At 66.7% G+C, this 57,671-nt stretch carries 52 protein-coding genes (2 of these 52 only partly in view); 43 read left to right on the top strand and 9 right to left on the bottom strand.

The window, feature by feature from the left end:
- Nucleotides 1–268: the 5' portion of a TMAO reductase system periplasmic protein TorT gene (gene torT, locus U5817_RS01665; protein WP_407279509.1), read on the bottom strand. Its footprint begins 806 nt before the window's first position; only the first 268 of its 1,074 coding nucleotides appear in the window; the start codon lies at nt 266–268; its stop codon lies beyond the left edge, outside the window.
- A gap of 308 nt (nt 269–576) precedes the next feature.
- Here torT and U5817_RS01660 point away from each other — a divergent pair, with 308 nt between their 5' ends.
- Nucleotides 577–3,546, top strand: coding sequence for an ATP-binding protein (locus U5817_RS01660; protein WP_407279508.1), 2,970 nt, complete (start codon nt 577–579; stop codon nt 3,544–3,546).
- On the opposite strand, the gene torR is transcribed toward U5817_RS01660, so the two are convergent.
- Nucleotides 3,543–4,262 carry a two-component system response regulator TorR gene (gene torR, locus U5817_RS01655; protein ID WP_407279507.1) on the bottom strand — a complete coding sequence of 240 codons (720 nt, stop codon included), beginning with the start codon at nt 4,260–4,262 and terminating at the stop codon, nt 3,543–3,545. The genes U5817_RS01660 and torR overlap by 4 nt on opposite strands.
- Before the next feature lie 149 nt (nt 4,263–4,411).
- Nucleotides 4,412–5,590, bottom strand: coding sequence for a porin (locus U5817_RS01650; protein ID WP_169132918.1), 1,179 nt, complete (start codon nt 5,588–5,590; stop codon nt 4,412–4,414).
- Between the two features lie 404 nt (nt 5,591–5,994).
- On the opposite strand from U5817_RS01650, the gene U5817_RS01645 reads away from it, so the two are divergent.
- Complete coding sequence (locus tag U5817_RS01645; protein WP_169132852.1) at nt 5,995–6,312, top strand: hypothetical protein; 318 nt, start codon at nt 5,995–5,997, stop codon at nt 6,310–6,312.
- Nucleotides 6,313–6,316: 4 nt separating this feature from the next.
- Complete coding sequence (locus tag U5817_RS01640) at nt 6,317–7,042, top strand: hypothetical protein (protein WP_407279506.1); 726 nt, start codon at nt 6,317–6,319, stop codon at nt 7,040–7,042.
- Between the two features lie 6 nt (nt 7,043–7,048).
- Here U5817_RS01640 and U5817_RS01635 read toward each other — a convergent pair whose 3' ends face one another.
- Nucleotides 7,049–7,513, bottom strand: coding sequence for a winged helix-turn-helix transcriptional regulator (locus tag U5817_RS01635; RefSeq protein ID WP_169132854.1), 465 nt, complete (start codon nt 7,511–7,513; stop codon nt 7,049–7,051).
- A gap of 134 nt (nt 7,514–7,647) precedes the next feature.
- Between U5817_RS01635 and U5817_RS01630 the strand changes: the two genes are divergently transcribed.
- Together U5817_RS01630 and alr are read left to right on the top strand one after the other, a co-directional pair.
- The gene (locus tag U5817_RS01630; protein ID WP_169132855.1) at nt 7,648–8,949 is read left to right on the top strand and encodes a D-amino acid dehydrogenase; all 1,302 of its coding nucleotides are present in this window, start codon (nt 7,648–7,650) and stop codon (nt 8,947–8,949) included.
- Complete coding sequence (gene alr / locus U5817_RS01625) at nt 8,946–10,007, top strand: alanine racemase (protein WP_407279505.1); 1,062 nt, start codon at nt 8,946–8,948, stop codon at nt 10,005–10,007. Before U5817_RS01630 ends, alr begins: the two co-directional genes overlap by 4 nt.
- A gap of 88 nt (nt 10,008–10,095) precedes the next feature.
- Here alr and U5817_RS01620 read toward each other — a convergent pair whose 3' ends face one another.
- Entirely contained in the window at nt 10,096–13,233 is a 3,138-nt protein-coding gene (locus U5817_RS01620) for an EAL domain-containing protein (RefSeq protein WP_407279504.1), read from the bottom strand.
- 366 nt (nt 13,234–13,599) lie between these two features.
- Here U5817_RS01620 and U5817_RS01615 point away from each other — a divergent pair, with 366 nt between their 5' ends.
- The 18 genes from U5817_RS01615 to U5817_RS01530 all read left to right on the top strand — a co-directional run bounded on the left by U5817_RS01615 (nt 13,600) and on the right by U5817_RS01530 (nt 35,549).
- Nucleotides 13,600–13,944: a DUF2249 domain-containing protein gene (locus tag U5817_RS01615; protein WP_169132858.1), complete on the top strand. Its 345-nt coding sequence runs from the start codon at nt 13,600–13,602 to the stop codon at nt 13,942–13,944.
- A 178-nt stretch (nt 13,945–14,122) separates the two neighbouring features.
- Nucleotides 14,123–15,532, top strand: coding sequence for a diguanylate cyclase (locus tag U5817_RS01610; protein ID WP_407279503.1), 1,410 nt, complete (start codon nt 14,123–14,125; stop codon nt 15,530–15,532).
- 260 nt (nt 15,533–15,792) lie between these two features.
- Nucleotides 15,793–18,426: a cytochrome c3 family protein gene (locus U5817_RS01605; RefSeq protein ID WP_407279502.1), complete on the top strand. Its 2,634-nt coding sequence runs from the start codon at nt 15,793–15,795 to the stop codon at nt 18,424–18,426.
- Nucleotides 18,427–18,514: 88 nt separating this feature from the next.
- Nucleotides 18,515–18,862, top strand: coding sequence for a hypothetical protein (locus U5817_RS01600; RefSeq protein WP_169132415.1), 348 nt, complete (start codon nt 18,515–18,517; stop codon nt 18,860–18,862).
- 13 nt (nt 18,863–18,875) lie between these two features.
- Nucleotides 18,876–20,246 carry an acyl-protein synthetase gene (locus U5817_RS01595; RefSeq protein WP_407279501.1) on the top strand — a complete coding sequence of 457 codons (1,371 nt, stop codon included), beginning with the start codon at nt 18,876–18,878 and terminating at the stop codon, nt 20,244–20,246.
- Nucleotides 20,247–20,409: 163 nt separating this feature from the next.
- The gene (locus U5817_RS01590; RefSeq protein ID WP_169132417.1) at nt 20,410–22,002 is read left to right on the top strand and encodes a B12-binding domain-containing radical SAM protein; all 1,593 of its coding nucleotides are present in this window, start codon (nt 20,410–20,412) and stop codon (nt 22,000–22,002) included.
- Between the two features lie 66 nt (nt 22,003–22,068).
- On the top strand, nt 22,069–24,693 hold the full coding sequence (locus tag U5817_RS01585) for a cytochrome c3 family protein (protein ID WP_407279500.1): 2,625 nt from the start codon (nt 22,069–22,071) through the stop codon (nt 24,691–24,693).
- Nucleotides 24,674–25,669: a hypothetical protein gene (locus U5817_RS01580; protein ID WP_407279499.1), complete on the top strand. Its 996-nt coding sequence runs from the start codon at nt 24,674–24,676 to the stop codon at nt 25,667–25,669. Before U5817_RS01585 ends, U5817_RS01580 begins: the two co-directional genes overlap by 20 nt.
- Nucleotides 25,666–26,520 (top strand): formylglycine-generating enzyme family protein, encoded by an 855-nt coding sequence (locus tag U5817_RS01575; protein ID WP_407279498.1) that lies wholly within the window; start codon nt 25,666–25,668, stop codon nt 26,518–26,520. The genes U5817_RS01580 and U5817_RS01575 overlap by 4 nt, the downstream gene beginning before the upstream one ends.
- Nucleotides 26,521–27,459, top strand: a complete 939-nt coding sequence (locus tag U5817_RS01570) for a formylglycine-generating enzyme family protein (protein WP_407279497.1) — start codon at nt 26,521–26,523, stop codon at nt 27,457–27,459. It abuts the gene before it with no gap.
- Between the two features lie 3 nt (nt 27,460–27,462).
- The gene (locus U5817_RS01565; protein ID WP_407279496.1) at nt 27,463–28,248 is read left to right on the top strand and encodes a tetratricopeptide repeat protein; all 786 of its coding nucleotides are present in this window, start codon (nt 27,463–27,465) and stop codon (nt 28,246–28,248) included.
- A 26-nt stretch (nt 28,249–28,274) separates the two neighbouring features.
- Complete coding sequence (gene ccsA, locus U5817_RS01560; RefSeq protein ID WP_407279494.1) at nt 28,275–29,096, top strand: cytochrome c biogenesis protein CcsA; 822 nt, start codon at nt 28,275–28,277, stop codon at nt 29,094–29,096.
- A 44-nt stretch (nt 29,097–29,140) separates the two neighbouring features.
- On the top strand, nt 29,141–30,115 hold the full coding sequence (locus tag U5817_RS01555; RefSeq protein WP_407279493.1) for an AAA family ATPase: 975 nt from the start codon (nt 29,141–29,143) through the stop codon (nt 30,113–30,115).
- Nucleotides 30,112–31,101: a DUF58 domain-containing protein gene (locus tag U5817_RS01550; protein ID WP_407279492.1), complete on the top strand. Its 990-nt coding sequence runs from the start codon at nt 30,112–30,114 to the stop codon at nt 31,099–31,101. Before U5817_RS01555 ends, U5817_RS01550 begins: the two co-directional genes overlap by 4 nt.
- Complete coding sequence (locus U5817_RS01545; RefSeq protein ID WP_407279491.1) at nt 31,098–31,586, top strand: DUF4381 domain-containing protein; 489 nt, start codon at nt 31,098–31,100, stop codon at nt 31,584–31,586. The genes U5817_RS01550 and U5817_RS01545 overlap by 4 nt, the downstream gene beginning before the upstream one ends.
- Nucleotides 31,583–32,581 (top strand): VWA domain-containing protein, encoded by a 999-nt coding sequence (locus U5817_RS01540; RefSeq protein WP_407279489.1) that lies wholly within the window; start codon nt 31,583–31,585, stop codon nt 32,579–32,581. The genes U5817_RS01545 and U5817_RS01540 overlap by 4 nt, the downstream gene beginning before the upstream one ends.
- Complete coding sequence (locus tag U5817_RS01535) at nt 32,578–34,164, top strand: hypothetical protein (protein WP_407279488.1); 1,587 nt, start codon at nt 32,578–32,580, stop codon at nt 34,162–34,164. Before U5817_RS01540 ends, U5817_RS01535 begins: the two co-directional genes overlap by 4 nt.
- Entirely contained in the window at nt 34,161–35,549 is a 1,389-nt protein-coding gene (locus U5817_RS01530) for a hypothetical protein (RefSeq protein WP_407279487.1), read from the top strand. Before U5817_RS01535 ends, U5817_RS01530 begins: the two co-directional genes overlap by 4 nt.
- On the opposite strand, the gene U5817_RS01525 is transcribed toward U5817_RS01530, so the two are convergent.
- Both U5817_RS01525 and U5817_RS01520 read right to left on the bottom strand, forming a co-directional pair.
- On the bottom strand, nt 35,506–36,510 hold the full coding sequence (locus tag U5817_RS01525) for a c-type cytochrome (protein ID WP_407279486.1): 1,005 nt from the start codon (nt 36,508–36,510) through the stop codon (nt 35,506–35,508). The genes U5817_RS01530 and U5817_RS01525 overlap by 44 nt on opposite strands.
- A complete protein-coding gene (locus tag U5817_RS01520) occupies nt 36,507–37,400 on the bottom strand; it encodes a c-type cytochrome (RefSeq protein WP_169132429.1) in 894 nt (297 codons plus the stop codon). Before U5817_RS01520 ends, U5817_RS01525 begins: the two co-directional genes overlap by 4 nt.
- Nucleotides 37,401–37,544: 144 nt before the next feature.
- On the opposite strand from U5817_RS01520, the gene U5817_RS01515 reads away from it, so the two are divergent.
- The 20 genes from U5817_RS01515 (at nt 37,545) to U5817_RS01420 (ending at nt 55,877) form a co-directional block, all read left to right on the top strand.
- Complete coding sequence (locus tag U5817_RS01515) at nt 37,545–37,844, top strand: cytochrome c5 family protein (protein ID WP_169132430.1); 300 nt, start codon at nt 37,545–37,547, stop codon at nt 37,842–37,844.
- 130 nt (nt 37,845–37,974) lie between these two features.
- Entirely contained in the window at nt 37,975–38,718 is a 744-nt protein-coding gene (locus U5817_RS01510; RefSeq protein ID WP_407279484.1) for a cytochrome c3 family protein, read from the top strand.
- Nucleotides 38,719–38,785: 67 nt separating this feature from the next.
- Complete coding sequence (locus U5817_RS01505; RefSeq protein ID WP_407279483.1) at nt 38,786–39,928, top strand: 6-bladed beta-propeller; 1,143 nt, start codon at nt 38,786–38,788, stop codon at nt 39,926–39,928.
- Nucleotides 39,929–40,216: 288 nt separating this feature from the next.
- Nucleotides 40,217–41,083: a cytochrome c3 family protein gene (locus U5817_RS01500; protein WP_407279482.1), complete on the top strand. Its 867-nt coding sequence runs from the start codon at nt 40,217–40,219 to the stop codon at nt 41,081–41,083.
- Nucleotides 41,084–41,240: 157 nt separating this feature from the next.
- Entirely contained in the window at nt 41,241–42,305 is a 1,065-nt protein-coding gene (locus U5817_RS01495; RefSeq protein WP_407279481.1) for a peptidylprolyl isomerase, read from the top strand.
- A 439-nt stretch (nt 42,306–42,744) separates the two neighbouring features.
- On the top strand, nt 42,745–44,724 hold the full coding sequence (locus U5817_RS01490; RefSeq protein ID WP_407279480.1) for a hypothetical protein: 1,980 nt from the start codon (nt 42,745–42,747) through the stop codon (nt 44,722–44,724).
- A 105-nt stretch (nt 44,725–44,829) separates the two neighbouring features.
- Nucleotides 44,830–45,483, top strand: a complete 654-nt coding sequence (locus tag U5817_RS01485; RefSeq protein WP_407279479.1) for a c(7)-type cytochrome triheme domain-containing protein — start codon at nt 44,830–44,832, stop codon at nt 45,481–45,483.
- On the top strand, nt 45,480–45,875 hold the full coding sequence (locus U5817_RS01480; protein ID WP_407279478.1) for a c(7)-type cytochrome triheme domain-containing protein: 396 nt from the start codon (nt 45,480–45,482) through the stop codon (nt 45,873–45,875). The genes U5817_RS01485 and U5817_RS01480 overlap by 4 nt, the downstream gene beginning before the upstream one ends.
- Nucleotides 45,847–46,830 carry a hypothetical protein gene (locus U5817_RS01475; protein ID WP_407279476.1) on the top strand — a complete coding sequence of 328 codons (984 nt, stop codon included), beginning with the start codon at nt 45,847–45,849 and terminating at the stop codon, nt 46,828–46,830. Before U5817_RS01480 ends, U5817_RS01475 begins: the two co-directional genes overlap by 29 nt.
- Before the next feature lie 161 nt (nt 46,831–46,991).
- Nucleotides 46,992–47,933: a 6-bladed beta-propeller gene (locus U5817_RS01470; RefSeq protein ID WP_407279475.1), complete on the top strand. Its 942-nt coding sequence runs from the start codon at nt 46,992–46,994 to the stop codon at nt 47,931–47,933.
- Between the two features lie 18 nt (nt 47,934–47,951).
- Nucleotides 47,952–48,962, top strand: a complete 1,011-nt coding sequence (locus U5817_RS01465; protein WP_407279474.1) for a cytochrome c biogenesis protein ResB — start codon at nt 47,952–47,954, stop codon at nt 48,960–48,962.
- Nucleotide 48,963: 1 nt separating this feature from the next.
- On the top strand, nt 48,964–49,776 hold the full coding sequence (gene ccsA / locus U5817_RS01460; RefSeq protein ID WP_407279473.1) for a cytochrome c biogenesis protein CcsA: 813 nt from the start codon (nt 48,964–48,966) through the stop codon (nt 49,774–49,776).
- Complete coding sequence (locus U5817_RS01455) at nt 49,776–51,089, top strand: hypothetical protein (RefSeq protein ID WP_407279472.1); 1,314 nt, start codon at nt 49,776–49,778, stop codon at nt 51,087–51,089. Before ccsA (U5817_RS01460) ends, U5817_RS01455 begins: the two co-directional genes overlap by 1 nt.
- Nucleotides 51,017–51,634: a tetratricopeptide repeat protein gene (locus U5817_RS01450; protein WP_407279471.1), complete on the top strand. Its 618-nt coding sequence runs from the start codon at nt 51,017–51,019 to the stop codon at nt 51,632–51,634. Before U5817_RS01455 ends, U5817_RS01450 begins: the two co-directional genes overlap by 73 nt.
- A gap of 415 nt (nt 51,635–52,049) precedes the next feature.
- The gene (locus U5817_RS01445; RefSeq protein ID WP_169130427.1) at nt 52,050–52,481 is read left to right on the top strand and encodes a c(7)-type cytochrome triheme domain-containing protein; all 432 of its coding nucleotides are present in this window, start codon (nt 52,050–52,052) and stop codon (nt 52,479–52,481) included.
- Nucleotides 52,478–53,143, top strand: a complete 666-nt coding sequence (locus U5817_RS01440; protein WP_169130429.1) for a c(7)-type cytochrome triheme domain-containing protein — start codon at nt 52,478–52,480, stop codon at nt 53,141–53,143. Before U5817_RS01445 ends, U5817_RS01440 begins: the two co-directional genes overlap by 4 nt.
- 42 nt (nt 53,144–53,185) lie before the next feature.
- The gene (locus U5817_RS01435) at nt 53,186–54,115 is read left to right on the top strand and encodes a hypothetical protein (RefSeq protein ID WP_246262345.1); all 930 of its coding nucleotides are present in this window, start codon (nt 53,186–53,188) and stop codon (nt 54,113–54,115) included.
- A gap of 214 nt (nt 54,116–54,329) precedes the next feature.
- The gene (gene ccsA, locus U5817_RS01430) at nt 54,330–55,103 is read left to right on the top strand and encodes a cytochrome c biogenesis protein CcsA (RefSeq protein ID WP_169130439.1); all 774 of its coding nucleotides are present in this window, start codon (nt 54,330–54,332) and stop codon (nt 55,101–55,103) included.
- Nucleotides 55,100–55,306 (top strand): heme exporter protein CcmD, encoded by a 207-nt coding sequence (gene ccmD / locus U5817_RS01425; protein ID WP_407279470.1) that lies wholly within the window; start codon nt 55,100–55,102, stop codon nt 55,304–55,306. The genes ccsA (U5817_RS01430) and ccmD overlap by 4 nt, the downstream gene beginning before the upstream one ends.
- On the top strand, nt 55,287–55,877 hold the full coding sequence (locus tag U5817_RS01420; RefSeq protein WP_407279469.1) for a TlpA family protein disulfide reductase: 591 nt from the start codon (nt 55,287–55,289) through the stop codon (nt 55,875–55,877). Before ccmD ends, U5817_RS01420 begins: the two co-directional genes overlap by 20 nt.
- A gap of 9 nt (nt 55,878–55,886) precedes the next feature.
- Here the strand turns inward: U5817_RS01420 and U5817_RS01415 are convergent, their stop codons facing one another.
- Entirely contained in the window at nt 55,887–57,362 is a 1,476-nt protein-coding gene (locus tag U5817_RS01415; RefSeq protein WP_407279468.1) for a multicopper oxidase family protein, read from the bottom strand.
- On the bottom strand, nt 57,340–57,671 hold the 3' portion of the coding sequence (locus U5817_RS01410) for a type IV pili methyl-accepting chemotaxis transducer N-terminal domain-containing protein (RefSeq protein ID WP_407279467.1). 451 nt of this gene lie beyond the right edge of the window; 332 of the gene's 783 nt are visible here — the last part of the coding sequence; its start codon lies off the right edge, out of view; it ends in the stop codon at nt 57,340–57,342. Before U5817_RS01410 ends, U5817_RS01415 begins: the two co-directional genes overlap by 23 nt.

Genomic DNA, 57,671 nt, shown 5'->3' with positions numbered 1-57,671 from the left:
GGCGCAAAGCCACGCCCAGCCGCCGCGCCTCGTCGACCATGCCGTAGTTCACACCCAGCCAGTAGGCGTCTTTGATGTGCGGGAAGGCCGCGCACAGCGTCCAGCGTCGCGTCGCCGGCCTTGCCGGCACGTAGGAGGCGGCGATGCCCGCCTGCGAGTAATCGTAGGGAGCCTCCCAGCGCGTGATCTCGCGCGGCGCGGGGCCCGCAGCGACAGCGCCAGCCAGTGCCAGCAGCGCGCTCGCGATGACGACAGGGATACGCCGCATGCAGGTGTTCCGGAGGTGTCGAGGTGCGCAGGCGACAAGACTGCCGCCGCGGGAAGGCGCAAACGCCCGCGTTGCCTGAGTTCGTGCCTTGCGCGCAGAATGGTATTCCAATCGCAATGCGGGGACAAAGTCGAGAGGACTCGTACGAACCACAGGGCAGCGCTTCGTGTGGGAGCGGCTTCAGCCGCGAATCGGCGCCATCGCACACGTCGCGGCCCATTCGCGGCTGAAGCCGCTCCCACGGGAATATCCCTCACGCGCCATTCCAATATGCCGCCCCCCCTGCTCCGACCCGACGCACACCATAGATGAAAGCCTGGATTGCACGCCTCGATGCGCGCCTCGGCCTGATCGGCAAGCTCGTCGTCGTGCTCGGCGCAGCCGCGCTGCTCACGCTCGCGGTCGCCGCAATCGCATGGTTCAGCTTCCAGCAGGTCGTCGCGACGCAGCGCGCGATCATCGACGACGCGGTGCCGGCGATGGACGCCGTGCAGGCGGTCGCGCGCCTCAACATGCGCGTCGGCGCGGTCGTCGACCGGCTGGGCCGCGCGGAATCGCCCGAGGAGGTCGATCGCCTGCAGCGGACGTCGGGCGAACAACTCGCCGAGCTGCGCGGCCTGCTGCAGCGGCTGGAGCAGCGCCGCTTCGAACCGGGCCTCGGCGCGGTCGTTGCGGCCACGCTCGATGCGATCGCGGCAAACCTCGCCCGCCAGGCCGACGAAGTGCGCCGCCGCCTCGCGCTCGACCGACGGGAACGCGAGCTCTTCGCCACCCAGCAGCAGGCCGTGCTGGCGCTGGTGATGTTGTCGGAGTCGCTCGCGGCGAACGCCTCGACCTCGACGACGGCAACGATCTCCAGCCTCTACCCGCTGATCGAACGCAACCCGCCCAGGGAACGCGTGTTCGAATCGCTGGATCGCCTGGTCGAGGTGAACTTCGATCGCATGGAGCGCATGGCCGAGTTCCAGCTCGCCTGCTTCAACCTCAAGACCCTGCTCGAACGCCTCGAGCGCGAGGACGCCCCCGACGCGCTCGCGGCGCTGCAGGCGAGCTTCGACGGCAACCGCGAGATCCTGCGCCGCCGCCTGGACGACATCATCGACCCCGGCCGCAAGGCGAGCGGCGCCGCGCATTACGCCGTGCTCGCCACCGCGACGGCGGCGGACGGCCTGTTCGCGACCCGCCTCCTGCGCCTCGAGCTGCTGCGCAGCTTGCTGCAGCTACGCGACGACGGGGCCGCGCAGGCGGCACGGCTCACCGAGCAGGCGGGGGCCATGGTGGTCGCCGCACGCGCAGCGATCGACCTCGCCGGCGAGCAGTCGAAACGCGCCGTCGAACGCGGCATCGTCGGCTTCCTCGCGGTCGGCGCGATCCTGTTTTTCGCGCTCATGGCAACCCTGTGGGTGCTGTTCCGCTACCACGTGCTGGGCCGCCTGCAGGGCATGGAGGCCACCGTGCGCGCGCTGGCGAGCGGCCAGCTCGACGTCGCCATCCCGGCCACCGGCAACGATCCCCTCACCCCCCTCGCGCGTGCACTGGAGCAGTTCCGCGACCATGCGCGCGAGCGCCGGCGCCTGGAAGGCGAACTGCTGCGCCACCAGCAGGAACTGGAGGATCAGGTCGCCACGCGCACCGCGGAGCTGCAACAGAGCAACACCCTGCTCGAACACGAAGTCGCCGAACACGCGGTCGCGCGGCGCGAGGCCGAGGAAGCCAACCGCGCGAAGGCCGTGTTTCTCGCCACCCTCAGCCACGAGCTGCGCACCCCGCTCTCCGGCGTCAGCGGCAGCGTGCAGCTGCTGCGCGACACCGGGCTCGACGCGCGCCAGCAGGAATACGTGCGCATGATCGGCTACGCCAACACGACCCTGCTCGAGATCCTCGAGGACATGCTGAGCTTCTCGCGCCTGGAGGCCGGCAAGTTCGACTTCGAGCACCTGCCGTTCGCGCTGCGCGACACCATCGACAACATGCTCGCGCTGCAGGGCGTCGCGGCGCGCACCAAGGGCATCGCGCTGGTGCGCGACATCGCCCCCGACGTACCCGACATCCTCGTCGGCGACCGGCGCAAGCTCAATCAGATCCTGCTCAACCTCATCGGCAATGCGATCAAGTTCACCGACGAAGGCTCGGTGACGGTTTCCGTACGCGCCGATGGCGTCGAAGCGGGCGGACCGGCGCGGTTGCATTTCGCCGTCACCGACACCGGCATCGGCATCCCGTCCGAACAATGCGCCGAAGTGTTCAAACCCTTCGTGCAGGTCGAGGACGCCCGCCACCGCCGCCCCGGCGGCACCGGCCTCGGGCTCGCCATCTGCCAGCGCCTGGTGGAACTGCTGGGCGGGCGCATCGCGCTGGAAAGCGCGCCCGGACAGGGCACGCAGGTCGCCTTCGACCTTCCCTTCGAGCTCGCCGAGGCGCTCCCGCAGGCAGCCTCCGACACCCGCCCCGACAGCGCGCAGCGCGCGCTCGACGTGCTGCTGGTCGAAGACGACGAGATCAACCGCATCGTGTGCGTGCGTTACCTCGAATCCCTCGGCCACCGCCCGCTCGTCGCCGGCGACGGCGAGGAAGCCATTGCGCTGCTCGGCCAGCGCCGAGCCCCGCTCGACGCCGTGCTGATGGACATCAGCCTGCCGGGCGCCTCCGGCGTCGAGGTGGCGCGGGAGATTCGCAAGCTCGACGGGGGCCGCTGGGCGGCCGTGCCGGTGATCGCGATGTCGGCACACGTGTCTGCGGATGCCGTCGCCCGCTACGTCGACGCCGGCATGGCAGGCTTCCTCAGCAAGCCCTTCGACCGCGGGCAACTCGCACGCGCCCTCGCGGCCACGACCGCCGCCAGCCCCGCCACACCGTCCCGGCCGGACGAGGCCGCCTCATCCGCGACCGGTGAACCGGTGCTCGACGAGGCCTACCTCGCCGCGGAGCTAGACAGCCTCGGCGCCGCGACGCTCGCGCGCCTGCTCGGCCTCTTCCGCGCGGACACCGACGCGGCGCTCGCCGAACTTGACGCCCATCTCGCGGCGAACGACGGACTGGCGCTCGGCAAGCGCGCGCACCGCCTGCGCGGCGCCGCCGGCAATCTGGGCTTTCTGCGGGTGATGGCGGCAACGCGCCATCTGGAGAACGCCGCAACGGAGCCGGCGACCGACGTCACCACGCTGGCACCGCTGGTCGAAACCCTGCGCGCGGACTGCCGCGAGGCCTGCGCCGCGCTCGAAGACTGGCTTGGCGCGCAGGAAAGGGGCGAAAAGAATCAAAGGGACGCCGACGGCTAAACGGCGGTGACGTCACCCGCGAACAGGTAACCCTCGCCGCGCACCGTCACGATCAGCTCGGGGCTCCTCGGGTCGTCCTCGAGCTTCTCGCGCAGGCGCGAGATCAGCACGTCTATCGTGCGGTCGTTCGGGTCCCACGCGCGGTGGCTCACGGTCTGCATCAGGCGCTCGCGGCTCAGCACCACGCCCGGGCGCCGCACGAAGCTCGCCAGCAGCTCGAACTCGCCGCGGGTCAGGCTTTCCCGGCTGCCGTCGCTCGCGACCAGGCGCCGATGGCCGACCTCCAGCGTCCACCCGCCGAACCGGTAGGCACTGCGCTCCTGCGTCGCAGGCCGGTTGCGGTTGCCGCGCAGGATGATCTTCACGCGCGCAAGCAGTTCGCGCGCATTGAAAGGCTTGGTGACGTAGTCGTCGGCGCCCGACTCCAGGCCGACGATCTTGTCGATTTCGTCGCTGCGCCCGGTCACGAGGATGATGCCCAGGCGCTCGTCGTGCGCCCGCAGCTCGCGCGCCAGTTCCAGCCCGTCCTTGCCCGGCAGGCCGACGTCGAGCAGCACGACGTCGATGGGCTCGGCTTGCAGCGTGCGCCACATGTCCTCGCCGTTCGACACGGCCAGCATCTCGTAGCCCTCGTTCGAGAAGTAGGCCTCGAGCCGGGCACGGGTCACCGGGTCGTCGTCGACGACGAGGAGTCTGGCGGGTCGATTCTCGATCAAGGTCGGCGCGGAAGGTGGAGGATGAACGGCATGTCGGACGCGCCGCCGGTGCGACGCGCTTCCGATTATATCGGGATTCCCGCTCCCCCCGGATCGACCTGTCCCGCAGGCCCCGGGCGCCTTGCCCGGGGCCACCACTTGCGTGCGACTCAGAAGAACAGGATGCCACCCAGCGAGATGGTGCGGGTCTTCAGATCGCCCGGGAAGATCTCCGCCCCGGTGCCCTTCTCGCGGTTGTACTCGGCCACCAGCGTGATGTACTTGTTCAGGCTGTGATACACGCCGAGCGTCGCCGAACGGAACTTGTTGGTCTCGCTCAGCGTGCCGCTGCTGTCGCGGTTCTCGCCGTAGTTCAGGCCGACCTTGGTCTTGCCGAACTTGTAGGTGCCCTGCACGAAGTAGCCCTTGCCCTTGGTTTTCTCGAAGGGCGAGAAGTACAGCGCGCCGACCGTCGATAGCCCCAGCCCCTTCGCGTCGAAGCCGTAGGCCACCGCCTCGAAGTTGCCGATGCCGATCTTCGCACCGAGCTCGTAGCCGTTGGCGTCGAAGCTGCCGTCGCCACTCGTGCCCTGGTGGATGTAGCCGGCCCACAGCGACCCGGTCGTCGTCTCGCTCGCCTTCCAGTCGTAGTTCAGCATCGCCTGGAAGCCCGGGTCCTTGGTCTCGTCGCCGGCAAACTTGTTCGGATCGAAGATGCCGGCCGAGGCCGAGAAGCCGCCCATCGTCGGCGTCGTGTAGGTGATCTGCGGCTGGAAGCCGGTGTACATGTAGCCGTGGCCGATCATGCCGAAGGTGGTGTTGAACGGCGTCGCCGCGTAGCTGTTGCCGCCCAGGCCTAGCAGCGTCATGTCAGAGAGGATGATCTTCTGGCCGAAGAGCCCGATGTCGCGGCCGAGCTTGATCGTGCCCCAGTCCGGCGCGCCGAACTGGAAGTACAGGTTGCGGGTATCGATCTGCGAGAAGGGGCTGTCACAGCCGGTCGCCCCGCCGCAGCCCGGGTTCGTCGGCAGGCCGACCACGTCCGACTTGTCGTTGATGCCGGGCGCGAAACCCACGTGCGCCTTGATGTCCAGCCCCTCGACCTTGGTCGTGAACACGAAGTTGATCCAGCCCGGCAGCAGGCCGTTGGTCAGCGCGGAGTCGTGAGTCTTCACGCCACCGGACTCGGACGTGCGGTTCGAATAGAAGCCGTTGATCGTCCCGTTGATGTCGATCGTCGAGTCGCCCTGCGAGAAACTCACCGCATGGGCCTGCCCCAGACCGAGCGCACACAGTGCCCCCGCCATCGCCGTCCGCTTCAGCACACCCGTTTTCGCACGAATAGTCATGTCTTCCTCCTTGGCCTTTGGTTTTGCTGCCTTGTTTGTTTGCGTTCCGCCCCCGCGCCCCTGTCCCGCAGGGCGCCAACCGGTGCGTGCAGCCTCGCCGGTGGGCGGGCCTGGGCGCACATCGCAAACTCCGGGCCAAGTCCGGATTGCTGCACTTTGACCACTTTTTTCGCGATTTTCGCTACGCATCACCCCCATATCGCCGCACACATCTGATCCGCTTTGACACAGCGCGCCGGCTCCCGGCGATACAGTTGTTACAGGGTGGAACACCCCCACCCCTGGCAGGCGGGGACATTCGCCCGTTTGCGATTGCCACCGTCCGCGAATTGGCGGAACATTCCCCCGACACACCGCCACGCCCCCGCGCCGGCGCAGCTCCCCGCCCCAGCCTCAGACCGACCATGAATTCCCCTGCACACCCCCTGGCCGCCGCCCTGCTCGCGCTCGTGCTGGCCGCCCCGCTGAGCGCGGCAGCCCAGTCGCGCATCCCTTCGCTCGACCGCAACGACCACCTCGGCGAAGTCGGCCGCGCCGCGCGCCAGAAGGCCATCGAGCGCTTCGACGGCGCCGACGCCGACAAGGACGGCAAGCTCACGCGTGAGGAAGTCACGGGCCGCTTCACCTACCTGAGCGACAATTTCGAGCAGCAAGACAAGAACCGCGACGGCTTCCTCGACTGGGAAGAATTCATCGGTCACGACCGCTGGAAAAAGGAATAGGACAATGCCTCGCCGGCCCGACCCTGCGTCCTGGCTGCGGCGGGTTCTCGCCGCGGCGGTGCTGGCCTTCGCCAGCGCGGCAGGCGCGGGAGATCTCGGCCCGCTGCTCGAACGCATCGAACGCGCCTATGGCACCGTCACCCCGCCGAACACCATCCTGCAGCGCGGGCACACGCTCTCGCACAGCCGTGGCGAAGGCGCCCTGCTGCGTGCGTACCGCGGCGCCGAGCGCTTCCGCATCGAGATCCACTACCGGTCCGGCACCGAGACCCGCATCATCGACGGTCCGACTGCGTGGCAAAGCAGCAAGCCGATGAGCGAAGCCTTCCGCGGCGCACTCATCCTGCAGGCGGCACGCGTGGCCCTGCCGTGGAACCTGTTCGCGGCACGCGCGCAACTGCGCGACGGCGGCGAACACCGTGCCGGCGAAGTGCGCCTGCATTTCGTCGAAATGCCGCTCGGCAACAACCTGCGCATGGTGGCGGAAATCGACCCCGAGTCCGGACGCATCCTGCGCTCGCGCGGCATCCTCACCCACCCGGGCGGCAGCGAGATGGTGTTCGGCACCGTATACGAGGACTTCCGCACCGCGAACGGTCGCCTCTACGCCGCCGTCGAACACCACTACGCGATGGGCCGATACATCGGCCGCTCGGTCATCGAATCGGTCGAATACGACACACCGATCGCCGACAGCCTGTTCCGCCCGGATATCCCCGGCCTGATCTGACGCCGCTCATTCGGGCGGGATGTACAGCGTCTCCTTCAGCTCCTCCATCACCACGTAGCTGCGCGACTCCGCCGCCGACGGCAGCTTGAGCAGGATGTTGCCGAGCAGGCGCCGGTATTCCCCCATCTCGGTGATGCGCGCCTTCACGAGATAGTCGAAGTCGCCCGACACCAAATGGCACTCCATCACCTCGGGCACGAAGCTCAGCTCCTTCTTCACGCGGTCGAACACCTCGCCCGACTTCGCCGACAGCTTGATCTCCACGAACACCAGCAGGTTCTTGCCCAGCGCATGCGGATTCACGTGCGCGTGATAGCCGGTGATCACCCCCTCGCGCTCCAGGCGCCGCACGCGCTCGGTACACGGCGTCGCCGACAGGCCGATCTTCGCCGCCAGATCGGTCATCGAAATCCGGCCGTCCTTCTGCAGCAGATCGAGGATCTTGCGGTCGATACGGTCGAGTTCGCGCATTTCACTAATCCGGAGGAAAACACCGCCTAAATATACGTTAATTCACTATATCGCACATATATTCAAGTGAATTTCACTACTAAACCATCACTAGACTGGCGATATTCAATGCACCGGAAATCATGGAGTCAGTCATGCGCGTTCTCGTCCTCGGCAGCGGCGTCGTCGGCACCACCACTGCGTACTACCTCGCCCGCAGCGGCGCCCAGGTCACGGTCATCGACCGCCAGCCCGCGCCGGCGCTCGAGACCAGCTACGCCAACGCCGGCCAGGTCTCGCCCGGCTACTCCACCCCGTGGGCCGCGCCCGGCATCCCGCTGAAGGCCATGAAGTGGCTGTTCCAGCGCCACGCCCCGCTCGCGATCCGCGCCGACGGCAGCCTGTTCCAGCTGCGCTGGATGGCCGAGATGCTGAAGAACTGCACCGCGAGCCGCTACGCCGTGAACAAGGAACGCATGATGCGCCTGTCCGAGTACAGCCGCGACGTGCTGCGCGACCTGCGCGCCGACACCGGCATCCGCTACGAGGAACGCACCCGCGGCACCGTGCAGCTCTTCCGCAGCCAGGCCCAGGTTGACGCGGCCGCGCGCGACATCGAGGTGCTGAAGGAATGCGGCGTGCCCTTCGAGATGCTCGACCGCGACGCGCTCGCCGGCGCCGAACCGGCGCTCGCCGCGGTGCGCGACAAGCTCGCCGGCGGCCTGCGCCTGCCCAATGACGAAACCGGCGACTGCCAGCTGTTCACCACGCGCCTCGCCGAAAAGGCGCGCGAGCTGGGCGTCGAGTTCCGCTTCGGCCAGGACATCCGCGAAGTGCTGGTGGGCGGCGGCGACGTCATCGGCGTGCAGGTCGGCGACGAGGTGCTCGCGGCCGACCGCTACGTGCTCGCCCTCGGCAGCTACTCGCGCCAGATGCTCAAGCCGCTGGGCCTCGACCTGCCGGTCTACCCGCTGAAGGGCTACTCGCTCACCGTCCCGCTCGTCGACGCCGCGAAGGCGCCGGTGTCGACCGTGCTCGACGAAACCTACAAGATCGCCATCACCCGCTTCGACGACCGCATCCGCGTCGGCGGCATGGCCGAGCTCGCCGGCTTCGACCTCTCGCTCAACCCGCGCCGCCGAGAAACGCTGGAAATGGTCGTCGGCGACCTCTTCCCCGGCGGCGGCAATCTGCCCGCGGCCGAATTCTGGACCGGCCTGCGCCCGATGACGCCGGACGGCACCCCCATCGTCGGCGAGACCGCCTATCCCCAGCTCTACCTCAACACCGGCCACGGCACGCTGGGCTGGACCATGGCCTGCGGCTCCGGGCAACTGGTGGCCGACCTCGTCACCGGCCGCCAGCCGGCGATCCGTCATTCCGATCTGGGACTCGCGCGTTATGGCAAAGTAGCGGCTTCCCGCTCGCAAGGCCTTAACCTTTCTCCCGCCGCATGAGACCCGCCCGCGCCCTGATCGACCTCGACGCCCTGCGTCACAACTACCGCCTCGCCCGCGGCCGCCACGGCGGCCGGGCACTCGCCGTCGTCAAGGCCAACGCCTACGGCCACGGCGCCGTCGCCTGTGCGCGTGCCCTCGCCCCCGAGGTCGACGGCTTCGCCGTCGCCTTCCTCGACGAAGCCCTCGAACTGCGCGCGGCCGGCATCGAGCAGCCCATCCTGCTGCTCGAAGGCATCTTCGACGCCGCCGAGCTCGACGAGGTCGTGCGCCACGACCTGTGGATGGTCGTGCACCACGCCGAGCAGATCCGCATCATCGACCACGCCAAGCCGGCACTGCCGCTGGACGTGTGGCTCAAGGTCAACAGCGGCATGAACCGCGCCGGCTTCATGCCTCACGAGCTGCGTGCCGCCTGGCAGCGTCTCAAGGACAACGGCCGGGTCGGCAGCATCACGCTAATGACCCACTTCGCGCGCGCCGACGAACCGCACGTGCTTGCCACCTCCGAGCAGGTCGCCGCCTTCGACGCCGCCACCCGCGACCTGCCGGGCCCGCGCAGCCTCTCCAACTCCGGCGCCATCCTCGGCTGGCCCGACGCGCACCGCGACTGGGCGCGCCCGGGCATCCTGCTGTACGGCGCCGACCCCATGCCCGGCGAGCCCAACGGCCTGCGCCCGGTGATGACGCTGGAGAGCGCCATCATGGCGATCCGCGAGATCCCCGCCGGCGCCCCGCTCGGCTACGGCGCGCGCTTCCGCGCCGAACGCCCGACGCGCGTGGGGCTGGTCGCCATGGGCTACGCCGACGGCTATCCGCGCACCGTGCCGGACGGCACCCCCGTCGCCGTCGACGGCATCCGCACGCGCCTGATCGGCCGCGTATCGATGGACATGCTCACCGTCGACCTCACCGACCTCCCTGATGCGAAGCTCGGCAGCCGCGTCGAGCTGTGGGGCAACAACGTCCCGGTGAACCGCATCGCCGAAGCAGCGAACACGATCGCCTACGAGCTGCTGTGCAACGTCAAGCGCGTGCGCTTCGAATACGCGGACTGATGCGCCCCCTCGAAGATCGCCGTTCGCCCTGAGCCCTTCGTCAAGCTCAGGACAGGCCTGCCGCAAGGCTCAGCCCGCAGGGCGGGATTCATCCCGCCACCAGCGACAGCCCGCCGCGCCCGGCCCGCGCCTCCCGGCGGAACAGCAGCCCCTCGAAGGCCTCTGCGCGCAGCGGTTTCGCGATCAGGTAACCCTGCAGGAAATCGCATCCGCGCTCGCGCAGGAAATCCGCCTGCGCCTGCGTCTCCACGCCTTCCGCCACCACCTTCAGGTCGAGGCTGTGCGCCATGTTGATGATGGCCTCCACCAGGTGCACGTCATTGCGGTCCCCGGGGCAGTCCCGCACGAAGCTGCGGTCGATCTTGACGATGTCGACCGGGAAGCGCTTCAGGTACGACAAGGACGAAAATCCCGTGCCGAAATCGTCGAGCGAATACGCAACCCCCTGCTCCTTCAGCGCACGCATGCGCTTCTCGGTTGCACTGTTGGCGTCGACCATCACCGACTCGCAGATCTCCAGCGTCAGCGCCCCCGACGCCACCGCGTAGCAGTCCATCACCTCGGCAACCAGCTCGGGCAGGGCCGGGTCGCGGAACTGCACCCCCGAGACGTTCACCGCGAGGTGCGGCAGGACATGGCCCAGCTCGCGCCAGGCGTGCATCTGGCGCACGGCTTCGCGCAACACCCACGCGCCGATCGGCACGATCAGCCCGCTGTCCTCCGCCACCGGCACGAAATCGGCGGGCGACATCGCCCCGAGCTGCGGATGCGACCAGCGGATCAGCGCCTCGGCGCCGAACAGCTCGCCGCTGTCGGCCGCGACGATGGGCTGGTATTCCAGGGTGAAGGCATCCCGCGCGAGCGCGGTGCGCAGGTCGGCCTCGATCTGCATGCGCTTGAGCGCATCGCACTGCATCTCGCGCGCATAGAAGTGGAAGCGGTTCTTGCCATTCTGCTTCGACTTGTACATCGCGATGTCCGCGTTGCGCAGCAGGCTGTGGACGTCGTCGCCATCGTCCGGGAACACGGTGATGCCCATGCTGCCCGAAATCTGGTGCCGCGTGCCCGGCAGCGCGATCGGCTGCTCCAGCACGCCCAGCACCTTCTCGCCGACCGTACGCAGATGCTCGGCGTCCTGCAGGTCGCCCACCACGATCGTGAACTCGTCCCCGCCCAGGCGCGCCACCGTGTCCTGCTCGCGCACACAGCCCTTCAGGCGGCGCGCAACCTCGACCAGCAACTCGTCGCCGACGTCGTGGCCGAGCGTGTCGTTCACCCACTTGAAGCCGTCGAGATCCAGGAACAGCAAGCCCGCCTTGCTGCCGTTGCGGCGCGCGTGCACCAGCGCACGATCGAGGCGGTCGTACAACAGGCTGCGGTTCGCCAAGCCCGTCAGCGCGTCGAAATTGGCCTGGCGCCAGATCGCATCCTCGTGCTGCTTGCGCTCGGTGATGTCGCTGAACATCGCGACATATTCGACGACGCCGTCCTCCTCCCCGCGCACCGCCGACATCGTCAGCCACTGCGGGTAGATCTCGCCGCTGCGGCGCCGGTTCCACACCTCCCCCTCCCACTCGCCGCAACTCGCCAGCGCCGACCACATCGCGTCGTTGAAGGCCTCGTCCTGGCGTCCCGACCCGAAGACCGTGGACTTGCGCCCGATGACCTCCTCCGCCGCATAACCCGTGATGCGGCAGAACGCCGGATTCACCGACGTGATCGTGCCCTCCGCGTCCATCGTCATGATGCCCTGGCTCGACGCCGAAAACACCACCATCGCCTCGCGCATGCGCGCCTCCGTGAGGCGCCGCTCCGTAACGTCCTCCACCGTGCCGACGCAGCGCGGCGGCTCGCCCGGGAGCACGATGCGCTCGGCGATCTCGCGCACCCAGCGGACCTCCTCATCCAGCAGCACGCGATGCTCGATATCGAAGGGTTGGCCCGCAAGCACCCGCTTCCATGCCTTGCGCACCATCCCGCGGTCCTCGGGATGCACCGCGTCGAGCAGAACCTGCCACGACAGCCGCCGCTCGGCCGCCAAGCCGAAGAGTCGTCGCGTCTCGGCGGACAGCTCGAGCCTGGGCTCCTGTGGCAGATAGACCCAGCTGCCGACATGCGCGATCGCCTGCGCACGGTTCAGGTCCGCAGTGCGCTCCTCGACCAGCGTCTCCAGCTCGCTCTCGTGCGCCTTCAGCTCCTCGAGCAGGCGCACCAGGCTCGCCGCGAGATCCCCCACCTCGTCGTTGCCGAAGCGCCCCGCACCGAAGCCCTGCCGCGGCCGCCCCGTCAGCGCGACTTCACGGGCCGCGCTGGCAAGCTCCTCGATGCGACGCGTCTGCGCGCGTGCTAGCGCATAACTGCCCGCACCGACCAGCACGATCGCGATCAGGCCCCACGCCACGTGCTTGACGAGCAACATCCCGATCGGCCGCTCGAAGACGTCGGCATCCATGCTCACACCCACCTGCAGGGGCGCCGACAGGGGCAGCCCCGCACTCACCCCGTGCGCGCTCGTCACCAGCCGCTCCGGGTTGCCCGGGAAAGTACGCCGCACGACCACGCCATCACCTGCCCTCAGCACCACCTCGACGAGACCGTCGTCGTTCAGGTCGAAGGGCGAAGCGGTGCCATGCAACCACTGGCTGAGATTCGCCTCGAACACCAGCGCCCCCTCGAAGGTCCCGGTGGCATTCACGAGGATGGGGACCGCGATGCGCAGCATCACATCCTGGCCGCCATGCTCGATCTCGGCATGCGTCTCGCCGCGCAACACCTTGTCCGACAGCCATGCCACGCCGCGGAAGCTCCGCGGCGCCTTGCGCGCGGCGACGGGCTCGCCGCGGTAATCGACGAGGACGAGGTTGTAGTCGATGGTTGCCGCGAGCGTGTGGCGGGCGAGGAAGGGTCTCAGATAGACATCCCGCCCTTGCGAGTCGAGCAGCGCATTCGACAGCAGGGGCTGTCCGGCGAGCGCGGCCAGCTCGCGATGTGCCAGGTCCAGCGTGCGCTCGATGCGCTCCGACACCGAGCTGGCGATCTGCGCGAGGTGCCCCGTGGCGATACCTTGCACCAGCGTGCGTGCATTGAAATACGACAACGCGGCCATCACGACCACGACCAGCGTGGTCAGCGCCGCACCGTACAGGGCGTAGCGACCGCGCAAACCCAGGCGCATGCGTCTCGGCGCATCCGGCACCGCGAATGCAGGCGGGCGGCTAGCGCGCATCGCCCCTCCGCTGATCCGCGCATGCGGCACGAGAGCCCCTCCACCCCGCACGGCACTGCGCAGCGACAATCCCCATCGCCTCGGCCCTCCGACGCCCGCAAGGACTTCGCCCAGCTCGCTTCATCCTGTTTCTCGAATATGTTCTTGTTTTATTTAAAGGTAACACATAGGGGAAAAACCTGCGCGTCGTCATATCGCGGGCGTGCCTCCACTCCCCTTCGCGCCGCCGACGACGGGGGGCGATTCTTGTTCTGGCTCAAGGCGCGCGGCACCTGCGCCACCTACGATCGGAACCCTGCGGCACCCCCTACCCGTTTGCGCGAGCATCCATATCGCCATCGCCGCCCCAACCCGGAGACCCGACTCATGAGCGAACTGCCCATCCTCGACAACACCGTCTTTCCCTTCGACGCCCGCGGCGTAGCCAAGCGCTTCCGCCACGCTGCGATCTTCGGCGCCCTCGAATCCCTCGAGGACGGCGAGACCATGCGCTTCGTGAACGACCACGACCCCCTGCCGCTGCTCAACCAGATCCAGCAGCGCTACGGCGCCCAGGTCTCGATCGCGTACGTCGCGCGCGAACCGGGCAACATCGTCATCGACTTCCGCATCCAGCTCCACGCGCGCGACCAGGAACCCGCTCCGCTCCCGGCATCCACGGGCGGCGGCTGCGGCGGAGGTGGTGGCGGCTGCGGCTGCTCGGGCCACTGAGCCCCTTGCGGGTCCGGCCGCGCGCCGGGCCCGCGCACCGGCCTCGGGGCCGCTGCCCCCGCCCAGGGTGCATGTGATCGGAATCACGCCGCTCGCCCTGCGATCCCGCTAAAATGCCGCGGATCGCAAACCATCGAACGGAGTGCGGTTATTGTTCACGCACTCGGGACTTGGTCGAATGAGCGAACCCCTGGCCTCTACGGAAACCCCGGCTCGCGACGCCCACGCGTCGCTGCTGCATTCGCTCGTTGCCCAGTCGCCGGCGCTGATCGCGATTCGCGGCAACGACGGCACCTACCTGTACGCCAACGAATCCTTTGCGCAGACCCTCAATGTTCCGGCCGCATCGCTGCCGGGCCGGCACGAGGACGACGTGCTGCACACCGCCGGCCTGCCCCGCGCCCTGCGCATCGGCAACGGCGCCTCGGCGGAAGTCACTCACAGCGAAGAAGAAGCCATCGTGGGACTGCGCGCGCGACGCTTCCTCATCACGCGCTTCCCCCTGCGCGCGGGTGACAGCGAAGTCATCGCCTCGGGGATGATCGCCACCGAGATCGGCGCACGCGCGGGCAGCCTCCCCAATCCGGCCGAGTACGCCGAGTCGCGCCACGCCGAGCTCCTGCATGCCCTCGAGCAGATGGAGCGCCTCGCCTACACCGACCGGCTGACCGGCGCATGGAACCGGCGCCACCTCGAGGACGCCGCGCTGCTGGAAATGTCGCGCGCCGAGCGCCACGGCCACGCAGTTTCTCTGCTCGTGCTGGACGTCGATCACTTCAAGGAAATCAACGACCAGCTCGGTCATGCCGTCGGCGACTACGTTCTCGTCGAACTCGTCCGCCGCATCCGCAGCGACATCCGCCGCGCCGACACCATCACGCGCTGGGGCGGCGAGGAATTCGTCGTGCTCGCACCCGACACCGCCCTGCGCGAGGCCGAACAGCTCGCGCACAAGCTGTGTGCCCGCGTGGCGGAAGCGCGGCTGTCGAGCGCACGGCCCGTCACCATCAGCGCCGGGGTCGCCGAGTACCGTTGCGGCGAAGGCTTCGAGCACTGGCTCGCACGTGCCGACCGTGCCATGTACCGGGCCAAGAACACCGGACGCAACCGCGTCGTCGCCGACCCCTACTCCGCCTTCGCGAGCGACGGCACCCGGCTCGCCTCCTCGCCCGTCGAGCTGGTGTGGCGCGAAAGCTACCGCAGCGGCAACGAGCGCGTCGACCGCCAGCACCGTCAGCTTTTCGAACACGCCAACCGGCTCCTGCAGGCGGTAATCGCCCACGCACCGCGGGCGGAAGTCCTCGAAGCGATGGAGGTCCTGGTCGAGGACATCACCGCGCATTTCGCTGAGGAAGAGCGGCTGCATGCCTCCATCGGCTATCCCGACCGCGAGGCGCACGCCGCCGAACACGGGCATCTGCTCGCGCAGGCCAATCGACTGTTCGAGCGCGCCCGGCTGGACGCCGAGCTCCCCATCGCGGAAGTATTCCAGTTCCTCGCCTACGACATCGTCGCCCAGCACCTCGTGGGCGCTGACCGGCAATACTTCCCCTATCTGGAAACCCCGCCCGCGTCCGCAACGCGGTAATCCGCGCCAGGCAAGCGCGCAAGCCGTTCGGCAACTGCGCTGCAAGACCGATACGTTTCGGCACTTTGCTTTCGCCCGGGCGTACCCGATAATCGCCCGAAAACAACGAGCCTTGCGCAAGCAAGCGTGACTATCCGCCCTCGCCAGCCGGGCCGGCGGAACTTGCAACCCCGATTCGGCGTCGACATGGGGCCGGTCGATTCGGCCCCGCGCTGGATGGCGTGCGGGCAACCCAACCGTCAACGCACACCAGACAGACGATGAACGAGTCCATCGACGATGGCCCCTCCATCGGCGTCCCTCCACCGCGGGGCTGCCGAACCTCCGCGACCACCGCTGCAGTCGGAAACAGTCACGCACCGTTCCGCGCCCCCGCTGCCCGCCGCTGGATCCGCACGCTGCGACGCGCCGCGATCGCCCTCCTTGCGCTCGCCTGCATCGCCCCCGCCGCAGCCCAGCAGTCGAAGATCGCAAATACCAAGCACAACCTGTCCGCATCCGGATCGGGAACGGTCAAGGCGACTGCCGAGAGCCAGATCTGCGTCTTCTGCCACACCCCGCATGCGGCCAACGCTGCCGCGCCGGCGCCGCTGTGGAACCGCGATCTTTCCAGCGCCACCTATACGCCCTACACATCCAACTCGCTGGACGCCCAGACCATTTTCGGCGCCCTGTCCCAACCCGGCGGCAGCTCCAAGCTGTGCCTGTCCTGCCACGACGGCACGATGGCGATCGGAACGGTCGGCGTCCTGGGGGGCAAGACCAACGTGTCGGTGACGATGAGCGGCACCGACGCGGGCAAGATGCCGGCCGGTCCGCAAGGCGCCACCTCCGGCTTCACGCGCAATCTGGGCATCGACCTGCGCAACGACCATCCCATCTCCTTCACGTTCAACGACACGCTGGCTGCCGCGGACGGCGAATTGCGCCGCATGGACCTCCAGCAGCGTTACCCCGCCGGCTCGGGCACCGTCATCGGCATCCGCAGCACCGGCTTCAAGCCGCTGCTGCCGCTGCAGCCGACCGGCACGGCCGGAGCGGGACAGGTGCAATGCACCACCTGTCACGACCCGCATCTCGACGTATCGAAATTCCTGCGCCTGAACCGCTTCCAGACCGTCACCCCGTCCGGCACCGATTTCAAGCCCGCCTCCGACCAGATCTGCCTCGGCTGCCACGACAAGCTCGGAACCGCATGGTCGCAGTCCTCGCACGCCTCGCAGATCATCGCCGACGAGCAGTACAAGCTCGAGGCCGCCAATCGCCGCGAATTTCCCACGACCACCCAGGTCTGGCAGGCCGCATGTCTCAACTGCCACGACACCCACGCGGTGCAGGGCTCACGGCGGCTGCTGCGCGAAGGCGTCGGCGGGACCAGCGGCGGCACGGGCGTCGGCAGCTACAAGACCGGCTCGACCTCGACACCCAATACCGTTTCCGCCATCGAGGAAACCTGCTACCAGTGCCACGCGAACGCGGCCGAAAGCGTCATCAGCACCGCCACCGGGGCCGTCCCGAACATCAAGATGGACTTCGGCCCCACCAACAAGCACATGCCGATCACCACGGCGGAGCAGAAGTCGGGCGTCGAAATCCACGACATCAAGGACCGCAACTTCACGGAGAGCCGGGAGAGCCTGGGCCAGATCAACGTAAACAACCGGCACGCGGAGTGCACCGACTGCCACAACCCGCACCGCGTCACGCGCAACAGCCTGTTCAACCTCGGCGGGACGGACCAGCGGACTCACGTGCCCGGCGGGGTGAACGGCAATATCGCATCGGGCGCCCTGCGCGGCGCCTTCGGCGTCGAGCCCGTATACGGCTCGCGCAGCTTCTTCGAACTGCCGAACAGCTACCAGGAAAAGGTCGGCGACGGCGGACAGGGCGCGAGCACCGCAGTGAGCAGCCCATGGGTCACGCGCGAATACCAGGTGTGCCTGAAGTGCCACTCCGACTACGGCTACCCCGACGATAACGTATTCCCGAGCGGCAACCGGCGCCCCGAACTCGGCCCGCCCGGCACGTCTTCCGGGGCAACCATCACCGGCCGGAACAACTATACGCGCTATACCAACCAGGCCCGCGAATTCCAGGCGCCGACCGCACACCAGGGCGCCCCCGGCTCCCTCGGCGCCGATGCCGGCGCGGGAGCGGCCTACAACACCGGCAACCATCGCTCCTGGCATCCGGTCATGAACAACACCGGCCGCACGATCGGCCTGCGCAACACCGCCGTCGCCAATGCGTGGCGCGCGCCGTGGAACGCGAGCGTCGGCACCAACACCATGCACTGCACCGACTGCCACGGTTCGGACACCGCCGCTGGAACGATCACCCCCCCTGCCGGGCAAAACTGGGGACCGCACGGCTCTGCCAACGATTTCCTGCTGAAGGGGCTGTGGAACACCAGCAGCGGCAGCGGGCAGGCCAATACGCTCTGCTTCAAGTGCCACGAATCGACCCGCTACGCGGATCGCAACGGTACGGGCACGGGTTTCAGTGGCGGAGGACGCGGCGATCTGCACGCCTACCATACCGACAAGATCGGGAGAATCCGCTGCAACTGGTGCCATGTCGCCGTCCCGCACGGCTGGAAGAACAAGTCCCTGCTCGTCAACCTCAACGACATCGGCGCCGAAGCCGGCTATGCCGGCAGCAGCAAGGAAGTTGCAACGAATGGAAGCAACTCCACGTACAACGAAGGTCCGTACTACCGCAACGCCAAGCTGAAGGTCGTGAATTTCAAGCAGAACGCCAGCTGGAGCGATACCGACTGCGGTTCGGCGGGCAAGGCGTCCGGTGACCGTATTGCCAACAGCCAAGGGGGAACGACGAACACCACCGGCACCGGCAAGAACTGGATGATCAGCACCTGCGACAATCCGCCATAGGCAAGCGATCTGATCAGCATCAACCCGACCCCGGTGCCGAATTGCTAGAGTGCGCGGCATTCGCTTTCCGACGGGCATCGACGCGCACATGAAACCCTGGCTCATCCTCATCAACGACTTCGCCCACGACCTGTTCACCGGCCTGTGGTTCGGCGGCTTCCTGACCATGTTCGTGCTGCGCCAGCGTGCCGCCGATCCGGCACTGGACGCGGGTCAGCTCGCGCTCATGAACGAACTCATCGGCGTCTTCGTGTGGGTGACGGCGATCTCGCTCGGCTGCATCATCCTCACCGGCCTGTTCCGCTTCTTCTACTACCGCAGCTGGGACGGCGCCGGCATGAAGGATGTCAAGAAGCGCCTCCTCATCATCAAGCACGCCGTGCTCGGCTCGTCCTTCCTGATCGGCACGGGCTTCGTCGTCGCCTGGAGCCTGTAAGGGGGGAGCGCGCATGAACACCGACACCGCAGACTCCGCCAGCACTGCCGACCCCGAACGCGACCGGCTCGCCGCCCGCATCCGGGCGATGATCGACGGCGGCGTGGACGGCGACTCTGCCCCCTTCGCCACGCTCGCCCTCGAACTTTTCGCCTGGCAATACGCGCGCAACGAGCCCTACCGCCAATTCTGCGCGGCCAAGGGGATCAGCCCGGACACGGTCACGCACTGGCGCGACATCCCGGCCTTCCCCACCGACGCCTTCAAGACCGCCATCGTCACCTCCTTCCCGCTCGAGCAGGCCGTCATGGCCCAGCTCACCAGCGGCACCACGGCGATCCGGCGCGGCCAGATCTTCCGCGACGAAACCGGCCGCGAACTCGTGCTCGCAGCCAACCGCACGATGACCCACGCGTGGCTGTTCCCCGACTTCGCCAGGGGCCAACGCTGCCGCATCCTCATCCTCGCCCCCAGCCCCGAGATGGCCCCGTCGATGGGCATGGCGATCGGCATGGAAGAGACGCGCCGCCATTTCGGCACGCCCGACAGCCGCTTCCTCCTCGACTACTCCGGCCTCGACATCAAGTCACTGATTGCCGCGCTCGAACAATCCGAATCCACCGGCGTTCCCGTCGCCATGATCGGATCGACCTCCGCCTTCGTGTACTTCTTCAACGCCTGCAAGGCGCGCGGACTGCGCTTCCGCCTGCCCGCCGGCAGCCGCATCGGCGACGGCGGCGGCTACCGCGGCCGCTTCGGCGAACTCACGCAGGACGACTTCTTCCGCCTCGCCGAGGAAGTGCTCGCGATTCCCGCCTCGCACTGCGTGAACGTGCTGGGGATGGCGGAAACGGCCACCGGCTACTTCGACGACACGCTGCGCTCGGCAATCCTCGGCCGCAGCTCCGCCCGCCGCCGCCGCGTGCCCCCCTGGGCACGCGTCGATGTCGTCGACATCGAGACGCTGCAGCCGCTGCCGGCAGGCGAAGTCGGGCTGCTGCGGCATTACGACCTCGCCAACCTCCCGACCGTGATCGCCGTGCAGACCGACAACCTCGGCTACATCGACCACGACGGCCACTTCCAGATCGTCGGCCGCGCCAAACTCGTCGACGGCAGGATCACCCCCGTGCCGAGCGAACGTGCAGTCGGCCCGATGGGTGACAAGCGCATCTTCCGCTTCCTCGAGGCCTACGTGAATTTCTCCATCCGCTTCAAGATGGGCCTCGCCCGCGCCCGCCGACCGGCCACCGGCAGCGCCATCCCGGCGCCGCTGCCGATGACCCCGCCCGTCTGCCCGTGCGACGAGTTGAGCGAGGAGATGCTCGCCAACCCCGTCCCCCGCACGGAATCGCCCGCCGACACCTCCTCAGCCACTCGCTGATCGAGCGCCGTTTCCACGACATCTCCCGCGTGCCGGCCCCGCCGGCGCGCTGTTCCGCCTCGCCTTCGACAATGCCGTTGATGTACGTCAAACCCTGCCGACTAGGGCTCACCTACCATGCCGCCGGTAGTCTGACCCCCAACACGTCCGCGCGCAGAGAACAATGAAAACCAACGGCTCCCCCATCACCTTCATCCCCCCCCCGCGGACCGCCCCGACCGCACCGCGGCAACGCAAGATCAAGCGCGTCGCCCTCGTCACCGTGCCCTATCACTCCGGGGTCGTCGAATCCGCCGGCACCTGGCTCAACGTCGGCTTCGTCTACATCGCCGGCTCGCTGCGCGAGGCAGGCTACGAAGTCGACTACTACGACGCGATGGCCCTGTGGCACGACGAAGCGCAGATCCAGAAGCGCCTCGAGGACTTCCGTCCCGACGTCATCTGCACCTCGGCATTCACGGCCGCGATCGTCGCTGCAACGAAACTGCTGCGCATGGCGAAGGCGATCGACCCGGAAATCGTCACCGTCATCGGCAACGTGCATGCGACCTTCTGCTACCAGGAGATGCTGCGCATCGACCACGACGCCATCGATTACGTCGTGCGTGGCGAAGGCGAGCGCACCCTGCCCGAACTGCTCGACTGCCTCAATGCCGGCGACGACCCGGCCAAGGTCGCCGGCATCGCCTTCTGGCGCGACGGCGGCGTCATCGCCACCCGCTCGGCCCCCTTCATCCGCGACCTCGACGCCCTGCCCACCGCGTGGGACCTCGTCGAGTGGCCGATCTACAAGTACCGCGCCAAGAACGACGCACGCCTCGCCATCGTCTCCTCCGCGCGCGGCTGCCAGCAGGACTGCTCCTTCTGCTCGCAGAAGCTCTTCTGGCGCCGCGGCTGGCGCGCCCGCAGCGCCGAGAACTTCGTCGCCGAAATCGAGATGCTGCACCAGAAGTACGGCGTCGAAGTCGCCATGCTCGCCGACGAGATCCCGACCTTCGACCGCGCCCGCTGGGAACGCATCCTCCAGCTCATGATCGAGCGCAAGCCCGGCGTGCGCCTGCTGATGGAAACGCGCGTCGACGACATCGTGCGCGACGAGGACATCATGGACCGCTACGCCGAGGCCGGCGTCGAGCACATCTACGTCGGCGTCGAAGCGGGCCAGCAGGCCACCCTCGACCTGTTCAAGAAAGGCTCGAAGGCCGCCGACTCGCGCCGCGCCATCGACATCATCAACGGCTCCGACATCGTCTCCGAAACCTCCTTCGTGCTCGGCATGCCCGGCGACACGCCCGAGACCTTCAAGGAAGCCGTCGAGCTCGCCAAGCTCTACAACCCCGACATGGCCTTCTTCCTGGCCATCGCGCCCTGGCCCTACGCCGACCTCTACCCGCAGCTCGAGGCCCACGTCGCCACCAAGGATTACAGCAAGTACAACCTCGTGCAGCCCGTCGTCAAACCCGACGCGATGACGCTCGAGGAAGTCGAGCGCGAGCTGGGCCGCGCCTCGCGCAACTTCTTCATGCACAAGTTCCAGAATCTCGACCAGCTGTCGTCGTGGAAACAGGAATTCATGCTGGCCGTGTTCGACATCCTCATCAACCACTCCTACCTCTCGGGGCAGATGCAGGAAATGGCCGCCGGCCAGCGCATGCCCGAGGCGGTCAAGCAGATGCTGCGCAAGGTCAACGCCACGCGCCGCGACCTCAAGGTCCAGGCCGGCGCCGAGCCGCGCAACTTCGCGCCGATCCCATAATCGTTTAGCATTAACCGTTTCGCATTCGCCGATGCGCCGAAAAATACCCGCAGCAGTGAAAAGGTTATGAAGAATTTCCGCAAATTCCATGCCCTCGCGCTAGTCGCGGCAGCCCTGCTCGGATACGGCGCGCTGGCGCCGGCGCAGAACACCAATGCGAACGTAAAAGGCACCAAGCACAACCTGTCCGCCACCGGACCGGGAAGCGTCAAGGCGGCCACCCAGAACCAGATCTGCGTCTTCTGCCATACCCCGCACGCCGCCAATGCGGCCGCGCCGGCGCCACTGTGGAACCGCAAGATTGGCGGCGCCACAAACGACACCAACACCTACGCCGCCACCTACACCCCCTACACATCGAACTCGCTCGACGCCGAGGACGTCCTCAACAACAGTCCGATCGGCGAACCCGGCGGTGCGTCGAAACTGTGCCTCTCCTGTCACGACGGCAGCATCGCCATCGGAACCGTCGCAAACAGCCCCGGCAGCGGCACGACCGGCAGCATCCCGATGGCGGCGGGCGTCGACAAGATGCCTGTCGGTGCAGGCACGACGACCGGCTTCACGCGCAACCTCGGCACCGACCTGCGCAACGATCACCCCATCTCCTTCACCTTCAACGACACGCTGGCCACCCGCGACGGAGAACTTCGCTCTCCGCCGTACGTTACCGGCGGAAAAACCGTCGTCGGCGTCCGCAGCTCGGGCGTCAAGCCGATGCTGCCGCTCGATCACGAGGGCAAGCTGCAGTGCACCAGTTGCCACGACCCGCACCTGACGGCAAGCAAGTTCCTGCGCCTCAACCGCTTCCAGAAGAACGCCAGCGCCGGCACCGAGTTCAGCCCGACCAACGACCAGATCTGCCTCGGCTGCCACGATCGCAACAAGGATGGCGAGGGGAATGCCTACCTCGCGTGGTCCAACTCCGCTCACGCCAACTCCGACGTCGCGACCTACTCGTACAAGGGCGCGGCGGCGACGCAGCGCGAATTCCCGGACGGCGGCGCCAACGGCTCGCCGATCATCAAGGTCTGGGAAGCCGGCTGCCTGAACTGCCACGATACCCACACGGTACAGGGCTCGCGTCGTCTGCTGCGCGAAGGCACCGACAGCACCACCTCACCGAAAGCAGGCGGCAATCCCGCCATCGAGGAAACCTGCTACCAGTGCCACACCACTACCACCGCCAGCATCCTCACGGTGCCCACGATGAACGCCAGCACTGGCGTGCCTGACATCAAGACCGAGTTCACGACCCGCGCGCGCCGCATGCCCATTACCGGAACGGAAAAACACGACATCGGCGGCAATTTCACGGACGCGGGACACGTCGACTGCAGCGGACCAAGCAACAAGTGCGGCACGGACTTCATCGAATCGCGCGAGAAGCTGGGCGCCGGCGTCAGCACCAACCGCCACGTCGAATGCACCGACTGCCACAACCCGCACCGGGTGATCAAGAACGCCCTGTTCAACGGCACTGACGCCGATACACGCCGGACCCACAAACCGGGCGGCGCCAACGGCAACCTCGCGTCCGGCGCCTTGCGCGGCATGTGGGGCGTCGAACCCACCTGGAGCGCAAGTGGCGACTGGCCTGAACTGCCAGGCGCCTACGAGGTGAAGCGTGGGGATCCGGGCGCAAATACCGCCACGACCAAGGCCCAGAAGTTCCTCACGCGCGAGTACCAGCTGTGCCTCAAATGCCACTCCGACTACGGCTTCGGCCTGACGCCGCCCGCCACGGGCTACACCGGCGGCAGCACGTCCAACAGCATCGGCTCGAACTACACCAACATCGCCGCCGAGCTCAGCGTCAACGCCCTGGACACCCCGGTGTCCGCGAGAGACCAGGGCGAACAGGGTGAATGCGGCACAAATTGTACCGACGACGGCACTTCGATCGAACCGACCGGCTCTTTCCCGGGCGACACGCTTTCGTCCCAAATGACCGACCTCGACCCCCTCGACCCCACGAAGGTCACGAACCACCGTTCCTGGCATCCACTTCACTACCCGACCGGACGTACCTTCGACGAACGGCGCATTTCGAGCCCGAGCACGTCCAACTTCCGCGCCCCCTTCCAGGCGAACGTGGGCACGCAGACCATGCACTGCTCCGATTGCCACGGCCATAACGGCACGTGGACGCAGGGCACCGGCCCGAACCTGGCGACGGTGCAGGGCCCGCATGGCTCGAGCAACGACTTCATCCTGCGCGGCGACTGGAGTACAAGCACGACCATCGGCGGCTCCGGCTTGTGCTTCAACTGCCACGATCCCAGTGGCGGCGATACTGGCACCGGCGACAACGGCACCGGCCGCACCAGCGGTTTCAACAATGCCGGCACGAACGGCGGCGGAGGCCACGCCAACGAACATGGCGGCGCACCCTGCATGCGCTGCCACGTCGCCGTGCCGCACGGCTGGAAGAACAAGGCGTTGCTGGTGAACCTCAACTGCCGCGGCCCCGAGGGCGGCGCGGCCGCGGGCAGCTGCGACCCCACCAGCGGCTACGCCAACTACCCGAGCCGCAACGGCCGCTACACCAACGGCCCCTACTACGTCGAATCCTTCCTGCGCGTGCGCACCTGGGTGCCAAGCGGCAACTGGTCCGAAAGCCGCTGCGGCCGCTCGGGCTCGGATGGCACCGGCGAAAAGTGGATGAACGATGGCGGCTACTGCAACTGAGCGCACGCTGCACGCGCTCGCGTCGCCCAAATGGATGCTCGCGTTCTTTGCGTTCGCGGCCGCGAGCGCAGTGCTGTCCATCCATTTCCCGGAACTTATCACCGCCGCGTGGACGGTCCCGCTCGCTCTGTTCGCAGTGACGCTGCTCGCCTCCATCCTGACGCGCCCGCGCTTTCGTCGCGACCCGCTGCTGCTGGGCCTGCATCTGGCACTGCTCGCGATTATCGCCCTCGTCGGACTCGCCCGCCTGACCTACCTCGATGGCGCGGTGACGCTCACCGAAGGCGGTGAGCCCTTCGCCGGCGTGCTGGACATCGAGCAGCGCGGGCCGTTCCACCCGAGCAAACTCGACCGGCTGCGCTTCGCCAACGAGGGGGTCTTCGAAGCATTCGACGCCAACGAACGCGGTCCCGCGATCCACAGCCGCATCCGCTGGTGGGACAGCGCCGGTCGCAGCCACGTCGCGGAGATCGCCAACGACGTCCCGCTCCTGCTCGCCGGCTACCGCATCTACGCGACTTACAATCGCGGCTTTTCCCCGGTATTTCGCTGGCACTCGAAAAACGGCGAAACCGACGTCGGCGCAGTGCAACTGCGCGGCGATCTGGACTTCGGCATGGCCAACGAATGGACTCCCCCGAACGGCCGGCCGCTCTGGATAATGCTCGATCCGCAGCGCTCCACGCTCATGCAGCCGGGTGAACAGCGCAGCGGCCTGGGTGCGGAATCGCTGCCGCATCGCATCGTCGTGCGCCGTGACACGACCCGCGAAACGCTGGAACCCGGCCAGACCATCTCCTTCGACGACGGCTCGCTGACCTACCTCGGCCTGCGCAGCTGGATGGGCTACCGCATCGTGTACGACCTCGCATCCGACTGGCTCATGGGCGCGTCACTGATTCTCGTACTGTGCATGTCCTTGTACTACTGGCGTACCCTGCGTATTCCGGCCGTGCAAACTGCAACCGCATCATGACACCCCTTGACCGCTTTCTCCTGTCGGCTGCTCTGGCGCTCGCCGCCGCCTCCGGTTCCGCTCGGGCGGCTCCCTCTGCAGACAATCCCACCGTCAAGGATCCGCTCAGCGGCATCACCTTCGTCCGGATGGCGAAGGGGTGCTATCAGATGGGCGTCCCCGCCGACGCGTTTGCCGACCAGGACGGCGCCTTCCGTCGCCGCGTGGAAAGGACCGAAGGCCCGGTGCATGAAGCCTGCATCGACGAGTTCTGGATTGCCCGGCACGAGATCACCGAAGCCCAGTGGCGCGCGGTGATGGGACCGCGCCCCGGCGCCGGAGCCGACGACTTGCCGGTCAGAGGCACGAGCTGGCAGGAGGCGGTCGCATTCACCGCACGCCTGAGCGAGCGAGCCGGACCCGGCTGGCGCTACCGCCTGCCGACCGAGGCCGAATGGGAATACGCCTGTCGCGCCGGCAGCGCACCGGTCACCGCACTTCCCGACCGCGGCCGCATGGACGGCGTCGCGTGGTACTCGTCGCCCTACGGTCGCGCATCGGCCGGCAAGCGGCCGCGGAACCCGCAACCGGCAGGCAGGATGAGCGGAAACGCTGCCGGACTGCATGACATGCTCGGCAACGTCTGGGAATGGACCCTCGATGCCTATGCCGACGACGCCTACCGGCGCCATGCCCTTTTCAATCCGCGCATCGACTCCGCCGCACGCGGAGTGAGCCGGACTGCGCGCGGCGGCAGCATCCGTTCCGATATCCGCTGGATGCGCTGTGAAGCCCGCACCTCGCTCGACGCGGAAACCCGGCTCGACACGGTCGGCTTCCGCGTCGTACGCGTCCCGTCAGGAGGAAAATGAATGAAGAAACTGCTACGGTTTGCTTGCGCCGTCTTGTCCATGCTGCCGCTGGCAGCCCACGCTGCGGCCCCGCTGCCGGCAGAGGTCGAAGTCAACGGTGTCGAGTTCGTCCTGATCCCGGCCGGCAAGGTTTGGGTACCCGTGCCGCACCTTGACCCGAAGACCGGCCTCAACCTCGACAACGGCATGCGTGAGCTGCAGTTCGCCACGAAAAGCTTCTACATCGCGAAATACGAGGCGCGCGCCCGCGACTTCCTCCGCTTCATGAGCGAAGGCAAACCGGTACACGCCGCGCACTATGACGCGAAGGATCCCGAGGATGACGACAGCGGCTCGCTCGGCGGATGCAGCGTACGCCGCGGCGCGAACGGCTTCACCTTGGTCACCCCCGACCGGGACCTGCCCGCCACGCACTTGTCGTGGGATCTCGCGAACGAGTTCTCGACCTGGATGGGATTCCGCATGCCGACGGAGATCGAATGGGTCCGGGCATTCCGCGACGACGACAAGCGCCGCTACCCGTGGGGCGACGAATATCCGGACGACACCTATGCGTCCTTCCAGGAGGGCGCCACATCATGCAACGTGCAGCCGGTCGATGCGTTCGCGAAAGGAGCGTCGCCGTTCGGAGTGCGCAACATGGCCGGCAACATCTATGAATACGTCGCCGACTGGGAGAATGTCGAGCACTACAACAGCCTTAAGGGCGGCGAAACCAACCCGGTCGCGCGCGCCCCCCACGAGGTGCCGGGCGACCCCGGAAAATTCCGCGTGCTGCGCGGTGGTCGTTGGGCTTCGGGCCCTGCCGCACTCTCGATTTACGGCAACCGCACCCGACGCTTGCCGAGTTCTCCCTTCCGCTGCTACGGCGTGCGTTTCGCGCTCGACACTGCGACCGTCGAGCGGCATCTCGCAGCCGGCACCGCACGTGCCCGTTGATCGATGACCACGACCCCATCTCCACGCAAACGGCGCGATCGCCGCGGCACCGCAGCCCTGGCAGTAACCGCGGGAATCATCCTTTGCGGCTATCTGCTGAGCCTGCTGCCGGGACGCGCAGTGCGGGGAAACATCGATGCACCGTTCGCGCGCCTCGAACAGCATCGGCAAGGCTCTTCACCCGCAAGAGCGGAAGAGTCGCCTGCGACACAGGACAAGCACGATCACCTGCCTCCTCCGGCCCGGCACGCACTGAAGACCGCCGAAGGCCAGATCGAAGCGAAACATTTCAACGAGGCGATCGCGACCCTGAATCGCCAGCGACCGGCACTCAAGAACGAGCCGCAGGCGCTTCTGCTGCTCGCACGCGCGCTGGAAGGCAATCGGGATCATGCCGCCGCTCGTGATTTCTACACCGCCGCGCTCGACCGCGACCCGCTGCTGGCCGGGGCCTACTGGGGAGTAGCGACAACGTCCGAAGCACTTGGCGACCTCACGGCCGCGGTGGGCGCCATGCGCAGCTACCTGCACGTGGAGCCCGACAAGGATCCCGATCGGCTCCAGATCGCGCAGGCCCGCTCGGCCTTGTGGGAATGGGAGGCCAGGCTCGGGCGCGGGCCGTGGGGCCCCACGAAAGGGATTCCGCCGGGCTTCACCGCCGACGACATCAAGCGCGACGGCCGCGGCGTAGCGGTCCGCATGCAGGTGCCCGGCACAGAACAGCCCGACGGCAGCCTGCTGGCCGAAATCCGGCACGCCGACAAACAGGTCATCTTCCCGCGCCCCTGAGAAACACCACCCGCCAAGACTCGCCCATGGATCTGCTGCAACTCGAACTCCTCAGCCTGTGGACGGCCCTCGTCGGCTACTCCGTCGTTTGCGTCCTGGCACTGGTGGGCCTCGTCTTCCGACGGCGCCCCGAGCGAACCACCATGGCCCTGATATGGCTGTCGGTGCTCGCCCACACCCTGTCGATCGGTGCACGCTGGGTACGCCTCGACCACCTGCCGGTGGGCAATGCCTTCGAAATGCTCTCCGCCAACATCTGGGGCCTGATGCTTGCGGTTGCCATCGGCTACTGGCGACTTCCCAGGCTGCGCGCCTTCGCCGCCATCCTGATGCCCGTCGTGATCATGGTGATGGCCTGGATGCTGCTGATCGACCGCCAGGACTCTCTCCTGCCGCCCACCTACCGCACGGTCTGGCTGTTCATCCATATCGCCTTCATCAAGCTCTTCCTCGGCTGCGCCTTCATCGCTCTCGGCATTGCCGGAATCGTGCTGCTGCGCGCGGCCGATATCGGTCGAAGCCGCTTCGCGTCGCTACCCGACGACAAGCTGCTGGATGCCCGCGCCTACCGCTTCATGGCCCTGGCGCTCATCTTCGACACCCTCGGCATCGTCGCCGGCGCGATCTGGGCGCAGGACGCATGGGGCCGTTACTGGTCGTGGGATCCGCTCGAGATCTGGTCGCTCCTCACCTGGCTCTCCATCGGGCTCACCCTGCATGTCCGCGCGTCCTTCCACACGCGGCCGGCGACCAACAGCCTGCTGATCGCCGGAACCTTCGTCGTCGCCTTCTTTACCTTTTTCGGCATCCCGTTCGTCTCGACCGCGCTGCACAAGGGCGCCATCTGAAGCCCGGCGCGACGTCCCCGCTTCGGCGCCTGCATAATCGCCCCATGACCAGCACCGACAGCTTTCGCTCCCTTGCCCGCACGCTGGAGACCCTGGTGCTGGGTCAAAGCGCCCTCGTCGAGCGTCTCCTCGTCACGCTCCTCGCAGACGGCCACCTCCTCGTGGAGGGCCCGCCGGGTGTTGCAAAGACCCGCGCGGCGCACACGCTCGCAGCCTTGATCGACGCCGATTTCCACCGCATCCAGTTCACACCCGACCTGCTGCCCGCCGACCTCACCGGCAGCGAAATCTTTCGCCCCCAGGACGGCAGCTTCCACTTCGAACGGGGCCCGTTGTTCCACAACCTGCTCCTCGCCGACGAGATCAATCGCGCTCCGGCCAAGGTCCAGTCCGCGCTGCTCGAGGCGATGGGCGAACGCCAGGTCACCATCGGACAGGAAACACACGTGCTGCCACGCCTGTTCCTGGTCATGGCAACGCAGAACCCCATCGAACACGAGGGAACCTACCCCCTGCCCGAGGCGCAACTCGACCGCTTCCTGATGCACGTGCGCGTGGGCTACCCGGATACGGCGATCGAGCGCGACATCCTGCGCCTCGCGCGCGCGGAAGCGCTCGCCGGCGCCGACTCCCCGGCGAGCCCGGTACCGACACCCGCCGTCACGCCCGACGACGTCTTCGCGGCGCGTGCCGCCGTGCTTGACCTTTACCTCAGCCCCGAGCTCGAAGACTACATCCTGCAGCTCGTCGCGGCGACACGGGCGCCCGAACGCTATGTCCCCGAACTGTCGGGAAGTGTGCGCTTCGGCGCCAGCCCGCGAGCCAGCATCGCGTTCGATCGCTGCGCACGGGCACGTGCGTGGCTGCACGGCCGCGACTACGTCTCGCCGGACGACATCCGCAGCCTGGCCCCCGACATCCTGCGCCATCGCATCATCCCCGGCTGGGAAGCCCAGGCCGACGGAATCACCGCCGACTCCCTGATCGCCACCTTGCTGGACCACGTACCGGTACCGTGAGCCGCATCACCCGGGCCGCCCCGCAGCCTCCCGCGCAAATACTTGTTCCAGGCGGCGCAGAAGCCTTCACCATGCCCTTGGCGCGCGACCTGATCGCCCTGCGTACGCGTGTCGTCGACGGCGCCTGGCGACGCACGGACGCCAAGGCCGGACTCGCCGGTGCCCACCGCACGGCATTCACCGGCCGCGGCATGGAGTTCGCCGAGGTCCGCGCCTACCGCCCCGGTGACGACCTGCGCAACGTGGACTGGCGCCATACCGCCCGGCGCGGCCGCCCGTTCACCAAACTCTTCCAGGACGAGCGCGAACACCCCGTCCTCGTATTCGTCGATCTGGGGCCGACGATGCAGTTCGGCTCGCGCGTCGCCTTCAAGTCGGTCATTGCCGCACGCGCCGCCGCCCTGCTCGCCTGGGCGGCGGTGGAGGCCGGCGACCGGATCGGTGGCGTCGTCTGGAACGGCCGCACCCATCGCGAGATCCCCCCTCGCGGGCGCGAGACCGGCGCGCTTGCGCTGATCCGCGCGCTGACCTCGAGCGCGGCCGCGTACGCCACCTCCGATCGTCCAGCCCCTTCCGCCTCGCGGGAAGGCGCCATGCTCGCCCTGGCCCGCGCGCTACGCCCCGGCACTCACGCCGTACTGATCAGCGATTTCCAGGCTCCCGGGGCCTGCAGCAATATCTCCCGCCTGCGAGCCGGATCCGGCCTGAGCCTGATACAGGTCTTCGACCCGCTCGAGAGCACCCCGCCACCGGCAGGCGTCTATCGGGTCGCCGACGGAGACACGGAGCAAACGCTGGATTTGCGCGGCGACGCGGCACGCGCGGTCTACGGCGAACCGTTTCGCCGCCGCAGTGCGCAGCTCGCGGCAACTGCGCGGCACTGCGGCGCCACACTGATCCAGCTGGCGACAAACGACGATCCCGCGGACGTGCTGCGCGCCCTCATCGCCCCCCTTCATCCCCGCGCACAATGGCGGGCACCATGACGGCCGACGCACCGCTACCCCCTTCGATCGACCAGCTGCGCGACATCCACCTGCCGCCACCGCCCGACATGTGGCCGCCGGCCCCCATCGTGCTGCTGGTTGCGCTGGCTGTCGTCCTGATCGCTGCATGGACCGTGCGCCGCCATCGAAGGCGGACGCCCTTGCGCCGCGCCTTGCGCGAGCTCGACGCACTCGCGCGCAATCACGCCGCAGCATACGATCCCGTCACGCTCGCCCGCGGGATATCCCGACTTCTGCGAAACTATGCCCGCTCGCGTTTTCCCCGCGAGAACGTCGCGCATCTGGCCGGCGCCGACTGGCTGCGCTTTCTCGACGCACACGGCACGCACGGCGACTTCACCAGCGGTCCGGGCCTGGTTCTGGACGAACTGCCCTATCGCCCCCCGGGCTCCCCCGGCGAGGATGCCGACGCTGTCGCCCTGCTCCGGATCACGCGCCAATGGCTGCGGAGAAACGCTCAATGAGTTTCGCCTGGCCCTGGATGCTCGCATTCCTGCCGCTGCCCTGGCTGCTTCGGCGGTGGTGGCCGGCCACCACTCCGACACCGGCGCTCCGCGTGCCGTCCGTGGCGGCATTCGCCACCGGCCGGACCGAAGGCTCGCCGACCAGCCCGCCCGAGGTCCGGCAGCACGCGGCACGCCGCTGGTTCGCCGCCTGCGCGTGGGCCCTGCTTCTCGTTGCGGCGGCACGACCACAAGGGCTGGCGGACCCGGCACAGGTGGCGATGAGCGGCCGCGACCTCATGATTGCGCTCGACGTGTCGGCGAGCATGGCCACGCGCGACCTGAACCTCGACGGCCGCCCGGTCGAACGACTGCACGCGGCGCGCACGCTCGCACGGGACTTCGTGCTCAGGCGCGATGGCGACCGCATCGGCCTGATCGTCTTCGGCAGCGAAACCTATCTGCACACCCCCCTCACCTGGGACATCCACGCCCTTGCCGACGGACTGTCCGCCACCGGCACCGGCCTCGCCGGACGCGAAACGGCGATCGGCGATGCGATCGGATTGGCGGTGCGGCGCATGCGGGAACAATCCGGCAACGCACGCGTCCTGATCCTGCTCACAGATGGCGCCAACACGGCCGGGAAGCTCACCCCGGAGCAGGCGAGCTGGATTGCGCAACGCGAGGGCGTGCGCATCCACGTCGTGGGAATCGGCAGCAGAACGGCAAGGCCATCGTCCCCCGAAGCGGCGCAGGACTCGTCCGCGGACCTCGATGAACGCACCCTGCGCTCGATCGCGGAACAGACCGGGGGGAGCTATCACCGCGCAACCGATGCCGCCGCGCTGGCCGCGTTCTATCGCGAGATGGAATCGATCGAGCCCATCGACGGCGCCGACGCGATCATACGCACCCGGCAAGAGCTATACCCCTGGCCACTCGGCGCGGCCCTCGCATGCGCCCTGCTGCTGGGCGCACTCGGCCGCCATGAAGCAGCCCGGAGGCGTTCGTGACCGGCAGCGGACCAGGCCTCGCCTTTGACGGTTTCATTCTCCTGCGCCCGCTCTGGCTGCTGGCCCTGCTGCCGGTCGCCGCGTGGCTCCTGCACACATCGCGCAATCCCGTGCGCACCGCATCCGGGTGGGAAACCGTCGTCGACGCCCACCTCCTGCCGTACCTGACGACCACCCCGCACCAGGCTCGCCGGAGCGCCCTGCCCGGCGCGGTGATCGTGCTCGCCCTGATCGCCCTCTCAGGCCCGGCCCTGCCCGGCAAGACGGTCACGACCTTCCGCACCGATGCGACGCGCGTGCTGATCGCCGATCTATCCTCCTCCGCCCCGGAAGACGCCTCCGCGCGCCTGCGCGTAGAAGTGCTCGACTTGCTCCGGGCAATGCCCGCGGGCCAGACCGCCGTGATCGCCTACGCTGAGGAGCCCTGGCTCATCGCCCCGCCCACGACGGACACCGCGACTCTCGCCCTGCTGGCTCCCGAATTGTCACAGGCGGCAATGCCGGCGCCGGGCGACCGCCCCGACCGCGCCCTGCGCCTCGGTGCCGATATCCTTGCCCGCAGCGGAGCAGCAGCGCGCGACATCGTCTGGCTCCGCGCGTCGCCGACGCGTGCCGAGATCGCCCCCTCCTCGGCGGCAGCCCTGCGCGAAGCCGGAATCCGCCTTTCCGTTCTGCAGATCGGACCGGCAGCCCTCCCAGCCCCGGCGCCCATTCGCACCGAAATCGCCGCCAGCGGCGGCCTGTGGCTGGACGCCGCCACCGACGACTCCGACATCCGCCGGCTTGTCTCCCTGCTCGACGTGGAGATCGGAGCCGCAAGCGAAGGCACGCGCCGCACCGGCACCCCGCGCGACCTTGGACCCTGGATCCTCGCGTTTGCTGCGCTGCTTGCCGCCGTCGCCTTGCGCGCGGGACCGCTTCTCGCTGTCACGGTCGCGCTACTTCTGCCGCCGGCCGACGCAAACGCCTTCGACTTTTCCCTCTGGCGCCCTTCCTCGCACAAGGACGCCCTGTCGAGCCTGCAACGCGGCGACTACGACAAAGCCGCCGCGCAATTCACCGACGCGCGATGGAGGGCGCTCGCCGACTATCGCGCCGGTCGTTTCCAGGCCGCTGCAGAGGCACTCGCGCCGTTCAACGATGCCGACTCGCTCTACAACCGCGGCACCGCACTGGCTCGCATCGACCGCCTCGCAGAAGCCCTCACCGCCCTGGAAGCAGCACACGCCCTGCAGCCAGCGGACCCCGACATTCGCCACAACCGCGATCTCGTGCGGGCATTGCTCGACGCGAAGGGAAATCCGCCCTCGGGGAAAGATACACCGCCCGAGCCACCACCCGCCACCCGCGATTCGACGGCTCAGGACTCGCCTGCCCCTCCGCCGCCACCTTCCGACGCACGAGACGCACCCTCCCCACCCGAAAGGCGGCCCACGGAAGACGATGCCCGACGCGAAGCCAGCCTCCTCGCCGACCAGTGGCTGCGGCGCGTCCCGGACGAACCTGCGGGCCTGCTACGGCGCAAGCTGCAACTCGAAGACGCACGCCGTCGCAGCGGCAAAGTGGACAAGCCATGGGAATGAACCGCCTGCACGCGCTGCGCCTGGCCATCCTTGCCTGGAGCCTCGCGCTTTGGGGCGGCACCGCGGCGGGCGATCAGCCCGGCGGCACGAACAACACTCCCGAACTCTGGCTCGAGGCGAAGTTGTCTCCGTCTGCGCCCTACGTTCAATCGCAGTCGCTCTACACGGTTCGTCTATACCAGGCCATCGGCCTTCGGGATCTCGAATTCAGGGCTCCCGCCGCGCCGCTCGCCGAAATCCGGCCGATTGGCGAACGCATCGAGGAGCTCACCCACGCAGGTCGCCGCTATCGGGTCACCGAACGACGCTACGCCGTCCTTCCCTTCGCCAGCGGCGAGCTTGCGCTAGAGCCGGCCGGAATCTCGGCACATCGCGGCAGCACGCCTCCCGCAGCGCCCGATATCGTACTCGACGCACCACGGATCAAGCCCGGCGTCCGCCCGATCCCTCCCGGAGCCCCCGCAGGGGCATGGCTTCCCGCCCATGCGCTCGAGCTCGCGGAATCGTGGAGTGCCGACCCCGCGACGCTCGCCGCCGGGCAGCCCATCCAGCGCACGATCCGGATCAGCGCACGCGGGACCGATGCCAGCCAGCTTCCCGAACTGCAGGTCCGCGGAGACGGGATCACCGCCTACCCCGCCCCCCCTGCCCTGCACAACCGCATCGAAGGCGACTGGAACATCGGAGTCCGTGAACAAACCTGGACCATGGTCCCTGCACGCCCGGGCGCGGTGACGGTAAGCGAAACGCGCATCGCATGGTGGAATGTCGGCACGCATCGCGCCGAAGTCGCTCGCCTGCCCGAACGCTCGCTGAGCATTGCAGCCGCACCGTCCCGCACTCCCGATGGCGCCTCCGGATCGCCCATCCCCGACAGCGCTCCGTCACCGACGCCGCCTGCACCGCCACCATCGACGGCCGGCATCGAGCACGCCCATGCTCCATTCGGAATCGAGCCTTCCACGGCCGCCACATACTTGCTCGTGATTGCATTCGCCGGCGGCCTGTGCGTTGCCCTTCGCCGCCGCACCACCGCCTGGCTCCGCTTTGCGCACGCGTGCCTGTGCGGCGATGCCCGGGCTGCCCGCAGCGCACTACTGCAACTGGAAGCGCCGCGCCCTCCCGCCGCCGTGCCGAAAACGCTAGGCGAACTCGCGTTCTACGCGCCCAATGATTGCCAGTACCGCAAGGAACTCGCCAGGCTCGAACAACATTGCTATGGGCCGCACCACGATACCTGGCGGAACGGGATTGCGCTGGCGGGCAGCCTCGTGATGTGCAAGCTCCGACGGAGATGGAACAAACGCGGCCAGCCCCAGCCTTCGGAGCATGGCCGCCGGATCACTGCTTCACGGGATGGAAGACACGCGACACGTAGGAGATGATCGCGTCGATTTCGTCGCCTTTGAGCACCGATTTCCACGCCGGCATCGACGTATTCGGCAAACCCTCGCGAATCGTGTGCGCCAGTCGCTCCCGCGTCATGTCACGCATGAACGCGGGATCGGTCAGATCCCGCGGATGAGGCTCCATGAAACTGCCGATCCAGTTCTTCCCCGTGCCCGTTGCGCCGTGGCAGAACGCGCAGTTGGCCTGAAACAGGGTCTCCCCGCGCTTTTCCGCCGCAGACAATCCCGCCACCTGCGGAATGACGTCATGCAGCTTGTACGGGCTTGCGCTGGCGATCGCATCAGCCGCGGTAGGCGGCGCCGCGGTGTAATCGCCCGGATCGAAATGATTGCGCGGATAGGACAACGGCCGCCCGCCCCAAGCCGGCCCCGGGTCCTCCGTTCGCGCGTGATCGTGACAGGTGATGCAGGTCGACAGGAACAAGCGCTTCCCCCGCTGCTCGACCGGACTCAACTTGTCCCACGGCCGATCCAGCGGAATCTCGCCGGTGGCGAAGGGAAATGCCACCTTGTGCCGCTCGTGGTTCGGCCAGCCGTTTTCCTTGGTGTGGTAACGCGTATTCACCAGCTTGCGGCGGATGAACTCCTCACGCACGAAATCGACCACCAGCTCGATATCGCGCTCCGGGATGATGCCCTTGAAGCCCTTCATCGCCGTCCCGGGCTTCCCGTTGCGCACCGCCGCCAGCATCTGCTCGCGATTGATGTCCTTTTCGGTGTCGCGCGTGAAGTCGCGCGGCTTCGGCGCGAGATAGGTCGCAGCGAGCGTCCGCGCATCACCCGAATAACCGTGGCAGAAATAGCAGCGGAAATTGTAGATCTTGCGTCCGGCCTCGTGCCGCGCCTCCGCTTGGCTCGGAGCTGCCGCCAACGCAGAGGCGGCGAACTGGGTGGCTACGACCGCCGCCAGTCCGCCCAACCAAACTCCGAACTTCATTTCGCCTTAGCCGCCTTCTGATCCGCCGCGATGAAGCTCTGGAACACGAACTCCGAGACGTTGGCGATCTCCTGCTCGCTCAGGACCTTGCTCCACGCGGGCATCTCGGTTCCATTGCGGCCGAAGAAGGTCGCCGCATAGATCGCCGGGCGGTTAAGCACCGCACGCGAACGCTCGCTCGTGAAGTTGCGCGGCACGGGCCTGATGAAGTACGCCCGCGGACCGTCGCCCGCTCCCGTCTGCCCATGACATTCGGCACAGTTGGCCTGATAGAAGGCCTTGCCCTTGGCTGCATCCCCCTTCAGGCCGGAAGGCATCGGCGCACTCATGTCGGCCCGTTCGCCGGGAGCAACGGGCTTTTCCCCCGGCAGCGGCAGCGCGATCGGGGGAGCCGGCGCGACGTCGGCCGCAGACGACGGCGCAGGCGCCTTGGCGTTAGGCTTGGCCGGCAGTTCGCCGTATGCCGAAGTACCCGAGATCCCGGAGATCTTGCCAGCCGCAATCACGGCCGCACGGTTGAGGATGTCGCGCTGGATGTAATCGGCCAGCGCGCCGATCTGCTCACTGCTCAGCCGGTTCCCGAAACCGACCATCGCGGTACCCGGCTTTCCGTTGGCAATGACATTGATCAGGTAGTCACGCGGCAGCTCCGTGACCTTCGTCAGATCCCGCGGCGGCGGATTCAGGCTCTTCACCGCACGCGAATTGCCATCCCCGCGATCCCCATGGCACACCGAACAGCGGTTGTGATACAGCACGTCGCCACGTGTTTCGCTCAGGCGTTTCGCCTCGGTATTTGCCTGCGCGAGAACGCCGCCGGCATTCCCCAGGCCGAACGCCACGGCACCCGCACAAACAACCGTCCGGAAGAATTGCTTGCTCTGAATCACGAATTACCTCTCGGTCGAAAAATCTGGACATTACGAATGCAAGAAACGAACCGGCCCCATCGTGCAGCATGGCATGTCGGTTGCTTCACTCCCTTAATTTGGGGCTGTGCATTGCTCGCACCGGCGCCATTCAAGGGACGATCAATGAAGTGGATCATCGCACTGCTCTGCTGCCTGCTGCCGCTTGCCGGCATGGCGGCCGGCAATGACGGGAAGACAGTCTACACCCAGATTTGCCGCGCCTGTCATGCCACGGGCGTAGCAGGAGCACCGGTCCTGGGCGATCGCAATGCTTGGGCGCCGCGGATTGTAGCGGGCACCGACGCGCTGCTTGCCTCCGCGCTGCGCGGCAAGGGCGGGATGCCGCCAAAGGGAGGCAATGCCGGCCTGACCGACGCCCAGGTGCGCGCTGCCGTCGAATACATGGTGTCCCAGTCGCGATGAGGAAGGACCCGGACGTGCCGTGCCGGCCCGGCGGCGCGCGACCGCGCAGCTTCCCGCAGTTGAGAATGGCGTTCCACGGTTTGATAATAGCCATCGCCCACCCCTTCCTCCCGAGCCGCCCCTGCCAATCGTGACCCCCCAGCCCGTGTCGCTCCTCGTCCGCGTGATAGCCGCCCTCGCAATCGCCGCTGCGTGCGGCGGGCTTGCGCTCGCGCAACGGATCGACATGCGCAACACACCGCACAACCTCGCCCGCGGCGAAAGCGTCGCGCCGACCGACCCGCGGCAGATCTGCGTGTTCTGCCACACCCCGACCGACACCAACCTCGAGGACGCGATGAGGCCGCTGTGGCAACCCTCGGCGTCCACCGACACGCCCTTCATCATGTTCGACGACATCGGGCGCATGGGCACCGAAGGCAATCAGTCCGTCGGCTCCCAGTCCATCGCCTGCCTGTCCTGTCATGATTCGAGCCAGGCGTTCGGCGTGGCCGGCGGTGTCCAGGACCACCCTTTCGCGATCCCCTACCGCGGAGCGCTGACCCCGGCCGAGCGCCAGCGCGCGCGCGACGAGGCCGCCAAGGCCGGCCGCCTGATTCATCAAGGGAAGCACGTCCGCAACAATGAAGAGTTCCGCCAAGCCTCGCGCGGAATCGTGGACGAACGACCGGTCTGGTGGGTTTCCAAAGGCGGACCGTCGGCACAGCGCGGACGCCTCGACGTACCGCTGTACGTGCGCGTCGACGAAGCCGACCAGACCGAGATTCCATTTGTCGAATGCGCCAGCTGCCACGACCCCCACAGCGTTCGGCCGCTGTTCCTGCGCACCGACACAAGCGCCAGCGACCTCTGCATGACGTGCCATGTGAAATGAGCCGCACCCGCTCATCACACACCTCCCGTCCCGCTCATTCACGACCATCAACCTACCCTGCCGCGAAATGAACCTATACTCGACGCACACTCTCCGCCCGCCATCCCGCATCGCACGCATCGCCGCGTACCTGGGCGCCACGCTGCTGGTACTGGCAGGCTGCGCACAGCTCCCCGATGGCGACGGGTCCGCCGCACAACCCGCCGGTCCGCTGGTCTTTCCCGGCCCGCCCGATGAGCCGCGCTTCGTCTATGAGCGCACGCTCACGAACTCGACCGACGTCGTAGCCGACAACAGCGACGACGCCCTCCGCCGCGCGCTGACCGGTGGGCAGCGGGCCGGACAGTTCATGACCAAGCCATACGCGGTGGCCGCGCACCGCGGGCGGATCTTCGTCTCGGACAGCGCAGACCGCAACGTGAAGGTATTCGACATTCCGGAAGGCCGCTTCTTCACCATCGGCGAAGAGGAACCGGGCGTGCTGGCCAAGCCGCTCGGTCTCGACGTCGACAGCAGCGGACGCCTCTATGTCGCCGACGCCACGCAAAAGATGATCTTCATCTATGACCGCGACGGCAAGTTCCTGCGCAAGATCGGCGGCAAGGAGCTCTTCGACCGCATCTCCAGCGTGACCGTGGATCCCGCCGGCAAACAGATCTATGTCGTCGACATCGGCGGAGTGAAGTCCGAAAACCACCGCGTGCGAGTCTTCGATACGGCCACGGGGCGCCACGTGATGGACATCGGCAAGCGCGGCACCGGCCCGGGGGAATTCAATCTTCCGCGCGACATGGCGATCGGCCTCGACGGCCGCCTGTACGTGGTCGACGGCGGCAACTTCCGCATCCAGGTGTTCAATGCCGACGGCAGCTACCGCGAGAGCTTCGGCACCGTCGGCCGGCAACTGGGCAACTTCGCCCGCCCCAAGGAGATCGCCACCGACGCAGGCGGCAACCTCTACGTCGCCGACGCCGCGTTCGGCAATTTCCAGATCTTCAATCCGGAAGGGGAACTCCTGATGTACATCGGCAACCGCTCCGAACGCGGCGGGCCGGCACAGTACATCCTCCCTTCCGGCATTGCAGTGGACGAAGACGGCCGCGTGTTCTTTGTTGACCAGTGGTTCGCCAAGGTCGACGTCTTCCGCCCGTACAGCCTGCCTGCCGACCAGGGCTTCTCCATCCGCCAGGCGGCAAAATCGGGCAAATAGCAGAAATCGGGAAACGGCATTCCCGCGCCCGGGAATACGCCATCAGCATCTTTCGCGATCTTCGTCGGACAGACGCCGGACACCCCCGATCAACACCGTAGAACCCGCGCCGATCAAGGCTTTCAGACCGGCGCAGGCTTTCTCGACACGCAACGCAAAAGGTGGACCGAATTCTGCTTTATGTAGTGCGTAGCAAAAATATTGGCGTTATCACTGCACGAAACTGCCGATCTGCCCGACAAGAAGGGCGTTGAGGCTTGGTCCATCTTCCATCCATCGGGGGTTACCATGAAAAAAATCTTCAAACAGACACTGCTGTTCGCAGCGCTCGCGGCGATTGCGGGCGGCGCTGCAGCCCAGATCACGAGCACGCCACACAACCTGAGTTCGGGCGGCACCGGCGCCAACCACGTCACCGGCACCACCGCGGAGACTGGCACGACCCAGATCTGCGTCTTCTGCCACACGCCGCACGGAGCCGACACCACGGCGCCGGCGCCGCTGTGGAACAAGGCACTGCCGGCCGGCGCCGACTTCAAGACCTACGATGACATTAAGAGCTCCACGATCGACGGCAAGATCCTCGCGGTCGGCTCGGTCTCCCTGGCCTGTCTCTCCTGCCACGACGGCACCCAGGCCATGGACAACATCATCAACGCCCCGGGCAGCGGCGGCCTCACTACAGGCGGCGGAGTTAACGGCCTCAACTACACCTGGACCACCGGCGGTTCCGTGAGCACCACCGGCCAGCTGACTGGCGTTGCGGCCCTCGGCGATGGCAGCAAGGACCTGAGCAACGACCACCCGATCGGTATCCAGTACTGCGGCGGCGGCGTGACCGGCGCCGCCGATGCGGTGACCGCGAACTGTGCCGACCTCGATTTCCGGACGACCGAACTGCGCACGAAATCGATCAACGGCCAGCAGGCGTTCTGGGTCGACTTGGGCACCGCGGCGAACCAGCGCGACAAGGGCGACATTATCCTCTACACCCGCGACTTCGGAACCGCCGGGACTCCCGCGGTCGGGCCGTCGGTCGAATGCGCATCCTGCCACGATCCCCACTCGTCGAAGACCACGACCAGCAGCGACGTGAACTTCATGCGCGTCACCACGGCCGGAAGCGCGATCTGCCTGGCCTGCCACGTCAAGTAAGCAGCCTGGCTGTCGCATCCGGGGCCGGAAACTTCGTTATCCGGCCCGGACACGAGGCGTAACACCAGAAGGGGTCAGGCGGGAGCACACCCGCTTGGCCCTTTTTGTTATTTTGTCGAACTGGACCTCTCACCCCCACCAAGGATCACCTCTGACGATGAAAATCCTCGCCAGCCGCCTCTCCAGTATCCTGGCCGCCGTCCTGCTGGCGTGCACCGTGCATGCTGCGGACGACGCCAAGCCCGCCGCGAAGACCGCGCCGGGCGGCGCCGCACAGGGCGGCGCGGTGGCCGATCAGCACAGCTCTCCGCCGTTTCTGGCCGTCGTCAATGGCACGGTGATTAGCGCCGGCGAGTTCGACACGGCCGCAAACGAAGCTGCACGCCAGAAGTTCTACCACGGCACGCCACCGGAAGGCGCGGTGGAAGAGCTGTTGCGCGAGGTCGCCACTCGCATGATCGAACGCATCCTCCTTCTGGAGGAGATCGGCCGCCAGGGGCTGAAACCGGATGCCCGTGCCGTTGAGGAAAAACTCAGCCGCTATGAGCAGCGCTATGCGTCGAGCCCTCGTTGGCAGCAGGAACGCGAGCGCATCCTGCCCAGCCTGCGCCAGCGGCTCGAACAGGACGACATGCTCGCCGCGCTCGAGGCGAAGGTCCGCAATGTACCCCCCCCTGCGGAAGACAGGGTGCGCGCCTACTACAAGGCGAATCCGGACAAATTCACCGAACCGGAAAAGATGCGCCTGTCGCTCATCGTGCTGAAAGTCGACCCCTCGTCGCCGACCTCCGCCTGGGAGGCCGCCGAGGCCGAGGCGGGCGCCCTGCGCATGCGCCTGACAGACGGTGGAGCCGATTTTGCCGAACTGGCGCGCAAGCACTCGGCCGACGATTCGGCGCAGAACGGCGGCGATCTGGGCTATCTGCACCGCGGCATGCTGCCCGAAGGCATCCAGGAGAAGATCGACGACATGAAGCCGGGCGACCTCTCGCCCCCGACGCGCATCCTGCAAGGCTACGCCCTGTTCCGCTACGAAGCGAAACAGGCCGCAAAGCACCATGATTTCGCCACGGTACGTCCCCGCGCGACCGATCTGCTGGCACGCGACCTGGCCGACAAGGCATGGACGGACTTCCGCGCGCAACTGCGCAAGAAAGCCAGGATCGAACTCAACACGCAGCGCTACCCCGCAATCGGGGCACTGACGGCGAAGTCGAAGTAGTCTGCCGGCACGGATGGGGCGCCCTGCCACCTTCTGTTCTCCCCGCATAGCGCCGTGCAGGTCGGCGGGCGGGAGCACGACCGCCCGCCGCGCGCTCGCCCCCTTGCTTGGCGGCATGCTCATCGGCAGCGCAGGGCTTGCCGTGGCGGACGACGGTGCCGCGGAACTCCCGCGGCCGCGCCTTCGCCTTTCCGTGGTTCTCGCAAGTCTCTCGCAGGAATCAGGGAAGCCGCCCGCCCCTCCCGCCCCAGCACCGTCAGCCCCCGACGCCCCCGAACCGCATCCCCGGCTTCGCCTGGCAGCCGTATTGCCTGCACTGAATGCGATTCGGGCTACCTCCGCCCAGCAACCCGCACCACCTCAGGCTCCGGAACCTGGCGACAAGGGGCCGACGCCAGCCCCCGTGCCGCCGCGCCCCGGACAGGGCACGCGATCTGAAGTGCGGACGGAGGAAGCCGGAAGGCGCCCCCCTGCTCGCACCGCCACGCCCACCTCCGACTCCTCGCCCCCGCGCACCGAACTGGCATCGATTTCTGCTGCCAGCGACGCGGCAGTCATCGGGGACGCCGACTTCCCGCCTGCGGACGATACCCAGGCATCACCGCCGCCGGCGCGCAATGCCAGCCCATCCCCGGCCGATCGCGCCAGGCTCGGCTCCGCGGCAGCCAAACGCGGATGGGGCATTGCACCTATTCGTTGGGGCGGAGAGCTTTCGGCCGGCTTCCGGCGGCGCTCGGGTGACGAATCTGCGGCATCGACGGAGCAGGTCTACGAGGCTCGGCTGCGGGTCAACTCCTACATCATGCAGCCTTACATCGCACTCGTTTCGGGCGACTTCGCGCTGACCACGATAAGAGCTCAAACCGGCGGTGACGGCTCGGCCGCGAGCAGCAATCTCACCGGCACCTCGATCACCGGAAGCGGCACGCTCAACCTCTTTCCCCAAAGCCGCTTCCCGTTCCAGGCAAGCCTCGGCGTATCGGACAGCCGCAGCGACGGTTCCATCGTCGCGAATGACACGCGGCGCACGCGCCTTTCGCTGCGTCAGGACTACCGGCCGATGCGTGGAAGCTGGACGACCTCGGGTCAGTACGACCGCAGCGAACTCGACGGCAGCTTCGGCTCCGATGTGGTGAATCGTTTTACAGGGACTTTCAATTCGAATTTCGACCGTCACTCATTCTCGACCAATGCCTCCCTGTCGACCAATGACACAGCCGACCAGTCGACCAAGGACTTCTTCGTCCTCGGCACCCACGGCTATCGCATGAGCGATGAGGTGACATTCAACTCCAGCGCGAGCTACACCCGCCAGGACTTCGAGTTGGGAGACCAGGCCGCGGGACTGGGCGGGACGACCCAGAGCGCCCAGCTGTTCAGCTATGCGTCATGGACTCCCGAAGACTCGAACTGGCGCGGGACGGCCAATGTGCGGTACTTCCAGAGCCGCAGCGACATTGGCGAAACAAGCTTCGACAGCACGAACCTGGGCGGCACGGCGAGCCTCAGCTACCTGGCCAGCCGCAACCTGAGCTTCTCTGGCATGCTCGGCGTAAACTCGAGCAGCAACGGGACGACTTCGACCAACCAGAACCTGGGCGCAAATTACACCGGCGACGCAATCACCCTGGGAACCAGCACGTTCTACAACTGGTTCGGCTCCGCTTCGGTGTCCAACACGACCTCGACGGATGGCGGCAACCTGCGCTCGACCGGCGTTTCTTTCGGTCATTCCCTCAATCGCACCTGGCTCACCACTGAGCTATCGACGCTCAGCGGGAACCTGAACCAATCTGTCTCGAGCAGCCGCAGCACCGGTCTGGGAGCGGTCAGCTCCAACTCCCTTACCAACGGGGCGAGCCTCAGCCTGCAAGCCAGTGCCGGCGACAGCCTTTCAGGTTTTCTGAGCACCAGCGTGTCGGACACAAGAGTTTACGGGGACAGCCCCAGCTCGTACCAGATGCTCAACGTTCAGCTCAGCGGCAACTGGCGCATCAACGCCTACTCCCAGCTTTACTCCAACCTCACCTGGCAGCTCTCCAGGCAACAGTCGGCGAGCGGCGACCGGGTCGTCCTGACCGACGAATTCGGTCGCCCCGTGATTGTCGAGGACACCTCGAAGTCGCGTAACGGCAGCCTTTCCGGCGGACTGGGCTACGGTCACAGCCGCCTCTTCGGCATCCGCGGCCTGCGCTACAATCTCGATTTCCGGGCGAATACCACCCGTGACGATGCGCGCCGACGCGGCGACCCCGACGCCGAACGCAACCCCGACAGGGCGACGCTGGATCTCGATCAACGGCTTCGCTACAGCATCGGACGCCTCGACACCGAGCTGCAGCTGCGCATCGCCGAAATCGAAGGACGCCGCAGCGAACTCCTGTTCTTCCGGGTCGGACGTCAGTTCGGCTCCTTCTAGGTCGAAGGGCTTAGCGTCCGGCGACTCTTGGGTTAAGCTGCGGCAACCTCCCGGCCGCGAGCCTGCTCGACAATCGGGAACGTCTGGAATGGAAACGGAAGAACGATGTCGATTCTCAGGTCCGTTGCCCTCGCGCGCTCGGCCCGAATACTGATTGCCCTGGCCTGCCTTCTGTCGCTCCCCGCTACGGCACAACAGCCACGCTGGCCCTCGATCGCCGAGGACGGCCTGCGCGACCCGAAGGGCCCGGCGACGAAAATCCTCCAGCAACCCGCTGAGGCATTGTCGAAGCTTGCGCCCGACACCGCAGGCAATCAGGTGCGCTGGGTGGAGGCATTGAAGCAGGGACAGATCAAGCCGCGCGGCAGCCTGAAGACCCTCGTCAAGACCGGGGAGTACAACAAGGATGTCTTCCTCAACCTGAAAGGCGGGATGCCTGCCGTACGCTTTCCGCATAGCGTACATAACGAATGGCTGGATTGCTCCAACTGCCACGACCACCTGTTCAAGAAAAAACGCGGCGCGACAGCGATCAGCATGTTTCTGATACTTCAGGGCGAGCAGTGCGGGGTATGCCACGGCGCCGTCGCGTTCCCGCTCACCGAGTGCAGCCGCTGCCACAGCATGAAACGGGAGGACGCCCTCGCGGAGCTCGCACGACAGGAGGCTGAGGCGCAAGCAGAGGCCACGACTGCAGCCCCCCCCCCACCGTCACCTCCATCCGCCACGCCGCGGACCTCGCCTCCCGCCAAGCGATGATCTCTCGTCTCGCCTTCCATCACCTCGCTGTCGGCCTGGCACTCGTCGCGGGACTGTTTCTTGCTGGCACTCCGGCACGCGCGGAGTATGCCGACGTCGTGCTGAACAGATATGCGGAAAAGGAAGGGATGCGACCGGTGATCTTCCCTCACTGGTTCCATCGCATACGTTTCCGCTGCAAGGTCTGTCATGCGGAACTGAGTTTCAAGATGCGCGCAGGCTCGAACGCCGTCAAGATGTCGGACATCATTGACGGCCGGTTCTGCGGCGCCTGCCACAATGGGGAAATTGCATGGTCGGTGGAAAATTGCGACTTGTGTCATTCGGGCAAGGCAGGACTGCCGCCCGGGATTTTCGGCGGCCATGAAACCCTCGGCCCCGGGCGCTGGTAGCGCAACAACAGGGTTTTGCCGGCGAATAGTCAAACGGTTCTTCGCGCTGGCAGTGGTGGTAGCGACATCGGGCGCTGCCGCGGCAGATTCGCCCCCGTTCGATCCCCGACCGTTCCTGACGCCGCAGGAGTCGATCCTGGGCGGGTTCGGATCCCCGCCGTCTCCGCTGCCGATCCGCACGCCCACCGGTTCTTACCTCAAGCTTCTTCATCCGTCGGCAGTGGCCGCGAACGGCCCTGACTTGTACGTTGCGGACAGCGGACGACGCTTGCTGCTTCGTATCGACACGGTGACGAAAGCGATCACGCCTCTCCGCGAAATCACTGCCGCACCGGGTATTCGTCTGGAGACCGACCGCGATGGGAGCGTCTACCTCCTTCAGCCGAACCAGGCGAGCGTCGAGCGTATAAGTCGCGACGGACGACGAATCAGCCTGTTCTCGTCCGAATTCGAAATCCTTCAGCCTGCCGACATCGCCGTCGAACGCTCGCAGGGACGCCTGTGGATGTCCGACAGGGCAGGTGGTGTCTTCGCGTTCCATCCGTCGGGAAGGATGGAGCAGTCGCTGCTCGAGCGGAACGACGGGTTTCCCGACGAGCTTGCCGGCGCAACCCTTCTTGCCGCCGACCGACTCGGCATTGTCGGGATTGACCCTCGCTGCCGCTGCCTCATCGCCTTCGGACCGGATGGCGCGTATTCGGGACACTTCGGCGACGGCGAACTGATCGATCCGGTCGACCTGGCGATCGACACGCATGGACGTGTGTGGGTGATCGATCGCGGAGACCGTCTGCTGAAGATCTTTGTGGGACGGCAGCGCGTGGGCGCAATTCAGGCGGCCAGTCTCGGGCTGGTGGAAATGACCGCCCTGACGATCGACGGATTCCAGGCGTACATCTCCGATGCGCAAGGTGGCAAGATAGCGGTCTTTGCAGTCGTACCCCCCAGACCATGAGACTTCGGCAAATTCCGTCGACTGCGATCATCGCGGCGACACTCGCTGTCGTCGCCCTGCTGAGTAGCGGGTGCGCAACCCAGTCCGTCCCCGCGCGACTGCACTATGGCCTCACCGACGCCCCCGAGGGCAAACGCCTCATGTGGCCAGCCGAGCCGGAAGTGCCACGCTACCAGTTCGCCGGACAGCTGACCGGCGAAGCGAATTTCGTTCGGGACGAGGAGACGACGAGTGGCGTGGTCAGGTTTCTCGCCTGGGTCGTAGGCCTGTTCGAAGAGGAAAAGCCGAACGTGCTGGAGCGCCCCCAGGCCGTGGTGGCCGACAGTCAGGAACGGATATTCGTCACCGACGTCAGCCGCGCAGCCGTCTTCGTGTTCGACAAACCTGCGGGAGAGTTGAAGATCTGGGAATACGCGGTGGGGCTGCGGCGGTTCCTCGCCCCCATCGGCGTCACCCTCGCGGAGGGGGGCGGCATCTGGGTTTCCGATGCGGAATTGCAGCTCGTCGCACATCTGGACGCACAAGGTAATCCGCTGCCACCCATCGGCACGGGAGTCTTGCAGCGACCGACCGGGATCACACGCGATCCGGCCACCGGCCTGATTTACGTCGCGGACACCTACGCCCACGACATCAAGGTTTTCAGTCCCGACGGGCGTCTTGAGCGGATCATCGGCGAGCGCGGCGAGGCGCCCGGTGAATTCAACTTCCCGACTCATTTAGCGCTCGGACAGGGCAAGCTCTACGTCACCGACACGATGAACAGCCGTGTGCAGGTGATCCCGCTCGAGGGTGACGAAAAACCGCAGGTCATCGGCAAGCGCGGACTCTACTACGGCAATCTCGTTCGACCGAAAGGCGTCGGTGTCGATAGCGAGAACAATATCTACGTCGTCGAGTCTTATTACGACAACTTGCTGATTTTCAACGAGGCCGGGGATTTTCTGATGCCGATCGGCGGCGTCGGCCAGGGATCCGGCAATTTCTATCTTCCGGGTGGAGTGTGGGTCGATTCCTTCAATCGCGTGTTCGTGGCGGATACGTTCAATGGACGAGTGACGATCTTCCAGTATCTCGGCGGAGCGAAGTCCGACGCGGAATGACGGGGCCCAAGCCGCAGGATGCTTAGCGTCGTCAAGGAGGAAAGGGCTGCGCGACGCGCGGCGGGCGCGAGGCTATTGCGCCTCGCTGCTTCGCTTCGCCTGACCCTCGCCCTGATCGCGCTGCTCGGTTTCGGGGTCGCGTTTGCCTATCTGCGTGAAGACGCCCGCACGTGGCCACTGGTCGTCCCGCTCATCCTGTTGGCATTCAACCTGCTAGCCGCGGTACTCACCAACGGGGTCTTTCGACGCCAGACCGCGCTGCTGGTCTTCCATCTCGCGCTCATCGTGCTGCTGCTTCTCGTTGCCGCCGGCCGGCTTAGCTACCTCACCGGCTACGTCGGCGTCACCGAAGGCGTGCCTTTCGACGGCACGCTCGCCGAGTCGCAGCGGGGGCCTCTGCATGCAGGCGACATTGCGCAGGTGCGTTTCGTGAACAAGGGCTTCAGCATCGACTACGCGCCCGGGCTCCAGCGTGGCGCCACTCGCAACGCGGTCGCCTGGAGCGAGGGGAACGGGCGCTGGCATGAGGAAATGATCGGTGACCAGACGCCTCTGGTGCTGTCCGGCTACCGCTTCTACACCACGTTCAACAAGGGATTCGCCCCGACCTTCCTCTGGCGCGACGCTCACGGCAACGATTTCCTCGGATCGGTTCAGCTCCCTCCCTACCCCCTCAAGGAGTACAGCCAGGCCGCAGCATGGAGCCCGCCGGGGAGTACTCTGTCGATCTGGGTGATGCTGGATATCGACGAAGTCTTGCTCGACCCCGCCGAACATACTTCTTTCCGCCTGCCGGAGCGCTACAAGTTGATCGTTCGCATCGGCGATGACCGCCATGAACTGCGCCCCGGAGACTCGCTCCAAACAGCCGAGGGCACCCTGGAATTCGAGGGGCTGCGCAACTGGATGGGATATCGCGTGTTCTACGACTGGACCCTGCCGTGGCTTCTTGCCGCCTGCGCCGTCGCGGTTGCCAGCCTGGGCGCGCATTTCTGGCTGAAATTCTCGGCCAGGCCGTGGGATGCTTGAAATGGAACTTGAACTGCAGATCCTCTGGGCCGCGGTGACGGCCTACGTGCTTGCCGGCATCGTTGCCGTCGTGGGCGTCGTTCTGGGAAAGAAGCCGGAACGTTCGGTACTCGCGCTGATGCTTGCCGGTCTCTCCCTGCAGACCATCTCGATCGGGCTACGCTGGGACCGCCTGGGGCACGGCCCTTTCATCACGATGTTCGAGATCCTGTGCTCGAACGTCTGGAGCCTGATGACGGCCTACATCCTCGCCTACTGGCGCATCCGCCGGATCCGCGCCACCGCCGCCGTCGTGATGCCCCTCATGTTCATCATGCTGGGCTGGCTGATGGTCGCGCACCCGGGCGAAGGGCATTACCCCCCGACCTACAACACCCCCTGGCTGTACATCCATATCGGACTGGGCAAGGTTTTCCTCGGCGCCGTGCTCGTGGCCGTCGGACTGTCATGCATCATTCTCATGCGCCACGCGGGTCTCGGCCGCCAACGTCTCGCACAGCTGCCGGCCAGCCCCCAACTCGACGAGCTCGCGTTCCGCTGCATGGCAATCGGGCTGATCTTCCATACCTTGATGCTCATCGCGGGTGCGATCTGGGCCCAGGATGCCTGGGGCCGTTACTGGGCCTGGGATCCGCTGGAAACCTGGGCCTTCATCACCTGGCTGACGGTCGCATTCACGATACACGCCCGGCTCGCCTACCGTCTTTCTCCACCGGTGCATGCCGGCCTGATCCTGGCCGTGTTCGTGACCGCCTTCCTCACCTTCTTCGGCGTGCCCTTCGTTTCCGTCGCCCCGCACCAGGGAGCCGTATGATGATGCGCACGTCAGACCGGCCGTCGGACGTTTCCCAGCGCTGGCTCCTTGTTGCCGCCACCTCGCTCGGCTTGTCGTCGCTCGCTGCCGCCGCCCTCGTGCTCGCGCGCACGCCGGTACTCACATCGCTCGTCCCGTCCGACAGCTTCCCGCGCGCGCTGGTGGTCCATGTGAACCTCGCTACTCTGCTGTGGTACTTCGCGATGGCGAGCGCGCTGTGGAGCGAGACACTGGACACAGGACGCGAGCGGTTGGCGCGACCGATTCAACTCGCCGGCACGGCCGGGGCCGCGGGCATCATCCTCGCCGGTCTCTTCGCACCGGGGCCTCCGGTGCTCGCCAATTACGTTCCCTACATCGACCATCCGCTGTTCCTCGGTTCGCTAGCCCTGCTCGCCTTCGCTGCGGTCGCGACCGCTGCACTATCGCTGAGCCGCCCGCGTGACGCCGCCGAATGGGGATTCGCGATTGCCCGTGTGCCCTTCCTCATGGCGGCCCTCTACCTCATCGCCGCATTACGCCAGGAGATGGGGCTGATCGACGCCCTGTGGGGAGCGGGCCATATCCTGCAGTTCGGTTTCGTCACCTTGATGATGGCGATCTGGCTACGCCTCGCTCAGCGGGCCGGCACCGACGGTATTCCCGCACGCACGGCGATCCCCCTTTTCGCCGCAGCGTCCCTGCCGGCACTCATCGCGCCTGCGCTGCTCGTCGCCGGCATCGAGCACGGCACCCTGCATGGACTGCACACGCACATCATGCGCTGGGCGAACTGGCCGGCGCCGCTGGTGTTCGGCCTGCTGTTGCTGTTTCGCCCGCGCGCCGCCAGTGCGGTCGCGTTTCCTGCATCACTGGGGCTATATTGCATCGGCATTGTCGCCGGAACCGCCATCGACGACCAGACGACCCTTATCCCGGCCCATTATCACGGTACAATCGGCGCCTTCACGCTCGCCCAGATGGCAGCAGTCCTGGCCCGACTCACGCCCTCGGCGGATGCGCACGGAGCCCGGGGGCCGACCCGCCGACCGCTGACGCTCTATGCATTAGGAACAGCGATGCTCATCTGCGGCCTGGCATGGAGCGGCATCCTCGGCGCACCACGCAAGACGGGCTTCAGTGCTGCAGACGCGGACCCGACCGCGATCCTCGCAGCGGCGCTCACGGGCTTGGGAGGTGCCGTCACCATCGCCGGCGTCGCCTTTTTCGCACTCGTTGCCGCACCCCGGATAGTCAGATTATGCAGATCACGCACAGCCCCGATGCCGCAGAACAACCAAGGCACCGCCACGATGTTCGCAGCCGCGCGCTAGTCATCACGCTATTGACCACCATTGCGCTGGGCGGGCTGTTGGCGCTGCCCGCCCAGCGCGAAGACAGGCAGTCCGCGAAGCCTCTCGCCTTCGCGGACATACTGCCGCTCAAGGCCCGCAGCCCCGCCAGCGATGCGGCCACCCTCCAGGAGGTCCGGGCGCGTTTCGAGCAGGGCGTGGCAATGCTCCACATGCGCCAGTACGAATACGCCCTCACCGCATTCCATCAGGTGCTGGCGCTGGCCCCCGAACTTCCCGAAGCGCACGTCAATATGGGTTTCGCACTCGTCGGACTCGAGCAGTGGAAACACGCGCGCGATTTCTTCGAATCGGCGATCAACCTGCGGCGCGATCAGGTGAACGCCTATTACGGCCTCGCCATCAGCCTCGAAGCACTCGGCGACCGTCCCGGTGCCATGGGTGCGATGCAGACTTACCTGCACCGTGCCGCACCGGACGATGCCTTCCGCGAACGTGCGGAATCGGCCCTGTGGGAGTGGCGTGCCGGTCCACGCGACGCCTCAGGCACTGCCGACGGACACTGACGCGCAGCAAAGTCCGAACCGGCGCGACCGCGCCGAACGCTTCCACGGTCGGGGGCACTCGCCGCGGGACTGCGCCACAAATTCCCGCTTTCGGGAATCCATTCCCGCAACCGACACAATCGGTTACATTCTGCGCCCGCATGACCCCTGCGGATTCTCCGCGCTCCACTAATTCGATAGTGATAGAGTGAAGGCAAGGTTCTTGCTTATTGCACCGGTCCGACGCGCAACAGACCCCTTCCGACACACGTTCACCGGATGATCACGGGTCCGCTGCGGCAGTATGAGCCCCTGCATCGACCGCAAACAGTCTGGTCAGGCATCGGGGACGAATACATTCGTTTGGTTGCCAGCCGACGGAAACTCGGGCATTTTGGCTGGCAGGAACGGTTCTCGTTTTCAAGAGGGTTGAACTATGAAGCAGGTCCCGTGGGTAACAAGAGTCCGCCGTGGGCTCACCGCACTGCTGTTTGCAGTCGTGGCGATCACGCTGTGGACTCCGTCCGACAGCCGCGCAGAGTACGGCGATATCGTGATCAACAACTACGCCGACGCAGCCGGCATGCGCCCTGCGATCTTCCCCCACTGGTTCCACCGGATCCGCTTCCGCTGCAAGGTCTGCCACGCGGACCTGGGCTTCCAGTTCAAGGCTGGCGGCAACGAGATCACGATGCTGAAGATCATCGACGGCCAGTTCTGCGGCGCATGCCACAACGGCGAGATCGCCTGGTCGGTCGAGAACTGTGACCTTTGCCACTCCGGCAAACCCAACACCCCCACGCAAGTGCACGAAAGCACCATCCAGAAACTGGCAGTTCCCGTCGGGCAAGGAGGTAGCAAGAAATGACCCGCCGTATCTCTACCCTCTTCCTGACCGTCTTCGCGACCGGCCTGCTCGGGTCGGCAGCAGCCATCGCCCAGGACGCCAAGGGCAAACCCGCAGCGGCTGCGGCACCGGCCGCTGCCCCGGCCGCCGCCGCTCCGGCAACCGCCCCCGCCACCGACGTAAACCGCTTCAATCGCCTGCTGAAGCCCGCCAACCAGCGTAACCTGCCGCCGACGCAGGACGGCATCCATGACCCGGCCAGCGAAGGCACCACGGCCCTCATGCCGCCGCTGTCGGCGTTCGAGACGCTGCCACGCAGCAACGCGGGGAACCGCGTGAACTGGGTCAAGGCCCTCGAAGATCGTGCGATCAACCCGCGCTGGGACCGCCTCGACCCCAATGCGGTGCCCGTCGTGATGGACCTCAACATCGTGCGCGAAGTCAAGGGCTCGATGCCGGACGTGGTCTACCCGCACAAGCAGCACACCGAGTGGCTTGACTGCTCCAACTGCCACCCGGCAATCTTCATCCCGCAGAAAGGCGCCAACCAGATCAGCATGGCGGCGATCCTGCTCGGACAGAAGTGCGGGGTTTGCCACGGCAAAGTTGCCTTCCCCGTGTCCGAGTGCCGTCTGTGCCACTCGAAGAAGAAGGACGGTCCGATCGCCCGTACGGGCCAGTAAGTCGTCTGGATAGTCGGAAACATGCATGCCCGGGAGTCCGAAATGATCAAGTCCAACCGCCACACAAGGATTCTTGGGCATGCAGCCCTTGCGCTGCTGCTCGCAACCGTCGGCACGGCGGGAGCCCAGTCCGATACCGGCACGCCGGCCGGCAGCGCCTCCAGCCGCCTGCAGGCCAACGAGCCCGACCGGACCCAGCTCGAACGCCGCTTCGAGTCGGTCGGAACGCTGATCGAGAAATCCACCGCCGCACGCCAGATCGAATCCAGCGGCGAGGCGGCAGCCATCGAGAAACGCAAGGCCGCCAAGGATCAATACAACCAGGCGAAATCCGCCTTCGATGCGGGCGACCTCGCCAAGGCGTCCAGCCTCCTTTCCGCCGCAAGCAAGACGATGTTCGAGGCAGCGCGGCTCGCGGCACCCGAAAGCGTCACGGCCCAGAAAGTCGAAACCGACTACAAGAACAAGCTCGAGAGCGTCCGTGCCCTGCTCTCGGCGCAACAGCGCATCGCGTCCGAAAAGGGCAACAAGGAATCGCAGGAAAGCAGCCGCCAGGTCGAGGCGCTCATCGCCGACGCCGAGCGCAAGGCGTCCGCCGGACAATACGCGAGCGGTCGCACGATTCTCGAACAGGCATACCTCCTGGCCAAGGCGTCGGTAAGCTCGATGCGTTCGGGCGATACACTGGTCCGCTCGCTCAACTTCGCGTCGAAGGAAGAGGAATATCACTACGAGATCGACCGCAACGAAACGCACAAGATGCTCGTGAAGGTCCTGCTCGAAGAAAAACTCGCCGGCGCGCCGATGAGCCCGCGCGTCACCGAATTCCTCACCAACGCGGGCGCGCTGCGCGGCGAAGCCGAAGCGGCCGCATCACGCAAGGATTTCGAAGCTGGAATCAAGCTGCTGGAACAGTCGACCAGTGAACTGGTCAAGGCAATCCGCAGCGCCGGCATATACATCCCGGGCTGACCCCGTCCTGCAAGGGCCTCCCGTACCTGGTGCGGGAGCCCTGCAAGTAGAGCCCCGCTTCCCGAAATCAGGAAGCCCCAGCATCAGCCGCCGCAACCATCCCCATCGAAGGCCTCACGGCACCTGCAACGGCACCGGATCCTCCCTGTCCGCATGTCGGCATGCCGATTGCTAGACCAGCAGTACTGCCCCACCATCGCACACGCACTACACGATGCCCGCACTCAGCAGCACCCTCAGCCCGGACGAATCACCGCCCCTGCCGGCCTGGTCGCGCGCGACCCCGCAGCGCGGCTACGTTCATGCTGGCCGGTTCTTGCCGTGGTTTGCATTTGCGGCGGCCGTACTCTGTGCGGGAGGGCTGTTCGTCGGACTGGCCGTCGCACAGACGGATCCGCACCAGCACGAGCACTACCGTATCGCCTTCATACACACGCCTTCGCTCTGGCTGTCCGTCGCGATCTATTTCTTCACCGCTGCGACTGCCGGCTACGGATTGTTCAGGCGGCAGCGTCTCCTCTCGATGATCGCTTCCGCCCTCGCCCCGACCGGCGCACTGTTCGCATTCCTGGCACTGTGGACCGGCTCCCTATGGGGCAAGCCGATTTGGGGTACATGGTGGGTATGGGAAGCGCGCCTGACCGCGGAGCTGCTTGTGCTGTTCCTCTTTCTTGGGTACATCGCATTGCAGGAAGCCATTGACGACACCCGTCGCGCCGACCGGGCCAGCGGCCTGCTGGCCCTCGTCGGTGCGTTCGGATTGCCGCTGCTGTACTTCTCTGTCTTTCGCTGGAGCACCATGCATGGCTCCGCACCGCAGGGGCTGTCCGCCCCTGACAGTCCGATCATCGCAGCAGGAATAATCCTGATGAGCTTGGGCCTGCTTGCCTACGCGACCGCAGCGACGCTCGCCCGCCTGCGCAATGTGATCCTGAAGCGCGAACGCAACAGCGAGTGGGTGGAGCGGAATTTCGGAGCCCGACCATGAACTGGGAAAGCTGGAGCCAATTCTGGGCGATGGGCGGGGACGGCCTCTATGTCTGGAGCGCGTATCTCGTCGCCATCGTCGTCATCTTCACGGAAATCGCAGTCATCGGATTGACGCGTCGTTCCATCCTCGAGCATCTTGGCCGCTATGCCAAAATTGCCAGAAAGGAAAGGAAGCCGCGAAATGATGACTCGAGATTCTGATCGCCAGCCGGCCGGCACCCCGCGTACGCCAGCCTCGCCCGGTACGCACTCGCACCGCATCCTCGCCCTCCTCACGGCCGCTGCACTTCTGACCACCCCGATCGCCGCGGCGGGAAGCGGGGACAAGCCGACAGCCATGCCTGCGCTCCAGCTCACCAGCCTGGAGGGCGGCGCAGTCCGCAGCCAGGACTGGCTCAATGGCCGACCGGCCGTCGTTAACCTGTGGGCAACGTGGTGCGCCCCCTGCCGCACCGAAATGCCTTCGCTGCAGCGCCTCGCGGCCCTCCTAGCACCGGAGGGCATTCGCGTGCTCGCCCTGTCCGTCGATACCGACCACAATCTCGTGCGGGAATTCGTCCTGAAGTACGGGATTAGCATGCCGGTAAGCATTGCGAATTCGCCCAGCCAGGCCATGGCCGCGCTCGGGGTCGTCGCCCTGCCTCACACATTGTATGTCGGCGGAGATGGCCGCATTCTCGGCAGCCACCTCGGACAGCGCGACTGGGCCGATCCGGCGGTGGTCCGCGAAGTGCGCGACCGGCTTGGCACGAAGGTGCCGGCCAGGCACTGAGCGCCCGCTTCAGGTCACGCGGATCGTCCCCATCATGCCACCGGCGGCGTGATCGAGGATGTGACAGTGATACATCCAGTCTCCCGGATTGTCGGCCACGAAGGCCACATCGATCGTCTGGCGCGGCCCCATGATGACCGTGTCGCGCCAGACGGGACGGGCCTGCTTGCGGCCGTCGACGGCAATGACACGGAAGAAATGGCCATGCAGGTGCATGGGGTGGACGAAGTCCGTCTCGTTGATCATACGTAGAACGACATGTTCGCCCCGCTGCAGATGCAGGAAGGGCTCATGCATCAACGCATGCTCGTGCCGCGCGGTGTAGTTCATCGTCCACGCGAGCCCGTGCCGCTCCATCAGTTCGTGGGTGCGCGCCGGTTTGCCGTCGACGATCCCCAAGGTCGGAGCCCCCCGCATTCCGCCCTGGAACATGATGTAGTGCTCGGAGGCTTTCCCCAGATCAGGCTCCGGCAAGCGGTTGGGCGCCAGCCGCATCGGCGCGCCGAGCGGCTTGCGACGCACCGGCGACGCATCGCCATAGACGAATGACGCGATCGGCCCGACGCTGCGGCGATGGATATCGTTCATGAGGAATCGGCTTCCCGGTGCCTGCATGCAGTCGATCACCAGGTCCGCCCGCATTCCCGGGCCGAGCACGAGCTGCTCGAGGACGTGGGGCTCGACGGCCTGTCCGTCATACGCAATGACGTTCATGGCATGGCCGTGCAACTCGAGCTGGAAGATCCGTGCGGCTGCGGCGTTGATCAGGCGCAGCCTGATGCGCTCGCCACTCCTGACCTCCAGGACGTTCCCCGCGCCTGCCGCGATTCCGTTGAGGAGAACCTCGTTTCCGATCCGCCCGTCGTTCGCGATGTCGAGGATGCGGCCGAAATCCTCGACCTGCAGTCCGTCATCCTCGATCCGCACGTCCGACAACAGCCAGACGAGTTCGCGGTCGACTTCGATCGGACGTTCCTCCTCGACGATCAGTGCTCCGTAGAGCCCGCGCGGCACCTGCTCGAAACTCGACTGGTGCGGGTGATACCAGAAGGTGCCGGAATCCGGGAGCTGAAACTCGTAAACGAACTCATCCCCCGGTTGCACCGGGTTTTGCGTGACGTACGGGACGCCATCCATGGCATTCGGCACGCGGATCCCGTGCCAATGGACCGCAGACTCGACCTCCAGCGCATTGCGGAAGGCGAGGCGCACGGTCTCGCCCTTGCGATACCGCAGCAAGGGCCCAGGCACGCTGCCGTTGAAACCCGAGAAGTTCGTTCGCGGTGCACCGGCGCGGATCGCCTGCTCCATCACCGCGGCTCGCAGCGTTGCCGTGCGCGCGACGGCGGCGCCACCGGCCCGCGGAGCAAGCGCGATGACGCCGAGCGACGCGGCGGACTTGATGAATTGGCGGCGCGAAATACCCATCGTCTCCCCCTCAGGCGAATTGATCAGGCGCAGATCAGCGCGATTGCGGCGGCTCATGCAGCCGCACCAGACGATCGGTGGCCGCCAGTATCGATTCGGCCGCTTCCGCAACAACCAGCCGGTAGGAGCCGGCGCCCTCGACGGACAGTGCCGTGCGCAGCCACTCCCACTGCAACGAGATCTCGGCGAGCTCCGCGCGCACGTCAGCCGTTGTCCCGGGCAAGGCCGCCACGGCGGCCAGGCCGCGCCCGAACTCATCGGCCGCCGCCTCCATCTCGCGGTGACTGGCCGCCGTGTCGGCACCCCACGAGTACAGCATGTAGGCCTTCACGACGCGCTGCGAGAGCATGCGCAGCCGCCCGACCT

It is taken from the genome of Aromatoleum evansii (genome assembly GCF_045689615.1).
In the GTDB taxonomy this organism is placed as follows: Bacteria; Pseudomonadota; Gammaproteobacteria; order Burkholderiales; family Rhodocyclaceae; genus Aromatoleum; species Aromatoleum evansii.
Note: the sequence above shows the minus strand (reverse complement) of the source record. Positions and strands in the feature narration are given on the sequence as shown.

What these genes read in the sequence shown, in the direction of transcription:
- ccmD (WP_407279470.1), top strand. Translation starts at nt 55,100, where the DNA reads ATGAACTGGGAAAGCTGGAGCCAATTCTGGGCGATGGGCGGGGACGGC.
- U5817_RS01420 (WP_407279469.1), top strand. Translation starts at nt 55,287, where the DNA reads ATGATGACTCGAGATTCTGATCGCCAGCCGGCCGGCACCCCGCGTACG.
- U5817_RS01415 (WP_407279468.1), bottom strand. Translation starts at nt 57,362, where the DNA reads ATGAGCCGCCGCAATCGCGCTGATCTGCGCCTGATCAATTCGCCTGAG.
- U5817_RS01525 (WP_407279486.1), bottom strand. Translation starts at nt 36,510, where the DNA reads ATGAAGTTCGGAGTTTGGTTGGGCGGACTGGCGGCGGTCGTAGCCACC.
- U5817_RS01650 (WP_169132918.1), bottom strand. Translation starts at nt 5,590, where the DNA reads ATGACTATTCGTGCGAAAACGGGTGTGCTGAAGCGGACGGCGATGGCG.
- ccsA (WP_169130439.1), top strand. Translation starts at nt 54,330, where the DNA reads ATGCCCGCACTCAGCAGCACCCTCAGCCCGGACGAATCACCGCCCCTG.
- U5817_RS01585 (WP_407279500.1), top strand. Translation starts at nt 22,069, where the DNA reads ATGAAGAATTTCCGCAAATTCCATGCCCTCGCGCTAGTCGCGGCAGCC.
- U5817_RS01595 (WP_407279501.1), top strand. Translation starts at nt 18,876, where the DNA reads ATGAACACCGACACCGCAGACTCCGCCAGCACTGCCGACCCCGAACGC.
- U5817_RS01640 (WP_407279506.1), top strand. Translation starts at nt 6,317, where the DNA reads ATGCCTCGCCGGCCCGACCCTGCGTCCTGGCTGCGGCGGGTTCTCGCC.
- U5817_RS01465 (WP_407279474.1), top strand. Translation starts at nt 47,952, where the DNA reads ATGCTTAGCGTCGTCAAGGAGGAAAGGGCTGCGCGACGCGCGGCGGGC.
- U5817_RS01435 (WP_246262345.1), top strand. Translation starts at nt 53,186, where the DNA reads ATGATCAAGTCCAACCGCCACACAAGGATTCTTGGGCATGCAGCCCTT.
- U5817_RS01445 (WP_169130427.1), top strand. Translation starts at nt 52,050, where the DNA reads ATGAAGCAGGTCCCGTGGGTAACAAGAGTCCGCCGTGGGCTCACCGCA.
- U5817_RS01480 (WP_407279478.1), top strand. Translation starts at nt 45,480, where the DNA reads ATGATCTCTCGTCTCGCCTTCCATCACCTCGCTGTCGGCCTGGCACTC.
- U5817_RS01505 (WP_407279483.1), top strand. Translation starts at nt 38,786, where the DNA reads ATGAACCTATACTCGACGCACACTCTCCGCCCGCCATCCCGCATCGCA.
- U5817_RS01575 (WP_407279498.1), top strand. Translation starts at nt 25,666, where the DNA reads ATGACACCCCTTGACCGCTTTCTCCTGTCGGCTGCTCTGGCGCTCGCC.
- U5817_RS01580 (WP_407279499.1), top strand. Translation starts at nt 24,674, where the DNA reads ATGGCGGCTACTGCAACTGAGCGCACGCTGCACGCGCTCGCGTCGCCC.
- ccsA (WP_407279473.1), top strand. Translation starts at nt 48,964, where the DNA reads ATGGAACTTGAACTGCAGATCCTCTGGGCCGCGGTGACGGCCTACGTG.
- ccsA (WP_407279494.1), top strand. Translation starts at nt 28,275, where the DNA reads ATGGATCTGCTGCAACTCGAACTCCTCAGCCTGTGGACGGCCCTCGTC.
- U5817_RS01645 (WP_169132852.1), top strand. Translation starts at nt 5,995, where the DNA reads ATGAATTCCCCTGCACACCCCCTGGCCGCCGCCCTGCTCGCGCTCGTG.
- U5817_RS01600 (WP_169132415.1), top strand. Translation starts at nt 18,515, where the DNA reads ATGAAACCCTGGCTCATCCTCATCAACGACTTCGCCCACGACCTGTTC.
- U5817_RS01545 (WP_407279491.1), top strand. Translation starts at nt 31,098, where the DNA reads ATGACGGCCGACGCACCGCTACCCCCTTCGATCGACCAGCTGCGCGAC.
- U5817_RS01455 (WP_407279472.1), top strand. Translation starts at nt 49,776, where the DNA reads ATGATGCGCACGTCAGACCGGCCGTCGGACGTTTCCCAGCGCTGGCTC.
- alr (WP_407279505.1), top strand. Translation starts at nt 8,946, where the DNA reads ATGAGACCCGCCCGCGCCCTGATCGACCTCGACGCCCTGCGTCACAAC.
- U5817_RS01495 (WP_407279481.1), top strand. Translation starts at nt 41,241, where the DNA reads ATGAAAATCCTCGCCAGCCGCCTCTCCAGTATCCTGGCCGCCGTCCTG.
- U5817_RS01630 (WP_169132855.1), top strand. Translation starts at nt 7,648, where the DNA reads ATGCGCGTTCTCGTCCTCGGCAGCGGCGTCGTCGGCACCACCACTGCG.
- U5817_RS01620 (WP_407279504.1), bottom strand. Translation starts at nt 13,233, where the DNA reads ATGCGCGCTAGCCGCCCGCCTGCATTCGCGGTGCCGGATGCGCCGAGA.
- U5817_RS01610 (WP_407279503.1), top strand. Translation starts at nt 14,123, where the DNA reads ATGAGCGAACCCCTGGCCTCTACGGAAACCCCGGCTCGCGACGCCCAC.
- U5817_RS01515 (WP_169132430.1), top strand. Translation starts at nt 37,545, where the DNA reads ATGAAGTGGATCATCGCACTGCTCTGCTGCCTGCTGCCGCTTGCCGGC.
- U5817_RS01540 (WP_407279489.1), top strand. Translation starts at nt 31,583, where the DNA reads ATGAGTTTCGCCTGGCCCTGGATGCTCGCATTCCTGCCGCTGCCCTGG.
- U5817_RS01450 (WP_407279471.1), top strand. Translation starts at nt 51,017, where the DNA reads ATGCAGATCACGCACAGCCCCGATGCCGCAGAACAACCAAGGCACCGC.
- U5817_RS01570 (WP_407279497.1), top strand. Translation starts at nt 26,521, where the DNA reads ATGAAGAAACTGCTACGGTTTGCTTGCGCCGTCTTGTCCATGCTGCCG.
- U5817_RS01565 (WP_407279496.1), top strand. Translation starts at nt 27,463, where the DNA reads ATGACCACGACCCCATCTCCACGCAAACGGCGCGATCGCCGCGGCACC.
- U5817_RS01555 (WP_407279493.1), top strand. Translation starts at nt 29,141, where the DNA reads ATGACCAGCACCGACAGCTTTCGCTCCCTTGCCCGCACGCTGGAGACC.
- U5817_RS01660 (WP_407279508.1), top strand. Translation starts at nt 577, where the DNA reads ATGAAAGCCTGGATTGCACGCCTCGATGCGCGCCTCGGCCTGATCGGC.
- U5817_RS01615 (WP_169132858.1), top strand. Translation starts at nt 13,600, where the DNA reads ATGAGCGAACTGCCCATCCTCGACAACACCGTCTTTCCCTTCGACGCC.
- U5817_RS01485 (WP_407279479.1), top strand. Translation starts at nt 44,830, where the DNA reads ATGTCGATTCTCAGGTCCGTTGCCCTCGCGCGCTCGGCCCGAATACTG.
- U5817_RS01475 (WP_407279476.1), top strand. Translation starts at nt 45,847, where the DNA reads ATGAAACCCTCGGCCCCGGGCGCTGGTAGCGCAACAACAGGGTTTTGC.
- U5817_RS01440 (WP_169130429.1), top strand. Translation starts at nt 52,478, where the DNA reads ATGACCCGCCGTATCTCTACCCTCTTCCTGACCGTCTTCGCGACCGGC.
- U5817_RS01635 (WP_169132854.1), bottom strand. Translation starts at nt 7,513, where the DNA reads ATGCGCGAACTCGACCGTATCGACCGCAAGATCCTCGATCTGCTGCAG.
- U5817_RS01500 (WP_407279482.1), top strand. Translation starts at nt 40,217, where the DNA reads ATGAAAAAAATCTTCAAACAGACACTGCTGTTCGCAGCGCTCGCGGCG.
- U5817_RS01530 (WP_407279487.1), top strand. Translation starts at nt 34,161, where the DNA reads ATGAACCGCCTGCACGCGCTGCGCCTGGCCATCCTTGCCTGGAGCCTC.
- U5817_RS01590 (WP_169132417.1), top strand. Translation starts at nt 20,410, where the DNA reads ATGAAAACCAACGGCTCCCCCATCACCTTCATCCCCCCCCCGCGGACC.
- U5817_RS01605 (WP_407279502.1), top strand. Translation starts at nt 15,793, where the DNA reads ATGAACGAGTCCATCGACGATGGCCCCTCCATCGGCGTCCCTCCACCG.